General features: G+C 32.9%; 32 protein-coding genes (1 of these 32 cut by a window edge). 22 read left to right on the forward strand and 10 right to left on the reverse strand.

Annotated elements, in window-relative coordinates; all coding sequences use genetic code 11:
* The 13 genes from DG435_RS24535 to DG435_RS24590 all read left to right on the forward strand — a co-directional run.
* Positions 1-2,278, forward strand: partial view of a SusC/RagA family TonB-linked outer membrane protein gene (locus DG435_RS24535; RefSeq protein ID WP_106792750.1) — the 3' portion only. The gene continues 932 nt to the left of window position 1, outside the view; only the last 2,278 of its 3,210 coding nucleotides appear in the window; its start codon lies off the left edge, out of view; the stop codon is at positions 2,276-2,278.
* Positions 2,279-2,288: 10 nt separating this feature from the next.
* Entirely contained in the window at positions 2,289-3,725 is a 1,437-nt protein-coding gene (locus DG435_RS24540; RefSeq protein ID WP_106792751.1) for a SusD/RagB family nutrient-binding outer membrane lipoprotein, read from the forward strand.
* Between the two features lie 61 nt (positions 3,726-3,786).
* A complete protein-coding gene (locus DG435_RS24545) occupies positions 3,787-4,890 on the forward strand; it encodes an alkaline phosphatase family protein (protein WP_106792752.1) in 1,104 nt (367 codons plus the stop codon).
* Positions 4,891-5,175: 285 nt separating this feature from the next.
* Entirely contained in the window at positions 5,176-6,006 is an 831-nt protein-coding gene (locus DG435_RS24550) for a DUF5694 domain-containing protein (RefSeq protein ID WP_106792753.1), read from the forward strand.
* 345 nt (positions 6,007-6,351) lie between these two features.
* Positions 6,352-7,857 carry an aspartate aminotransferase family protein gene (locus DG435_RS24555; RefSeq protein ID WP_106792754.1) on the forward strand — a complete coding sequence of 502 codons (1,506 nt, stop codon included), beginning with the start codon at positions 6,352-6,354 and terminating at the stop codon, positions 7,855-7,857.
* A 12-nt stretch (positions 7,858-7,869) separates the two neighbouring features.
* Positions 7,870-9,201: a lysine N(6)-hydroxylase/L-ornithine N(5)-oxygenase family protein gene (locus DG435_RS24560; RefSeq protein ID WP_199852676.1), complete on the forward strand. Its 1,332-nt coding sequence runs from the start codon at positions 7,870-7,872 to the stop codon at positions 9,199-9,201.
* 17 nt (positions 9,202-9,218) lie between these two features.
* Positions 9,219-10,460 (forward strand): MFS transporter, encoded by a 1,242-nt coding sequence (locus DG435_RS24565; RefSeq protein ID WP_234387097.1) that lies wholly within the window; start codon positions 9,219-9,221, stop codon positions 10,458-10,460.
* 9 nt (positions 10,461-10,469) lie between these two features.
* Positions 10,470-12,929, forward strand: a complete 2,460-nt coding sequence (locus DG435_RS24570) for a GNAT family N-acetyltransferase (protein ID WP_106792757.1) — start codon at positions 10,470-10,472, stop codon at positions 12,927-12,929.
* An 11-nt stretch (positions 12,930-12,940) separates the two neighbouring features.
* Positions 12,941-13,564, forward strand: coding sequence for a GNAT family N-acetyltransferase (locus tag DG435_RS25875; RefSeq protein ID WP_199852678.1), 624 nt, complete (start codon positions 12,941-12,943; stop codon positions 13,562-13,564).
* Positions 13,557-15,389, forward strand: coding sequence for an IucA/IucC family siderophore biosynthesis protein (locus tag DG435_RS24575; RefSeq protein ID WP_234387098.1), 1,833 nt, complete (start codon positions 13,557-13,559; stop codon positions 15,387-15,389). The genes DG435_RS25875 and DG435_RS24575 overlap by 8 nt, the downstream gene beginning before the upstream one ends.
* A gap of 47 nt (positions 15,390-15,436) precedes the next feature.
* Positions 15,437-16,369 (forward strand): sterol desaturase family protein, encoded by a 933-nt coding sequence (locus DG435_RS24580; protein ID WP_106792758.1) that lies wholly within the window; start codon positions 15,437-15,439, stop codon positions 16,367-16,369.
* A gap of 12 nt (positions 16,370-16,381) precedes the next feature.
* Positions 16,382-17,494, forward strand: coding sequence for a heparan-alpha-glucosaminide N-acetyltransferase domain-containing protein (locus DG435_RS24585; protein WP_106792759.1), 1,113 nt, complete (start codon positions 16,382-16,384; stop codon positions 17,492-17,494).
* A gap of 4 nt (positions 17,495-17,498) precedes the next feature.
* Complete coding sequence (locus DG435_RS24590; RefSeq protein ID WP_106792760.1) at positions 17,499-18,326, forward strand: crotonase/enoyl-CoA hydratase family protein; 828 nt, start codon at positions 17,499-17,501, stop codon at positions 18,324-18,326.
* A 6-nt stretch (positions 18,327-18,332) separates the two neighbouring features.
* Here the strand turns inward: DG435_RS24590 and DG435_RS24595 are convergent, their stop codons facing one another.
* Positions 18,333-18,881 (reverse strand): flavodoxin, encoded by a 549-nt coding sequence (locus DG435_RS24595; protein ID WP_106792761.1) that lies wholly within the window; start codon positions 18,879-18,881, stop codon positions 18,333-18,335.
* Between the two features lie 96 nt (positions 18,882-18,977).
* Here DG435_RS24595 and DG435_RS24600 point away from each other — a divergent pair, with 96 nt between their 5' ends.
* A complete protein-coding gene (locus DG435_RS24600) occupies positions 18,978-19,340 on the forward strand; it encodes a hypothetical protein (RefSeq protein WP_106792762.1) in 363 nt (120 codons plus the stop codon).
* A 49-nt stretch (positions 19,341-19,389) separates the two neighbouring features.
* Here the strand turns inward: DG435_RS24600 and DG435_RS24605 are convergent, their stop codons facing one another.
* Positions 19,390-20,403 carry a helix-turn-helix transcriptional regulator gene (locus tag DG435_RS24605; RefSeq protein WP_106792763.1) on the reverse strand — a complete coding sequence of 338 codons (1,014 nt, stop codon included), beginning with the start codon at positions 20,401-20,403 and terminating at the stop codon, positions 19,390-19,392.
* 110 nt (positions 20,404-20,513) lie between these two features.
* On the opposite strand from DG435_RS24605, the gene DG435_RS24610 reads away from it, so the two are divergent.
* From DG435_RS24610 to DG435_RS24625, 4 genes are all read left to right on the forward strand, one after another.
* Positions 20,514-22,901 (forward strand): carboxypeptidase-like regulatory domain-containing protein, encoded by a 2,388-nt coding sequence (locus DG435_RS24610; RefSeq protein WP_159025587.1) that lies wholly within the window; start codon positions 20,514-20,516, stop codon positions 22,899-22,901.
* Between the two features lie 23 nt (positions 22,902-22,924).
* A complete protein-coding gene (locus DG435_RS24615) occupies positions 22,925-24,196 on the forward strand; it encodes a DUF4374 domain-containing protein (protein ID WP_106792765.1) in 1,272 nt (423 codons plus the stop codon).
* 85 nt (positions 24,197-24,281) lie between these two features.
* The gene (locus DG435_RS24620) at positions 24,282-25,001 is read left to right on the forward strand and encodes a DUF4198 domain-containing protein (RefSeq protein ID WP_106792766.1); all 720 of its coding nucleotides are present in this window, start codon (positions 24,282-24,284) and stop codon (positions 24,999-25,001) included.
* 24 nt (positions 25,002-25,025) lie between these two features.
* On the forward strand, positions 25,026-25,679 hold the full coding sequence (locus DG435_RS24625; RefSeq protein ID WP_199852679.1) for a class I SAM-dependent methyltransferase: 654 nt from the start codon (positions 25,026-25,028) through the stop codon (positions 25,677-25,679).
* Between the two features lie 120 nt (positions 25,680-25,799).
* On the opposite strand, the gene DG435_RS24630 is transcribed toward DG435_RS24625, so the two are convergent.
* Complete coding sequence (locus DG435_RS24630; RefSeq protein WP_106792768.1) at positions 25,800-26,621, reverse strand: dolichyl-phosphate beta-glucosyltransferase; 822 nt, start codon at positions 26,619-26,621, stop codon at positions 25,800-25,802.
* Positions 26,622-26,951: 330 nt separating this feature from the next.
* Between DG435_RS24630 and DG435_RS24635 the strand changes: the two genes are divergently transcribed.
* Genes DG435_RS24635 through DG435_RS24645 form a run of 3 tightly spaced genes read left to right on the forward strand, consistent with a single transcriptional unit; the run spans position 26,952 to position 32,820 of the window.
* Entirely contained in the window at positions 26,952-30,041 is a 3,090-nt protein-coding gene (locus DG435_RS24635; RefSeq protein ID WP_106792769.1) for a hypothetical protein, read from the forward strand.
* Positions 30,041-31,276 (forward strand): hypothetical protein, encoded by a 1,236-nt coding sequence (locus DG435_RS24640; protein ID WP_234387099.1) that lies wholly within the window; start codon positions 30,041-30,043, stop codon positions 31,274-31,276. The genes DG435_RS24635 and DG435_RS24640 overlap by 1 nt, the downstream gene beginning before the upstream one ends.
* Complete coding sequence (locus DG435_RS24645) at positions 31,276-32,820, forward strand: cellulase family glycosylhydrolase (RefSeq protein ID WP_369872394.1); 1,545 nt, start codon at positions 31,276-31,278, stop codon at positions 32,818-32,820. Before DG435_RS24640 ends, DG435_RS24645 begins: the two co-directional genes overlap by 1 nt.
* A 90-nt stretch (positions 32,821-32,910) precedes the next feature.
* Here the strand turns inward: DG435_RS24645 and DG435_RS24650 are convergent, their stop codons facing one another.
* The 6 genes from DG435_RS24650 to DG435_RS24675 all read right to left on the reverse strand — a co-directional run bounded on the left by DG435_RS24650 (position 32,911) and on the right by DG435_RS24675 (position 41,555).
* Positions 32,911-34,128, reverse strand: coding sequence for a glycosyltransferase (locus tag DG435_RS24650; protein WP_106792771.1), 1,218 nt, complete (start codon positions 34,126-34,128; stop codon positions 32,911-32,913).
* A 407-nt stretch (positions 34,129-34,535) separates the two neighbouring features.
* The gene (locus tag DG435_RS24655; protein WP_106792772.1) at positions 34,536-34,835 is read right to left on the reverse strand and encodes a hypothetical protein; all 300 of its coding nucleotides are present in this window, start codon (positions 34,833-34,835) and stop codon (positions 34,536-34,538) included.
* A gap of 30 nt (positions 34,836-34,865) precedes the next feature.
* Positions 34,866-35,162, reverse strand: a complete 297-nt coding sequence (locus tag DG435_RS24660; RefSeq protein WP_106792773.1) for a toprim domain-containing protein — start codon at positions 35,160-35,162, stop codon at positions 34,866-34,868.
* Between the two features lie 86 nt (positions 35,163-35,248).
* Complete coding sequence (locus DG435_RS24665; protein WP_369872395.1) at positions 35,249-36,517, reverse strand: sugar isomerase; 1,269 nt, start codon at positions 36,515-36,517, stop codon at positions 35,249-35,251.
* A gap of 113 nt (positions 36,518-36,630) precedes the next feature.
* Complete coding sequence (locus DG435_RS24670; RefSeq protein ID WP_106792775.1) at positions 36,631-40,656, reverse strand: DUF4114 domain-containing protein; 4,026 nt, start codon at positions 40,654-40,656, stop codon at positions 36,631-36,633.
* Positions 40,657-40,748: 92 nt separating this feature from the next.
* Positions 40,749-41,555: a glycosyltransferase gene (locus DG435_RS24675; protein ID WP_159025588.1), complete on the reverse strand. Its 807-nt coding sequence runs from the start codon at positions 41,553-41,555 to the stop codon at positions 40,749-40,751.
* 571 nt (positions 41,556-42,126) lie between these two features.
* Here DG435_RS24675 and DG435_RS24680 point away from each other — a divergent pair.
* Entirely contained in the window at positions 42,127-44,214 is a 2,088-nt protein-coding gene (locus DG435_RS24680; RefSeq protein WP_106792777.1) for a tetratricopeptide repeat protein, read from the forward strand.
* Positions 44,215-44,242: 28 nt separating this feature from the next.
* Here the strand turns inward: DG435_RS24680 and DG435_RS24685 are convergent, their stop codons facing one another.
* Entirely contained in the window at positions 44,243-44,899 is a 657-nt protein-coding gene (locus DG435_RS24685; RefSeq protein ID WP_106792778.1) for an IS1 family transposase, read from the reverse strand.
* Positions 44,900-45,417: the final 518 nt, after the last annotated feature.

The following is a 45,417-nucleotide window of genomic DNA, read 5'->3' on the forward strand; positions in this document are numbered from 1 at the left end:
ACGCCTAAATGGCCAATTGATTGCTCAGCATGATAGTCCAACAACAAGTGGTTTTAGAGCAGGAGATTTTGCAGTAAGACCAAGAAATCCTGATGGTACTTTTGCAGATGATATTATCCTAACACCATGGAAATCTAATCCTGATAATATTGAAGACTTTTTTAAAACAGGATCGACAATAACAACAAACCTGGCTTTAACAGGAGGAAATGAGTTTGGGAATCTAAGACTTTCCTTAACAAATTTGGAAAGTGAGGGCATTCTGCCAAATACAGATTATGACAGAAGAACGTATGCGCTAAATGGTTCTTATAATTTAACAAAATGGTTAAAAGTTTCTTCATCTGTAAACTACGTCAATAGCAAAAGTAATAATCGACCAAACAACTCTTACGGTACAGAGAATATCATGTATTTATGGGTTTGGTTTGGACGCCAGATTAATATGAATTCACTTCGCAATTACTGGCAACCTGGCCTCGAAGGGAGACAGCAGTTTAACTACAATTACAATTGGCATGATAATCCATTTTTTACATTGAATGAAAACACAAATGGATTTGATAAAAACCGTGTTTTTGGAAATGCAAGGGTAGATGTAAATATCACACCTGATCTATCCCTTATGCTACGTACAGGTGTTGACTATTTTAGTGAGCTACGTGCCAGTAGACGAGCCTATAGTACACAGCGATTTGCAAAAGGACAATATCGAGAAGATGATATTTACTTCAAAGAGCAAAACACCGATTTTCTCCTGCAATATAATAAAGCGCTAAATGAAGATTTTACAATGGGATTATCCGTAGGAGGTAATACCAGAGAAGAAGAAAATAGATATAAACGAATTAGTGCAAACTCATTATCAGTCCCTGGAATTTACAATTTCGAAAATTCGGCAGAACCATTGTCAAAAACACAATTTAATGATAAGCGTAAAATCAATTCATTATACGCATTTGCCAATTTTTCATATAAAAACTTTCTCTTTCTAGATATTACAGGAAGAAATGATTGGTCGAGTACATTACCTAAGGGTAATAACTCATATTTCTATCCATCTGTTGGTCTTAGTGCTATAGTATCTGATATGGTAGAATTACCAGAGCTATTCTCTTTTGTAAAACTTCGTGGTGGCTGGGCTGTTGTTGGTAATGACACCGATCCTTATGCACTTAGAAACACATTCTCGTTTAATGAGCCCTTTGGTAATTTTCAACGTGTAAATGCGTCAGATATATTGCGCAATGAAAACTTGAAACCAGAAGAAGCTTCATCAACCGAAGTTGGAGCAGATATCCGTTTTTTTAATAACCGTTTAGGTTTTGATGTTACATATTATAAATCTACAGTAAAGAATCAAATCCTGACTTTACCTGTGTCTAATACTTCTGGATTTGAATCAAGGATTATTAATGCAGGTGAAATCGAAAATACTGGTTTTGAAGTCGTATTAAACGCCAAACCTATAAAAAGCAAAAGTGGATTTACATGGGAAACCAATGTTAACTTTACCAGTGCACGTGGCGAAGTAAAATCCTTGATCGATAATTTAGATACGTATGAGATATCCTCTAATTATGTTAATGTACTAGCTCAGGTTGGAGGTAGAATGGGAGATATTTATGGTACAGGTCTGGTAACAGTAGATGATCCTAATAGTCAATTTTTTGGCCAGGTTGTACATAATGAAGATGGCTTTTCTGTACGAGATCCAAACTTAAAAAAATTAGGAAATTACAATCCGGATTTTACTGTAGGTTGGCAGAATACATTTAGTTATAAAGGGTTTAATTTTGGTTTCTTATTTGATTGGAGACAAGGCGGGGAAATCATGTCTAGAACAACCCTGATCGGTGGTACTTCGGGAATGATGGATTTTACAGCTGTTGGAAGAGAAACAGGAATCGTCTCACAAGGTGTTATCCAAAATGCAGATGGAAGCTATAGACCAAATGATGTAGTGCTTTCTGGACGAGATTATTATTGGTGGCGTTATAATCGTGGAAACGAAGAAATAGGAATATTTGATGCCTCTTTTCTAAAACTACGAGAAGTGCGTTTGGGATATAACTTCCCTCAAAAAATTCTTGAAAAGACTATCATCAAGAGCCTGTCATTATCATTGGTAGGTAGAAATCTAGCATTATGGACAGAAAACCCTCATTTTGATCCAGAGACCATTTCTTTCAATGGAGGTACTATTGTGCCAGGAGTTGAAGATATGGCATTGCCAAGCTCAAGAAGCTATGGAATTAATCTAAATGTAACTTTCTAAAGTAAAAAAGATGAAAAAATATATAATATTAGGAATAACGATATTGATATCAGTGCTATCATGTACTAATGATTTTGAAGAAACGAATGCTAATCCCAATCAACCTGAAGAAGTAAGTTCAGATTTGTTATTATCTACAGTTATCTCTACTGTTGCTAATAGAGCAGCACAATCTGGATGGGATAGAGGAAATATTGTAGGTCAGTTAACAGCAAAGATCAATTTTACAGGTTTTGACCGTTATGAATGGGGCTCAGAATCTGGACTATGGAATGAATATTACGGGATTCTTCCAGAAATTGACCTTATTTTAAAAACTTCATTGCAAGAAGAAACCAAAAACACAAGTTACGAAGGAATGGCGTTAATCCTTAGATCTTATGTCTTTTCTATTCTAACAGATAATTGGGGAAGTATTCCTTTTTCGGAAGCGATAGATGGTCAAGACGGAAACTTCACTCCCAAGTATGATAATCAACAAGATATTTATACTGCAATTCTTCTGGATTTAAAAAATGCAGAACAACAATTGGCAATCGGACAGCCTATTCTTGGCGGTGATGTTTTGTATGGAGGCGACCTTGAAAAATGGAGGAAACTGGCAAACTCTTTAAGACTTCGTTATCTTTTAAGAATTTCGAACAAAGTAGATGTTTCTTCAGAGATGAAAGAGATAGTAGATACCGGTATTTTTATAACAACCAATGCAGATAATGCAGCGGTATCATACCCAGCAACGACACAAATAGATTCATGGCCTATAAGCACAGGTCGAATCGGTGGGTTTGATGAACACCGACTTAGTGAAACCAGTGAGAACATTTTAAAACAATTTAACGACCAACGTCTATCAAAGTGGTTTCAGCCCACAGATAACCCTGATGATGATCCAGGTCTTTTTGTAGGATTAACTAATGGATTGAGCGAAGATAATGCATCAACTTTTAATGGGGGTGCAAGTAATGTATCAAGAATAAATCAATCATTTTTTTATGATTCTCCAAATAGTGTAAAAGCAGCAATCATACAAGCAGCCGAAGTACATTTCATACTTGCAGAGGCTGCACAACGAGGCTGGGTTACGGCCGATGCCAAAACATTATATGAAGATGGTGTGAGATTATCTTTTGAGTACTGGAATGTTAATCAGGATGTTACTGCTTATCTTGCACAAACTGGCGTAACATATGATGATAAGTTAGAAACAATAATAACTCAGAAATGGTTAGCATCATTTTTGGTTGGTCTTGAAGCCTGGTATGATTTTAGAAGAACAGGATTACCTTCTGTAGTTGTTCCGGGACCAGATAATGTAAACGGTGATCGCGTACCTGTACGTTTCTTATATCCTGATAGCGAGCAAACACTTAATAATGAAAATTATGAGCAGGCAATTTCCCAGATGGGAGGCAACGATATCAATATAAAAGGCTGGTGGGAGAACTAGTGATCACTAGATTTTAATTAGGTGATATTGTAATTTAGACTAACATTTAAGAAAATAACGAATGAAAAAAAATATAATCTTTATAGTCGTTTTTGCTATGCATTTGTTTGCAGTTAATGGTAATGCGCAAAAAGAAAATTCGCCAAAAGTAATTTTAATCACTTTGGATGGATTACGTTGGCAAGAACTTTATACTGGTGCTGATTCACTATTAGTAACAAATAAGACGTATGTAAATGATACGACGAAGCTAAAAACAGATTTTTGGAGATCAGAAGCAAAAGACCGAAGAGAGGCCCTAATGCCATTTTTTTGGAAGAATATTGCTTCCATGGGACAACTACATGGAAATAGAAATGCAGGAAGTAAAGTCAATCTAACGAATATGATGTGGTTTTCATATCCGGGATACAATGAGATCCTAACTGGGGTTGCCGATGATAAGAATATCAACAGCAATAAAAAGATAAACAACCCAAATAAAACGGTATTGGAAATAACAAATAATCTACCAAATTATAAAGGAAAAGTAGCAGCTTTTGGAAGTTGGGATGTATTTCCGTATATCGTAAACGAAGATCGTTCAGGAGTTCCTGTTAATGCAGGTTTTGAGACCGCCAAAGGGAACAATCTGAGTCAACGAGAAGTGTTTTTAAACCAGTTACAGGATCAGACTCCAAGCCCTTGGAGTACGGTTCGTTTAGATGCTTTTACTCATCACTATACGCTAGAATATATGAAGAAAAACCATCCTGATTTAGTCTATATCGCATATGGTGAAACAGATGATTTTGCTCATGACGGTGACTATGAAGCTTATCTAAAAGCGGCTCATAACACAGATGGTATGATCAAAGAATTATGGGAGTTTACCCAACAGGATTCATATTATAAAGACAATACCGTCTTTATTATCTCTACAGATCATGGTAGAGGAACAGAGCCTCTGGACACCTGGAAAAGCCACGGAACAAAGATAAAAAATGCAGGACAAGTATGGATTGTTGCTTTCGGAAAAGGAATAACTGCTTTGGGAGAAGTAAAAAATACCGAACAATTGTACAGTAACCAAATAGCTGCAACAGTTGCAGCGGTTATGGGAAATGAATACCCTGTTGAAAATGCGGGGAAACCGATCGAGAGTATAGTGAAATCAAAAAAATAACCATATATCGGTTTAATCAAAAAAGGGGTATTGCATAAACTCTAACTCTTATTCTTGAATATCTAAGTGAACTCTCAAAAAATGCTTTGATAATTATTTACTCATTTATAAGAAGTAGATAAGGAGCATTTTGCGAGAAGTTTCACTTGGGTTTTAAGGAATACTCAGAATTTTTCTTTCAAAAAATGACCATTACGTATCATTCTTTGATTGTTATTCATCATGAAAAGATATTTTCTGTAACAACTTAAGTAAATTAACATCTTTACTATAAACATGTTACTGATGAATCTTAAAACTCCGTTTTTTGTAATATTACTTTCTATTATTGTATTGTTTCTGTCATGTGAGAACACCAAACAATCAGAATCATCTAAAGAAAAAGTAGAATTACCCAACATTGCTTTATTAGGTACATTCCATTTTGCTACTACTTCAGATTATTCATCAATGGATCTTGATGATTTTAGGTCTGATAAGAGGCAAAAAGAAATTCGTTTGTTAATAGAGGCACTTAAAACATATAAACCAACAAAAATTATGGTTGAGTATCCTTACAGAAAAGAGGATAAGCTCAATGATGATTATAAAGAATATCTTAAAGATATATATACTTTAACCATTAATGAAATTGATCAATTAGGTTTTCGCCTTGCCAAAGAGTTAGGGCATCAAAAACTCTATTGCATAGATCAAAAAATGCCACTTCCTTTTGGACCGTTGTCTAAATATGCAGAAAAGTATGAAAAACAAAAGTTTGAAACTTTTCTATCAAGTATTAAAGAAAATGATAAACAAGATTCTAAGCGTTTAAAAACAGCAACATTATTAGAGTATTTTGCTTATAAAAATTCAAATGAAGAAGATTTAAAAAATAAGAATCAATATTTAAAAGGAACTGCTCAGTTTGTTTCTGATTCAACTTATATTGGAGTAAAGTTTGTTTCAAAATGGTGGGAACGCAATTTTCATATTATGGCTAATATTGATATGCAAACACAAAAGGATGATAGACTTTTGGTTATTGTAGGAGGAGCTCATCGAGCTGTTTTGAAAGATTTTTATGAAGATAGAGAGGATGTTGAGTATGTTGAAATTTCTGATTACTTAAAATAAAGTGATTTAGATTTTTTAAATAAGGGTAAATGAATATCAATGTTTGTATTGTTGTTTGTAAAGCACTTAAAATCAATCATTTATTTGTTTTCTATCTAAGTATGATATAGTATAAGGTAATTAATTCTTTATTAAATCGTTTAGTGTTTAACTCATAATTATTAGAGTTTAAATGGTTAAACCACTTCAGTATTTATCTATAAAATTTTAAAATAATATTAGGTATGTATTAAGTAACACCTAGTTAAATATTCACGTCATTTTTTATCCAGTTCCCGTCATTTAGTTACTTCAAATGATAGTTAGTTTTGCATTAAAATTTATTTAGACCAAATAAAAATAACTATGCTGTCGGAAACCCAAATTACTCTTAAACCTGACCTCGCGGTTGACTACCTTTTTGATGCTCATTCTAAACACGAATACGAAGAGTATATACAAAAAACTGTTCAATATATTAAAACCTTTTTGGATAATGATTGTTTCTATAGCGGAGAATCCGCAGAAATGCTAAAGTCCCGTAAAGAAGGTATTTCTGTAAATTCACATGTCAATTTAACATTAGATCAGGCATTACGAGAAATCAAAGATGTATTTCTTGATCATGCAATTTCTTTTCATCATCCTCATTACGTAGCACATCTTAATTGTCCTGTTTTATTACCTGCATTAGTCGGGGATTTAATAGCTTCATCTGTTAATACAGCTATCGAAACCTGGGATCAAAGTACATCTGCTACATTAATAGAAAAAGAGATGATTCGTTGGATTTGTAACGAAATGAATTTTCCTGCAGAATCAGATGGTGTTTTTACCAGTGGTGGTACACAGTCTAATTTCAAGGCACTTTTGATGGCACGAGATCATTATGCATTTACACATTATGGAATCAACCTAAAAGAGAATGGGTGGTCTGATGAGGTAAGTAAGTTTCGTATTTTTTGTTCAGATAAAGCACATTTCAGTATCAAAAAAAATGCAGCTTTATTAGGAATGGGGTATGATTCTGTAATACCTATAGATACCGATGATAAGATGAAGATGAAGGGAAATGCTCTGGTACAAGCTATAGAAAAAGAAAAACAACAAGGTAATATACCAATAGCAATAGTAGCTACAGCAGGAACAACAGATTTTGGAAGTTTTGATCCTTTACAAACCATATCTAAAATTGCAAAAGAATATAATATCTGGTTTCATGTAGATGGAGCATATGGAGGATGTTATGTCCTGACCGATACCCATAAACATATGTTTAAAGGGGTAGAATATGCTGATTCTATGACTATTGATTTTCATAAAACCTTATTTCAACCGGTATGCTCTAGTGCTTTTCTGGTTAGAGACACAAAATATTTTAAATATATTTCTTACTACGCAGATTACCTTAATCCTATAGAAAATCGGGATGAAGAATATCCAAATTTGATTGAGAAATCTATTCAGACTACCCGACGATTTGATGCTTTAAAATTATGGTTTACTTTAAAAGTAACCGGAACTAAAACTTTGGGAGGATTTCTGGAAAAAGTACATTACCTGGCCCGTGAAGTTTATCATATCATTAAAGACGATATTTATTTTGAAGTAGCACATCAACCAGAGCTAAGTACTCTTGTGTTTCGATTTAAAATTCCTGGAGTATCCGATGAAAAAATATTGGATGCAGCGAATCTGTATATTAAAAATACACTTTTTAATGCTGGTAAAGCTTCTGTTGCAAGTACCAAACTAAATAGTAAGACTTACTTAAAATTCACCTTGTTAAACCCGAGAACTACAAAAGATGACCTGATAGAGGTCATTAAAATGATCAAAGAACAGGGACTAATCTATGCCACAAATAATTAAAACAATATAATGATGAGTGATACTAAAATAATAGATTTTGTAGCGGTAGGTATTGGTCCTTTTAATCTGGGATTAGCTTGTTTGACCGAACCTATTAATGAGTTGGAAGGAGTTTTTCTAGACAAAAACTCTAAGTTTGATTGGCATCCTGGGATGTTGCTTCAGGATACCACATTACAGATTCCGTTTATGGCAGACCTGGTGACTCTGGCAGACCCTACCAGCCCATTTAGTTTTTTGAATTATATCAAAAAACAAGGACGTATGTATTCTTTTTATATAAAAGAAAATTTCTTACTACTTCGTAATGAGTACAATCAATATTGCCAATGGGTGATACAAAAATTGCCTAACTTGTTTTTTAATACTGAAGTAACGCATATACAGTACAATGAAAAAGAAGAGTATTATGTTGTTACCTCAAAATGTACACAGACCGATGAATTAAAAATATACAAAGCAAGAAAACTGGTTTTAGGAACAGGAACTCAACCTTATGTTCCAGAATGTTGCAGACAATTAGAAGGAAAAGCGTTTCATTCTTCATCATATCTAAAGAGTAAAACAGTAGTACAATCAAAAAAATCTATAACCATATTAGGTAGCGGGCAAAGTGCAGCAGAGATTTTTTATGATCTTTTGCAAGATGTTGAAACAAAAGGATATCAATTAAACTGGATTACCAGATCTCCAAGATTTTTTCCATTAGAATATTCTAAATTGACCCTCGAGATGACTTCTCCAGAGTATGTGGATTATTTCTATAATCTACCACAGGATAAAAAGGATCATTTAATTCAAAATCAAAAACATCTTTTTAAAGGAATTAACCAAGATCTAATCGCAGATATCTATGACCTGATCTATACCAAGCAATTGACTAATGATGTTAAGATATCATTGCGTACTAATTCTGAATTGACCACAGCAGAGTATAATGAAAATCAAAACACTTTTGATCTTGAATTACACCAAATTGAACAAAATAAACGATACCGCCATCAAACAGAAGCGCTAATATTAGCAACTGGTTATACCTATCAGAAACCAGAATTTGTAGACGGTATAGCAGATCATATTAAATGGGATGATAAAAACAGATACGCTGTACATCGCAATTATAGTATTGATAAGAAAGGTAAGGATATCTATGTGCAAAATGTAGAATTACATACTCACGGGTTCGTAACTCCAGATTTAGGAATGGCATGTTATCGCAATTCTTTTATTATTAAAGAACTAACAGGAAAAGAATATTATCCGATAGAAAAACGTATTGCTTTTCAGCAATTTGAAGTAACTCAGGAAGAAGAAATTAATAAAGAAGAACCTGTTTTAAGGTAAACCACAAACCTTATAGGGTGCTGAAATTAAGTTCGGCACAAGCCTGTGAGGTTTATAATTGTAATCCTACAATGACTTTAAAAAAAATTCTTATCCTCATGACTCTGGTAGCGGTAGTAAGCGATTATTTGCTACACCCTTTTTATCCACAGTTTTTTGAAACTCGATTTGGGGTTACAGATCCCAAATATGTAGGATATTATTTTGCAGCTATTTGTTTTATGGTGATGATTGCATTTCCGTTTTGGGCTTACATATCCAAAAAAATGGCAGAGCTTAATATTTTGGTGTATACCCAATGTATTGCAGGAATATTAGCATTATACTGTTATTGGACAACCTCTTATATTAACTTCTGGATCATATCCTTGGTTATGGTGATATTTAAAGGAAGTTATCTTTTGGTATATCCCTATATCTTAAAAATTATTACCAAAAAAGAACATACAAGTACCATAGGGTTACTCTCTGTTGTTGTACATCTGGGAGGGATTTTGGGAGCTGTAATTGGCGGATTAACGGTAGATCTTGTTGATGCGAGTTATATTTTTCTGGTGATGGCTGCTGGAGATTTTATGCAAATGGGAATAAGTATGTATGTACTGCGCAGTAAAAAATATGATACGAATAAAATTATTGAAACTCAATCTACTCTTGATGCTAAGGATAAAATTATCCCCCAAGGTTTTATCCTTAAGATTGGGTTGGTAACAATGATCTTATATTTTAGTGATTTTCTAATCCGTCCTTTTTTCTCACTATACTGGGAAGGCCTTTCTGATTATGATGGTAAATTAATTTCTGGATGCATATATGCTATACCTGGTTTTGTAGCATTAATTGCTCTTTGGATTAATACAAAGCATATTCCGAAATATAAAAATAAGAGTATCATATCTGCATTATTCCTGGGAATGATAGGGTTAATACTTCAAGGGCTTCCTGTTGAGACGATTGTAATATTGGGAAGAATTATTTATGGCTGGGCGATTTTTCAGGGAGTAGTGCGTTTTGATGTGTTATTGTTTGAATTCAGCTCTCCGAATTCTTATGCCATTGATTACAGTAAAGTGCATTTTTTTCAGAATCTGGGAGTATTACTAGCTTCTTTTTCGGTTGGAATTTTGGTGGATCATCATGGATTACAAATTCCGTTTAGAGTAGCATTAGCAGGTTTTTTGATCACACTCGGAATGTACTATTTCATATTTCACAGAACAACATTTAGAACACGAGTAAAAGACCTAGCAAAAACATAAAGATTTTATATGTCAGTTCAAGAACACACAAGTTTAATAACACCTGCAAAAGAAGGATATGAGTTTTCATCGTCTTATATGGGCTTTGGAGATATACATATACGGCATTTTAATATTGAAACAGATAGTGCTGTATTACACGATTGGGTAAATCGGGATTATGCCGTGTTCTGGGGTATGCAACAGAGTTCGGTAGATAAAGTAAAAGCCGAATATGCTAAATTAATACTACCAGATCATTATGATATTTTTGTTGGTGTATATAAAGAACAACCTGTTTTTGTATTAGAACGTTATCATCCACAACAAGATCTTATCGGGAAATATTATCCGGCTCAGAGTAATGATTGCGGGATTCATATTATAGTAGCGCCATCATCCGAAGGTAAAATTGAAAACTTCACATGGTATATGTTTGATACGATCATGAATTTTGTTTTTCGAGATGAAAAAGTACATCGAATTATAGTAGAACCCGATATAAGAAATAAAAAGATGTTTGCGATTTGCGAACGTGTAGGATTTCAGCTTGACACGATTGTTGAACTTCCGCATAAAACGGCACAACTCGCTTTCTTAACCAGACAAAAACATAATCAACTTAAATTATTTCCACAAATCCATAAACGAAGTGCAATGAATACGTTAGACAACGCCGTTTCGCCCCAACAATCGGTATCCCATATACAACCAGAGTTATGGGTTAAAGTAAATACTTTACTAATCAAAAAAGCAATATGTGAATTTAGCCATGAGCTACTTATACAAGCCAAAATAGTAGAAAAACTAAGAGATGGTTGGAATATGTATACTCTGGAAGCCGATAATCCCGAGATTCAATATAAATTTCGAGGAAAACAATTGGCTCTAAATCATTTATGGATTAGCGAAGTTTCTATTCAGAAATATGAATGCGGAAAATCGGTAATGCTAGATGCTATTTTGTTTATCAAAGAGTTTAGAGAAAAATTAGGGATTGATACTACTACAATGCCGGTATATCTCGAAGAAATTATTAGCACCTTGTATGGAAGTGCTTTTAAACATGTAAAAAGAAACCCTTTAGCAATAGATTTGGTCTCTGCAGATTTTCAGACTATTGAGCAATCAATGATGGAAGGCCATCCTGGTTTTGTGGCTAATAATGGCCGAATAGGATTTGATAGTAGTGACTATAGATCGTATGCTCCCGAAGCCGGAAATTCTTTTTACCTCATATGGTTAGCAGGTCATAAAAGTAGTGCCGTATATGCTGCTATCGAGGATTTACCATATGAAGTCTTAATTCAACAAGAATTAGATACAGATACAATTTCATCATTTAATACAGTAATAAAAAATAAGGGTTTTGATCCAGATGAGTACTACTTCATTCCGATGCATCCCTGGCAATGGTTTAATAAATTGGCTAATATATTCTCTCCAGAAATTGCCAAAGGAAATCTGATTTGTTTGGGTTATGGTCCGGATCAATATCTCGCTCAACAATCGATACGTACGTTATTTAATATTTCGAATCCCCATAAGTTCTATACCAAAACAGCCCTCTCTATCTTAAATATGGGATTTATGAGAGGATTGCCTTTATATTATTTGGGTACAGCCCCAAAAATGGCAGTTTGGCTAGAAGAATTATTATATAATGATCCATACATCATAGAAACAGGATTTAAAATGCTGGGAGAAATAGGTTCTGTTAGCTATGTAAATCCATATTTCAAAGAGTTCGGACCCCATAATGATTATAATAAAATGCTGGCGTCATTATGGAGAGAAAGCCCGATGGGTATGATCGACGAAGGACAAAAACCAATGACAATGGCTGCTTTTCTGCATATTGATCAAACCGGCGAAGCATTACTACCCAAAATTATTGCTGCCTCTGGATTATCTATATCAGAATGGTTACACGATTATTTTAAGGCATATCTAAGTCCGCTAATACACTGTTTTTATCATTTTGATTTGGTGTTTATGCCTCACGGCGAAAATATCATTATGGTATTAGAAAATAACATACCGGTAAAAATATTAATGAAAGATATTACCGAGGAAGCTTGTATTCTTAGCCCAGAAGTTAAATTGCCAGAGCATCTGAAACGTATGTACGCTCCGGTTCCCGAGGATGTAAAATTACTATCTATTTTTACAGATGTTTTTGATGGCTTTTTTAGATTTATGTCCCATATCCTGGTTGAACACGCAGGATATTCTGAAGAGAATTTCTGGGGATTAGTAGCAGAAAATATTCAACATTATCAGGAACGTTATCCAGAAAAGGAAACCAAATTTAAACAATACGATCTTTTTGCGCCAGAATTTCATCTATCGTGCCTTAACAGGTTACAATTAAATAATAATAAACAGATGATTGATCTGGATGATCCTGTTGCATTACTTCAGTTTGCAGGACGATTACAAAATCCTATTGCCACTTTTAGAAAAGAAAAACCCAGCTCTCAAGTATAAGATTCCTTTTTATGAATAACGCTGTAATCATACCAACCACTATTTTTTCTAAAACTATTAAAGGTCTTGGAGATATACATTTACGTCTTTTGGATATAGAAAAAGATACCGAAACTATTTACGATTGGGTCACCAGATCTTATGCTACTTATTGGGGAATGCAAGAGCATACTTTAGAAGAAGTAAGACTTGCATATCAAGAAATAATCGAATCAGATCATCATGATGCTTTCATAGGTATACTAAATAATCAACCAATCTTTTTAATGGAACGTTATCATGCTTTAAAAGATCCTATTTCAGCATATTATAAGGCAGAGAAAGGAGATTGTGGGATGCATATTTTGGTTAGCCCTGTCAAAAAAAAGATTCCAAATTTTACCTGGTATGTGTTTTCTACTATTCTCGAATATCTGTTTAGTGACCCTCAAACGGATCGTATTGTTGTAGAACCAGATGTGAGAAATGAAAAAATTCATACACTTAATAAAAGGGCGGGATTTAAATATCATAAAGAAGTTGAATTACCTCATAAAACAGCAGCACTAGCTTTTTGTGATAAGAAAGATTATGAGAAAGCTCTCATACTAGAAGAAGAGAAAAATATAGTACATAAAACCAAAACCAATGACTAAGTTAGATATGGTAAACCAACCAGAAGTTAATCTTGATCATCTAAGACTCGATGTTTGGAAAAAAGTAAATCGAGCCCTTGTTAAAAAAGCAATTAGCGAATTTACACACGAATTACTCTTACGACCAAAACCTCAGTATCAGGAAAAATATTGGGGGCATTATATTCTGATCTCTGATACACCAGGAATTACCTACGAATTTAAAGCCAAAAAACGAAGCCTTGATCATTGGCATATTGATGAGAATAGTCTTGTTAAAAGACAAAATGGAAATCTGGTAACTGTAGATGCTATACATTTTATTTTAGAATTTAAATATGCTTTGGGGATTCCTGATGATATGTTACCTACCTATCTCGAAGAAATTACCAGTACCTTATCTGGTGCGGCATATAAATATCATAATAAAAAATGCTCTTCAAAAGAATTAGCACAATGTAGTTTTCAGGTAATAGAACATGCAATGACCGAAGGACATCCTTGTTTTGTGGCTAATAATGGGCGAATAGGTTTTGATGCCGAAGATTACATTAAATATGCACCCGAAACCGATAATTCGTTTCAGATTATATGGCTGGCAGGTCATCAGGATAAAGCGACATTTACCGCGGTAAAAGGATTTGAATATAAGTCACTAATGCGGCGAGAACTTGGTGTCGCTACCATAGCCAAATTTAATAATACATTAGAAGACTTAGGGTTGGATATGGAATCCTATGTTTTTATACCCGTTCACCCCTGGCAATGGCATAATAAGATCATTCACATTTTTGCTGCAGATATTGCAAATATGGATCTCGTGTTTCTGGGAAAAGGAGAAGATCAGTATTCTGCGCAACAGTCGATAAGAACGTTATATAATAAAACTACTCCTGATAAATTATATACCAAAACAGCATTATCTATTTTAAACATGGGGTTTATGCGAGGTCTTTCTCCATATTATATGCAAAGTACTCCGCATATAACCACTTGGATAACCGAGTTGTTTAGAGATGATAAATACCTTAAAAAAACAGGTTTTACAATGTTGGGCGAAGTTGCTACAGTTGGATATAGAAACCTTAATTATGAGATTTTGGGTAAAACAAATCCTCATAATAAAATGCTTTCAGCCTTATGGAGAGAAGCTCCCGGATCTAAAATTAGAGAAGGTCAGCAAGTGATGACCATGGCTGCCTTTTTACATATTGATAATGATAATACTTCATTGTTAGCCGAATTGATACAGGCTTCTCCGTTTGATACCACAACTTGGTTAAAGAAATACCTGCAGTGTTACCTGGCTCCTTTATTACACTGTTTTTATACTTATGAGTTGGTTTTTATGCCACATGGAGAAAATCTGATTATGGTGATGGAGAATCATACTCCTGTAAAGATATTAATGAAAGATATTACTGAAGAAGTAATTGTTTTTAATTCAGAATTAACCTTACCTGAAGAAGTAAAACGCCTGTATACCAAAACTTCTGATAAGATGAAAATACTTTCGATTTTCACAGATGTATTTGATTGCTTTTTTAGGTTTATGGGGGATATACTTGAAGAATATTGTGAATACCCTGAAACGTTATTCTGGGAGTTAGTTGCTGATTGTATAAACACATATCAACGAAAACATCCTGAATTAGAACCACAGTTCAAGAAATATGATCTTTTTGCACCAGAATTTGACAGATGTTGCCTCAATAGGTTACAACTAAGCAATACAAAACAAATGTTGAGCCTTGCAGACCCTATAGAGAGCTTACAACTAGTAGGAACCCTTATAAACCCTATAGCAGAGTATTGTAAAAGTAGAGTAAGCATTCCCACGCTATAAGTAACATATAAAAGAAGATCAGTTTAATCTATTTTTTCTAACAAGATATGAACGAAACAATTCAAATATGGTTAGATAAGTTTCAGAGTATTTCTGGAATTATTATTATAATTCTTGTTGTCATAGAATGGACTATTCTGTTTATAACCAGGAAAATAGAAAGCCATAAAGAGGGTGTAGTAAATATAGTATCCTATATATTAGAATCTATTCCATACATTTTTTTTGGTAAGATTGTGATTTTGGGAATAATGATGTGGGGGTATGAATATCGCTTATTTACCCTGGGATATGAATGGTATATATGGATACTAGCCTATCTTTTATATGATTTCATGTTTTATATATTGCATTTTATAGGACACAAAATTCGATTCTTTTGGTGTATCCATGGGGTGCATCATACCGCAGAAGAAATGAAGCTAACAGTTGCAGTGCGAGGATCATTTCTTATTTTTTTACATATGCCACATACCATATTATGGCTTCCTCTACTAGGATTTGACCCATTTATGATTTTTATCATAGAGTTAATAGCAAATCTATATGGACTTTATGAACATGTGAGTGAAAAGTTAATCGGTAGACAGCCTTGGTTAGAGTGGATTTTTATAACTCCTTCTTTACATAGGGTACATCACGCAAAAAATCATAAGTACTTAGACACAAACTATGGAGAGACTTTTTCTATTTGGGATAAAATTTTTGGAACCCTACAGGTAGAACTGGATGATGAAAAACCTGTGTATGGATTAATGGGTGATAGTATAAATAGCGAGAGTTTATGGCAAATTCAATTACTATTATGGAAAGAACTTTGGGCTGATATTAAAACGGCCAGAAAATTATCGGACAAATTTAAATACTTAATTATGTATCCAGGCTGGAACCATATTGATGGAGGTAAAAAAGCAAGTGATTATAGATCCGAAGCATGGATACGAGACGAATTAATAAAACGGGTACAAAAAGAAGTATAAACGTAAAGATAAATGAGGAATAACAATAGAATTTTAGCCATAGATCTCGCAAGGGGAGTAAGTGTATTGATGGTAATCATAGTACATACCTTATGGATATATGGTGATATATCTACACAATCAAATACTTGGTTAGGAGGAGTAGTTCATTTTATAGGAAAGGGAACTCCAATGTTTTTAATTGCAATGGGAGTGTCATTTACCTTATCCAGAAATCAAAGTATAGTTTTGTCTGTAAAACGGGCATTATATATTCTGGCTGCTGGGTATATCATGAACTTTCTAAAATTTGTTTTACCAGTTTTAATAGGCACAATGCCCGATGCCTTTATAGAAGCTTATGGCTGGACAGCTCCTGTTACCGTAGATAACATGATTTATATGCTGCTTACAGGTGATATATTACAACTTGCAGGAGTTTCTTTATTATTTATGGGAATTATAAACAAATTTTCGAAAAACAAATATGTACCATTAATTATTGCATTTACAATAGCTGTAGTAACCAAGGAGGTACACGGTTTCCGATTAGGAATAGGAAGTGTGGATTATATCTTAGATCTAATGTGGGGAGCAGAGTGGAATGTATATTTTGCTGTATTTCCTTGGTTTTCTTTTATACTCATTGGAGTGTTCTTTGGAATGTGGTACAAAGAGAAAAATAAAAGTAATGCATATATATTTAAAAGAATGTTTGTTGCAGGTGTCCTTTTGATGTTGACTGGCGGAGGGTTGTGTTTTTATAATTTTGAGTATCACTTTGGAGATTATTTCCATTTAGGACCAGGCGGAACTATTTATTTGGCAGGATTCAATTTAGTTTTAATGTGGTTGGCGAATATATTGGTGACCTATATAAAAACAAATAGAGTTTTTGAGTTTTTATACTACTGTAGTAAACGAGTAACCACGATATACATCATTCAATGGGTGGTTATTTGCTGGGGAATGGGAGGTTTAGGATATCAGCAATTTGATATTGCAGGTGTTTTGATTTTGATTCCTGTTTATATAATGCTAACACTCGGAATCCAAAAATTGTTCTTTGATAAGCCGTTTTGGTTGAAGAAAACAAAAAAACAGAATAATATCACAAAGAATTCAATATCTCTTCAAAAACCTTAATATCATGCGACAATTTGATTGTATTACAGTAGAATATTTTAGAAGCCATGAGCTTTTATTATGGAAAATCAAAGATACAGGAATGCCTAATTTTTGTTTAAAAGGGCTGAAAGAATTTAAAGAATTTACATCTTGGGTAAAGGATTATTTTTCACACCCTGATCGTCCCCTTAAATTCATTGTTTCGGCTTCAGAACATAAAGGAATTTATAATATGGGAGGAGATCTTCAGTTTTTCTTAGAAAATATACAATCTAAAAATATAGATAATCTAAAAACGTATGCACATTTATGTATTGATGCTATTTACAATATGTATACTTCTTTTGACCTGCCTATATTAACGATCGCATTGGTAGAGGGAAATGCATATGGTGGTGGATTTGAATGTGCATTAGCTCATGATTATATTATTGCAGAAGAAAAAACACAGTTTTGCTTACCAGAAAACAAATTTAATCTATTTCCGGGGATGGGGGCCTATAGTTTGTTGTCGAGAAAGCTTAGTGTAGGAGATGCTAATACAATTTTAAAAAGCGATAAGATTCATAAAGCAAGATATTTGCAATCATTGGGGTTAATAGAAGAGTTGGCAGAAAAAGGAGAAGCAATAGTATCTTTACACAGTTTTGTGAAAAAAGTAGCCGAAAGATTTAACTTTGAATACCATCATGTAAAAAGCAAGAAAAATGTTTTTCCATTACAAAAAGAAGAACTGCTAAGAATCACAGATTTATGGGTAGAGGCATGTATGAAGATTAGTACATTTGACCTTCGTAAAATGGAAATCCTCATAAATGCACAATCTAGAAAAGTAAAAGTAGAAATCTAAAATTAATTAGCTTAAAACAGCTTCTTCCAAAACTAAATAAGGTTGTAATTCTAACTTTAACTGATGAATCCATTTTTCTAAGCGTTCATCACTTAATTGAGATTCATTATCATGATCTAATGCAAGACCGTAAAAATAATCTTCTTTTTCTTCTATGATAGCTACAGAGTCTGTAAATCGATATCCTTCTATGGGCCAATGTCCAATAATTTCTCCTCCGTTTTCTAATACGACTTTGGCTAGTATTCCAATACCATCTACAAAGTATTCTCCATATCCTATTTGATCTCCCAAACCATAGATAGCTACTACTTTACCGGTAAAATCAATTTCTTTAAAATCATCAAAAAAGGCCTCCCAATCACTTTGTAGATCTCCGTCATACCATGTTGACAATCCTAAAATCAGGACTCTAAATTGATCAAAATCTTCTTTAGATACATCATCAATTTCTCGCACATCTAATTCTTCACTACCCCAAAGAGAAACAAAATCTTTGGTGATATCATCAGTACATCCTGTATCTGATCCATAGAATAAGCCTATTTTTTTCATAATGGTTATAATTAAATATTTCTACAAAAATATATTATTTTTAATTATTCTAAATAAAAATAATGCAATAAATTTGAATATCGAAATTTGATAGATATGTATATTTTAGATCCATTATATTGTAATAGTATTGGTGCCGCTTATACGGTGAAAAAAAATAATGAAGAAGAAGAAGAGGTAAAGCAAAAAATACAATTGCAAATAGGTGATATTGCCGTTTTGATGAATAATAAAGAAATAAAAAAATTTCTTGCCGTTATTCGTTCTGCCAGAAAAGGATGTGAATGTGAAAACTGCGATAATAAAAACTTTTATAAAACTATAAAATGTAATACTCCAAAAGCAGAAATTAATTTTAAGTTGACTCCAGAAATTTTGGATGGATTAGAAGAATTAGTCTTAGGTGTTTTATTTCATGAAGAATATAATGATATCCTGGGAAATAATCAGATAAGTTAGTCGGTCAATTTTTTTGGGATGTATGAACATATGTAATACAAATTTGTTTTTACCGTATTGTTTCTAACCCTCTTTGCCTATACTTTTTAGGTGTAATACCTTCGAGTTTTTTAAAAGCGGCAGTAAAATGAGTAGAATTTTTATAGCCTACTAATTCTGAAATCTCATATATCGGTTTTTTTCCATGTTGTAATAATTTTTTTGCTTTTGTCATTCTCAAATTTAAAGCATATTCAAAGATTGTTGTACCAAAAACGCGTTTAAATTCTTTTTTAAGTATAAAATCATTGAGGCCAACCATACGTGTTAATTCGTGAACAGAATATTGAATTGTCAAATCAGAATTTATAATAAACTGAACTTCATATAGCTTTTTAATTAGGTTATCGGTGTTTGAGATTTCAGTTTTAGAATTCTTTTGTATGTCTAATTGTAGGGAGAGTAACTCTAGTACTTTTGATTCTAGAAACAAACGTTTTAATAGGCCTTGTCGAGTGTCGGTTAATAACTCTGCAAGTATTTCCTGAGTTTTGGTACATAGAGGTTTTGTAAACTCTTTATCCTGTTTTTCTAGTTCATATTTTTCACGAATTCCATACTCTGAGTCGAGTTTATGTTTTTTGATAAAATCTGGACTCATCCTGATTTTAATCTCTTTAAAGTATTTGTTTTTGTGATATTTAATGGAACCAGAAGTTTGGGATATATACACGAGATAACTTTCCTGGCTTTCATAAATCAAGTCATAATTTTTTCCATCAATTTTAATGATTTGTTCACCATCAATTAGATAAGAAAGTTCTAAGGCATTTACCATATGTGTCCCATAAACATTAAAATCTTTGTTTAAGGATACATCAAAAACTGCTATATGTAACCCATCAAAATGGTTATACTCTAAATAACCATCTCCATATTCGGGTAGGAATTGAAATTTTTTTGTAAGTATACCACAGTGTTCTTGGTTATTAATTAGTTCTATAACAGTATGTAATGTGCATTTATGTTGATTATTTGAGTTTGTTGTTTTTGAAGACTCTTTATTGCGTCTTTTTTTATCCATGATGCGTCATTTTTCTCTTTCCCTAGATACTAATTTTGCAATTAAATTTATTTAGACCAAATATAAATAATAATATAAAGTCTAAACTAGATTGTTTAAAAAAAATTGTAATGTCAGTGATTATTTTAAGAAAAAACAGTTGTCTTCTTTTTCTGTTTTTATACGCAATGGTCTGTAATGCTCAGAGTAGGATAACAGGTGTAGTTTTGGATCAAGGTTCTAATCCGATTCCCGAAACATCTATACAGATTTTAGAACTAAAGAATAGAGGAACAGTAAGTGATTTTGATGGTAAATTCAGTTTAGAAATACCTCCGGGATCATATACTTTACAAGCTAGTTTTGTAGGTTTTAAGAAATATATAAAGAAGATAGTAGTACGTAATTCAAAGATTACATCTCTTACTATTGTGTTACAAGAAGATATAAAAGAATTAAGTGATGTAATTATAAAGGGAAAATCTAACGCTCAAAATACAAGAGAAAAAGCATTTGAAGTTGAAGTTATACAAACCAAGGGGCTTAAAAATATAAGTGTAGATATCAATTCAATTTTAATGACTATTCCTGGTGTTAATGTAAGACAAAGAGGAGGTTTGGGTTCTGGTTTTGATTTTTCATTAAACGGTTTATCCGGCAAACAAGTTAAGTTCTTTATTGATGGTATTCCTTTAGAAAATTTTGGAAGCTCATTATCCTTAAATAATTTTCCCGCTACATTGGTAGAGAGAGCAGAGGTTTATAAAGGTGTTGTTCCTATATATTTAGGAGCAGATGCTTTGGGAGGAGCAGTAAACATCATTACAAACCAACGCAAAAATGATTTCCTGGATGTTTCCTATGATACAGGTTCTTTTAATACACATCGTGCTACTATAAATGGACAATATTATAGTAATAAAGGCCTTGCTGTAAAAGTTTCTTCTTTTTATAATTATTCTGATAATGACTATAAGATAGATGGTATTGAAATAAGGGATGAACTGGGGAACGATACAGGGATTAGACGCGATAATGTAAAGCGATTTCATGACGCATATAATTCTCAAATGATCAGTCTGGAAACTGGTTTTGTTGACAAAAAATTTGCTGATAAATTATTGGTTGGTATTACTGCATCTGCCAATAAAAATGAGATTCAACACCCCATTGATCCCCAGAATCCCTTTGGCGAAGTGTTTACAGAGAATAATGTAATTAAAGCTTCTGTCACTTTTGAAAAAGCAAATCTGATCAAGGAAAAATTGAAAGTAAAATTATATGCCTCTATTGGTCAAAATAATGACAAAGTAGTTGATACTTCTGCTCGAAAATATGATTGGTTTGGTAATTTTATTGAAAGGGGAGACCAAAACTTAGGAGAGCTCGAATTTAGTAAAACCTTATTTGAGTTTAAGGATAACACACATTTAATTAATGCTTTTGGAAGTTACAAAATCAATGACAAGAGTAAGTTAAATATTAATTTCACCAAGAATTATGTTAAAAGAAAAGGTGAAGATCCTGCTAGAGTTGGAAGAATACCTTTTAATGATCCTCATATTATAGACAAAAATATATTTGGGGTATCGTACAATTTGGGCTTGTTTGATAATACCTGGAGTACTACGCTATTCGCTAAAGGATATTTGCTAAACTCAGAAGGTATTATTGAAGATTCATTTACTACTGTAGAAGCAGATCGTTTTACTGAAGTAGAGAATACATTTGAAGAACTAGGATATGGTTTTGCATCTACCTATAAATTTTCTGATCATGTCCAGATAAAAGGTTCGTTTGAGAAAACATTTAGGATTCCTGATGGCTATGAGGTATTTGGAGATGGGTTTCTATTGAAATCAAACCCCGAATTATTACCAGAAGAAAGCTATAATGCAAATCTTGGAGTTCTTTTAAACACAGATATTAATAAGTTCAAATTGCGTTTTGATACTAATGTTTTTCTTAGAGAATCAGAGAATTTTGTCGCAATTCGATCTGAAGGGATTTTCTCAAGGTTTTACAATACTGCAGCAGCCAGAAGCACAGGAATAGAAGGAGAGATTAGAACATTATATAATGATATTCTATTTCTTGACCTTAACGCAACCTATCAAAATATTATAGATCGCAATGTGGGAGATAATTCTGGCGTTGATTTTCTGAAAAACCAACGGATTGCTAATATTCCTTATCTATTTGGTAATGCCAGAATTGGATGTAACTTAAAAGATGTTTTTTCTACAAACGACCAAATAACATTCTCCTGGGGTTCTTACTATGTACACGATTATCCACTTACCTCTTTTATAGAAGGAGATCCTAATGATAGGGATATTATACCAGAGCAACTTTCGCATAATGTACAACTAGGGTATTCTTTTAAAAAGGGAACTTATAATATATCTGTGCAAGCAAGAAATATAACAGACGAGAAAGTGTATGACAATTTTGAAATACAACAACCCGGAAGAGCTTTCTATATAAAATTAAGATACTATTTAACAAATAAAAACTAGTAATAATTATAAATCACACCAAAATGAAAATAATAAATTATATTAAATATTTGATGTTGCTAATAGCAGTATCAATATTAACTACTTCTTGTAGTAGTGATGATGATGGAGGACTTATAGATCCTACCCCAACTTCTGTTTCTAAATATGTAGTTGGGTTTCAGGCATTCCCTGTTGGAGATGCATCTCCGGTAGACTATATTTTAGAATTACCATCATTAGCATCACTTACTACTGGTGAAATCTCTGTAGAAGGACAAGGAACACCATTAAAAGGTTGGAGGTTTTTTCATAACGTAAAAAATACGGTTTTTACTGCAGGGTATTCAGATGATGACAAATGCATAGCCTATGGTTTAGATCAAGACGGTAAATTGATAGAAAAAGCAAACTTTGCATTTCAATCAACTTTAGATAACTATTCTGCTATAGATGATAAAACGCTATTGGCAGTAGAGCTTACTTATAGTGGATTATCTGATAAGCGATTTCATATCATAAATGCAGAAACAGGTAAATTAGAAAAAATAGTAGAACATCCTATTGATATTGATAAAGGTGATGGTACTGCAAAAAATCCAGGGACGATTCCTTGGGTAACAGGTATGGTTTTAAGAGATGGAAAATTGTTTGTTTCTTATCATAAATGGATGGCCGATGGTTCTTATATAACACCAGATGTGGATAGAGCTTATGTGGCAGTTTTTAAATATCCCGAATTCGAATTAGAAAAAATAATCTATGATGATAGAACTAGTCCAATAGGAGTTAACGGTCATAGCACGGGGATTGAAAAAACCGAAAATGGAGATATTTATTCGTTTTCAACTTCAGCATTAAGCGCTGGTTTTACTTCTGCGACAAAACCTTCAGGTATTTTAAGAATTAAAAATGGAGCTACAGAGTTTGATAAAAATTATTTCTTTGATGTAGAATCTGCACCTAATGGAGGAAAATTATTCTGGATGGATTATATAGGAAATGGTAAAGCGATCGCCAGAATTATTATGGATGATACCGTTGGACCTTGGGGTGTATTTAAAGAAAAAGGAGATTTTTTCAAACTGGTTATTATTGATTTAGAAAATAAAACCGTTACCGATGTACAAGGAATACCAACCCATGCAAATCGATATACATCTCCAATGTATGTAGAAGATGGTAAAGCATACCTTAGTAGCTATGCAGGAACAGAAACACATGTATATATTGTAGATCCAAAAACAGCTACTGCAACCAAAGGCGCTAAAATACAAGGATTAGCACTTAAAGGAATTTTTAAAGTAACTAACTAATCTAATCTTTGTGAGAAGAAACACTCCTGAACAACATGGTTTAGGAGTGTTTTACAATTTTAATCAAAGTATAAAGCAATAGAGAATGAGAAAAATAACAGGATTAGTAATTATACTACTATTATGTACTACAAAAACTTTTGCACACTTCTTTTGGATAGAAACCAATCCTAATGGAGCTATAAATCAAGAACACGAAATACGTATCTATTTTGGAGAGTTTGCTAGTGGAGTAATAGAAAAAACAGACGGTGAAGTATTTCAAAATGCACAACATTTTACACTTTGGGTTGTGGATCAACAAGGGAATAAGGTAAAATTAGAAACCCAAGCAAAATCATCTCATCATGTAGCTAATTTTATTCCAAAATCAGAAGGGATATATTCTATTATCTTAGATAATAAGAAGTATAAGGTTTTAGATTATACTCAATATGATTATGGCATTTTTAGACCACAATATCATTCGGTTACTAAGATAGAAGTAGGAAAAAATACGGTACATAAAACGGCTGCCGTAAATCCAGAAAGCATAGTAATAGTTGATCTTTCTACAACATCTAAACAGGCTAAACTTCAAATACTTTTTAAAGACAAGCCTCTGGCAGAAGCAGAAGTTACAGTATTCATAAAAGAGGACTGGTCAAAAAAAATAAAGACCGATAAGAATGGAATGATAACATTTAGTTTGCCTTTTAAAACCCGATATGTGATTGAAGCAACACACGAAGATAAAAAACCGGGAACATATAATAATGTAGCATATCAATTTACCTGGCATTGTGCAGTGTATACTATCAATTGATTTTTATTAGAAAAGGCTATGACCATGACCGAAAAAGAATTGAAAGCAATAGCATCTCAATTAAGTTGCCCTAGTGGGGGTTCTGGTTTGGAAATCGCAAAAAAAATGAACCAGTCTAATTTAGGGATGATCCTTAATACGATTGAGAGTTTAAAGCTTGAAAAAGAGAACCATGTTTTAGAACTAGGACATGGTAATGCCATTCATCTTAATGAAATTCTAAAGCAAGCAAACGACATATCATATTTTGGTTTAGAAATATCAGAATCTATGAAAGTTCAATCTGAGAAGCTCAACAAAAAGTTAGTAAAAAAAAACCAATCTAAATTTTCACTTTATGATGGGAATACGATTCCTTTTTTAGATCATTATTTTGATAAAATAATGTCGATAAACACAATTTATTTTTGGGGAAAACCACTCTTTTTATTAGCAGAAATCTATAGAGTTTTAAAAAAAGACGGGGTGTGTTCTATAGCATTTGCTAGCATGAGTTTTATGAAAACACTACCTTTTGTAGATTCAAGGTTTGAATTGTATGATGCTAATAAAGTTAAAATTTTGGCAAATAAAATACCGTTTAGATCAATAGAAATTATTGATAAAACAGAAACTGTTGAAAGTAAAACAGGAGATACGGTGAATAGAGAATATACAATTGTAAAATTCACTAAATAGTCCTATTAGTTGATACAAAATTAGAAAGAGAGAGTATACTTTTATAAAGTAATACTCTCTCTATTCATAGATATATTTAGGGGTAACTTCGAGTCAAATTTTGTAAGGTTATCTTATGCCTTAGGCTGCTAAAGCCGGGGTAGCCATTCCGTATACTTCTATTGCAGGCTCAGTGATTTCTTTAGAAAATGAAACCTGTAAAGATTGTAGTACATTATAATTAAACCATATAGATAATAATCGGTAAGGAATTTCTAACGAATCTTTTAATCCTAATTTAGAATCTTCCATATGAACCCATCTTTTAAGTGGTTGCTCATAAATTTTATTCATGATTTCGGTTTTACCGAAATGCTCTTTCATTTTTATAAACATTTCTACATCAAATAACCATCTGCTAAAAAAGCTTTTATTAAAAATTACCGGAACCAGATCTGCTTTAAATACTTTGGCTCCACATTGTGTATCTTGAATAGACAATCCCAAAATGAATACAATAAGAATATTAATAAGTTTTGAGATCATTGCTCTAATACCATCTTTTTGGATATCATCTGAAGCGTTTTTAGCTCTTGAACCAAAAACAAAACTTAAGTTTCTATTGGTTTTTAATGTTTTTAAAAGCCCATCAAAATCTTCAAAATCTGTAGATAAATCGGCATCGATAAAACCAATGAATTCTATATCTCCTCTACTATGTAGATATCTGGCACCTGCTCTTACTGCTGCTGCTTTTCCAGAATTCTTTTTGATATCAATAACACTTACTTTAAGAGGATTATGAGATTGAATGTTCTTTAATACACCTACAGTATTATCTTTACTTCCATCGTTTACAAAGCATAAGTGGAAATCGTTTTCTTTTTGTATAAAGTTTAAAAAAGCAGTTACATTTAACCTGTTTTCTTCGTTATAGCATGGTATGATAATTCCCGTTTTCATAATGGTAGTTTTTTGAGGTTTATATTCCAAAAGTAGCCACGATATGCACTCTACAAGAAGGTATTTCGATGAGTAGAATATTGCTATCGGTGAATGGTTTTTATCGAAAGACATACCATTCGTCTATACATATATTAGAAAGCTCTGATTCTTGAAAACCAATGTTTTGAGGTGTGAGATTGCTTTGAGTAGGTCGTGGGTTTCTATAGAAGTCTGATTTGTAGTTAACCAGAACCATAAACTGCTAATTTTTAATTTGCATTCTTTTCAGACTTGTTCTAAACCGAAACCTTTGTTGTATATTTAATTCGAAAACTATGGCGGGTCTTTATGGATAAAACCACAAATAAGTATTTGATAAGTGCATTACTCATCGGAGTGGTTTTTCATGGTGCGACTATTTTTTTTACGCTAGAGTCTACATATGATGCGTTAATTCATTTGTTTTTTGGAAATCATTACGCCAATAATTGGTTTGAACCCTGGAACTATAGTTGGTATACAGGTTTTACAGTAATGGGATATCCACCATTAGTACATCAAAGTATTGGATTGTTCTCTTATATTGGTGGGCTTAAATTTGGTTTGTTTACCGTGGCTATTATAGCCATCATTCTTTTTATAACAGGAATATACCGTTTTGCCTTAGTACTTACCTCTAATAGAAAGGTTGCAGGATATACAGCTATACTTGCAGTGTTTTCTTCTGCTTTTATAGAGACGCTACATATTTTTGGACAATTACCAAGCATTATAGGGCTTTCAATCCTATTGCATGCGTTACCCGAAATTTATCTATGGCTTAAAATTGGGAAATATAAATATTTATTAAATGCTTTGAGCCTTTTAGCGGTTACAGTGACTTCTCATCATGTAACCCCAATTTTTGGGATGGTATTCTTTATTTTTCCGCTTATAGGTATGGTAATCATGGATGTTTCCAGAGAAAAAGCAGGTTCATATAAAGAAATTAGGTTTTTGATGTTTTTACAAAGCTTTCTTTCTCTTTTTAAAAGAATTGTAGGTTTTGGTTTTGGATCATTACTATTAATTATTGTTTGTATTCTTCCGTATTGGATTAATACTAAGAATAATCCGATTACTCAAGTACCCATACCACATGGATCGAGAGATAATTTTTTCGAAGTCACTTCATCAGGGTTAGTGTTCTTTTTGATCCCATGGGGGATTTTGTTATTCTTATTACCTTATATATGGTATCGATTCTACAGTAAGCGGTATTTGTTTTTTGGGTTGTCGATAACGCTTTTAACGATCTTGGGAACAGGAGGGACAACTCCAATCCCCAGAATAATGTTGGGCGAAAATGCTTTTAATATCCTAACGCTAGACAGGTTTACATTATGGGCCTCTATTATGGCCTTGCCTATGTTTGGTGAATTTAGTTATCGATTTATAGAAGGAGATTTAAAACAAAAAATTCAAGAAAAATACGGAGGCGTATATCATAGGATTTTGGGAGGATTATTTACAGGAGTTCTTGTTTTTACAACATTTTTTACGATGAGCCTGGGATACTTTAGGCCTTCACAACCGCAAAAAATTAAAATGCTTCCTATCTTAAATTTTTTAAGCCAGGATCAACATGATCAATGGAGGTATCTTCCTTTGGGATTTGGAGATCAGATGGCATGGCTTTCTGCTCAAACTAAAGCAATGACGGTTGATGGCAATTATCATTCTGCCAGGAGATTACCAGAGTTAACAACCAGAGCGGTAGAACGTTTAGAAAATTCAAAATTTAGAGGAGTAGAAGGCATTGGCTCTCTGCAACAATTTCTTACTGTTCCCGAGAAATATAATTTAAAGTATGTGTTTTCTAATGATAAGTTTTATGACCCTATCTTATATTTCTGTGGCTGGCAGAGGCTGCGACAATTAGAAAACGGGATTATGGTTTGGGAAAAATTAAATGTTCCTCCGTTATCCAGTATTTTACCCAAAGAAGATGTTCCCACGTTTCAAAAATTAATGTGGGGTTTAATTCCATTATGCACTGTGTTATTGGCATTTATTATTAATATACAATTGATATGGGTTCATGCATTAAAATCAAGGTATAAAAGTTTTCCAGTATATTTTAAGTTTGGAATACACTATAAGGAATTTCAAAAATCAATTTTTAAAGCATCTTATCTATGGGGATTCCTAATGTTGATTTTTACGGGATATGGTTTTTATTTGATATACATAAAAAATGTAAAACAGATACACCCTGTTAATGTAACAGAATCATATTATGATGCATTGGATTTTAAAGAATTTGAACGAGCATATTCTTATCTGGATCCGAAAAGTAATAAAACTATGGATCAATATATGTTAGAGGTTGCTGTAACAGATGGATTATTAAGCTCATATGCCAAATTAAATGAGATTAATGTAGACATTATTGCACAAACTGATAGTACGGCCAAAGCTAAAGTAATTACTTATTGGATCACTCCATTAGAAAAAATAGAAAAAATATTTTATCATAAGTTGGTAAAATATGGCAAAAAGTGGTTTGTAAAGCCATTACCATATGATTTGGATATTCCTCCGGATCAATTATTTGCAGAAAACATCACTGCTTTTTATAATCATGGAAGACGTAGAGTTAGTTCTGAACAGACCTACCACGAAGATGTTCTTAAACAACCTGTATTAGAGGTATTATCGGCAAAAATTATTGAATGTAGTGATCAATATAGCCTTATAGGCGAAATACAAAATATCGATAATATACCAGCAGATGTTGTAATCACTGGCACATTATATAATAGTAATGATGAAAAATTAGCAAGATATAATGCCAAACATCAAATGAAACATAAATTAATGCCTAAGGAAATTACTAGTTTCCGTATTAATTTTGAAGGAATTGCCTGGATAGATAAAGAGGACCATAAGCCTAAAACTTTTGACCCTGATCAGTTTACAGCGATGAAATTTGATGAAAAACCTGCTAAATTCAACTTGCAATGTGCAGGAAATGTAACAACAGTAGATTTATATAAAGGAGTTGCAATTAATGAACTTTCTATAAATAATGATCATGTAGAAGGAGTTTTATTTAACTCTGGACTAGAAGAGGTTACTATTCCTTTACTATTAGTTTCTTATTACAATAAGGATCATGAACTAGTATGGGTAGATCATCAATATTTACCAGAAGGTATTCGCCCACAACGTAAACAATATTTTGATTATCAGTTGTTGGATTTATCAGGAGTAAATACTATTAATAAAGATTTGAAGAACGTTTTTGTAAATGGACTATTAAATACTTTAATTAGTGATAAAGTGGTTCCCAGTAGAAAAGTTGAACACCAATCAGCACAATTTTTACCAATAGAAGGAAAAGGGTTTAGTTATATTAAATTTGAAATTAATACGTATATCGGAGCACCAAATTAATGAAGCTAAGAAAGAAATATATTATTCTATTACTGCTAGGGTCATTAATTTGTACCATAAGTATAGCTTTTACGACTGTTCTAGAAAAAACAGATGAGGTTTCTGCAGTGTTATTAACCAAAGAAAGAGTGTTTGAAGCAGGAAATACTATTGTGTTAGATTTTAAACTTAGTATACCTGTTCGGACTCAACTTTTTATACATTCCTCTTTTGGAAGCAATGTTATCGATTCTGATAAACAGAATACAGCTCATTTTGTCGTTCCAGAGTTTATGGCAAAGAAAAAAGGGTTAGTATCGTATACCTTACTTGGTGAGTCAGGGAGTTTATATGAAGGTGAAATACGCATTATATCTAATACCAAAACAAAAGTGCATTTAGAATCCTATATTGGGCCTCCTAGTATCATAGCAGGAGGAGAAGATTATACAATGCAAATTATCGTTCCTACTGATTCTTATGATAATCCATTGCCGGATAGTACAGCAGTATTGATTAGACATCAATTTTTAGATATAGAAAAAGAAAGCATATTACAAAGCAAAGATATGATAGGTTGGGTAAACATATTCTCTTACGATCAATCAGGACGAATATTATTGTTTTCGAAAGTTGGCGGGACGGTTTCTAAGGAGTTTTCTGTTGAGGTATATCCTTCGTTACCAGAAAATTTTGAGATTAGAAGTAATCGAAAACATGCATATGCAGATGGTAATCAAATTACAGAGTTTATTACTTCTATTATAAAAGATGAATATGGCAATATAGTAAGTGATGGCTCCCTTGTTAAATTTATAATTAAAGATGCAAAAGGCTTACTATTGCATACACAAGGAAGTACTGTTAATGGCCAGGCAGTAGGTAAAATTTTACATCCCGATCATAAAGATACGTGGCAGATTAAAGCCTATGTGCCGGGCATGGCAGAGAGCAATACATTAACTATAGCATATACCCAGGTTTTGGATGATTTTGAAGTAAAATTTGACAACGATAATAGAGAGATTACTATTGGACCTCTGGTAAGTTTTATGGAACAATTGACCTCTGATGGAACTATAGTAAAGATTGATGTTTTTAAGGATAATCAAAAAATAGAAACTAAAATTAAGACTTCTTCACAAGGACTTGTTAGATTCCTTTTACAGGATGGGTTTTATGCTTCGGGGAACTATGATATACAGATCAAAGCCTTAGGAGTACAAAAAGAATTTAAGAATATAAAACTAAGATGATGGGTTGGAATAGAAACATATATAGATCACTCATCATCATTTCTTTTGTTGGAGCCATTATATTAATACTCTTTGGTATCAGCCAGACATTATCTTATCTTACTACAGGAGCAGATCGAAGTTCGATGCTACATCTGGCTTTGCATAAAGAGCAAGTGTATTTGCCCAAATTAAAATGGAAAGACACGATTAACCCCGGGCGACCTATAGAAAAACAGACGCTACAAGATATAGAACAGGATTACCTTAATGCATGGTATATACGTAATGCAGCATACCAAACTAATAAGCAAGAGGGAATAGAGGATTACTATACTAAAAGTGCACGCAAACATATTGTTACATCATTAGTATCCAACAAGGAAAAAGATATTGCTATACATAGCACCACCACTACTCATAATGTAGCATTAGATTTTTATAGCGCAGATGGCCAATTAGCAGTTATAACAGATACAGGTGTAAAAGAATATCAAAGAGTTTATCGAGATCATGAACTACTATTAGAAACAGAGTTGCAATCAGACTATCAGGTGATGTTAATGTTAGAAGATGGTTTTTGGCGAATACGCCATATGGTAAAAGAGAAAAATTATTCATCAGATCCTGTAATGCAAACGAATAACTCGATTAAAGTTATAGGAGAAAAAATATTTGTAGAAGATAAAGAATACCAGATCAAAGGAATTAATTACTATCCGCAGAAAACACCATGGGATATGTTTGGTGATGATTATGACATTAATGTCATTGGTGCCGATTTTGATGTTATTAAGAATGCAGGCTTAAATACGATACGAATTTTTATACCCTATGAAGTTTTTGGAAAAGCTAAGGTGAAAACAGAAAAATTAGAAAAACTTAAAGAAGTATTAGATAAGGCAGAAGCCAAAAACCTTAAAGTTATTGTTACATTATTTGACTTTTATGGGGATTACTCTGTATTGGATTGGACATTAACCCATCGCCATGCAGAACAAATTGTAAGTACTTTTACACATCATAAAGCGATCCTGGCCTGGGATATAAAGAACGAACCTAATCTGGATTTTGATAGTAGAGGAAAAGAAAATGTATTGGCCTGGCTAAAAGAAATGACTCGCCAAATCAAACAATTCGATCCTAATCATTTGATTACTATCGGGTGGTCTGATACAGCATCTGCTAGTTTACTACAGAATGAAGTAGATATTATTTCTTTTCATTATTATCTGGATATCAATACTTTTCCTGAAGCGTATACTGCAATGGGTGCTAAAATTGAGAAACCTATGGTTTTACAAGAATTTGGGCTGTCTTCTAGCAGGGGACTTTGGAGTCCTTTCGGTCCATCAGAAAAAGGGCAAGCTAATTATTATAAACAATTTCAAGAGATCATTAAACAAGATAACATCCATTATCTCTCCTGGACTTTATATGATTTTGATGAAGTACCTAGTGGCGTGGTAGGTAAATTACCTTGGCGAAAACATAAACAAAAATACTTTGGGTTTATTGATCGCGATGGAAATAAGAAACCTGCCTTTGAGTTTATAAGTAAGTAAAAAACACTTGCACGAGATACAAGTGTTTTTACAGTTACGACAAATCATTAAGTTTGGGGCAATCCTGCCAATATAGAAGCAGAAATATTTTTATAAAGAAGCCCCTTTATATGTCTTTTCAATTTTACGTGCGTTATTTTTTTTAATAGCATTAAACTGCTCTATATACATTGCTGTAATTTTACTCATTGGTAAGGCAGTTGCTGCTTTATAATTTGCTTGTCCTAAAGCAGTACGATATGCAGGGTCCAAGACTATTTTTTCGATAGCATCGGCCAGGCTATCTACACTTTCTGGATTAAAGAATTCTCCTTGGTATCCTTCGTCTTTTACTAATAAACTTAGATCTCCTAAATCTGGCATAACCACTGCTTTACCATAACTTCCTGCTTGATGTAATACACCAGAACTACCTGTTGTAGAGGTATAAGGAAACACGACCATTGCACTTTCTGCAAAGATTCGAGGTACATCTGCCTCTTCTACATAACCAGTAAAAGTGAGTTGAGGTACATCTGTATATTTTTCTTTCATCGATTGTAGATATCCAATAACATTAGGATTATCGGTCCCAGCAATTACAATCTCTAAATCAATATTTGTTCTTGATCGTATTTTTTCTACCGCTTCAATCATGATTTCTACTTTTTTGTAGGTGCCAAATTTACCAAAAGTCATAATCTGCAATGGACCTTCTGGAAGCGTGTATTTTGGTTCTTCGGGTATTTCAAAAGTTCCATGAGGAATCTGTACTACATTTTCAGTTTTATATTTCGCTTTTAAAATATGTACATACTTGTCAATAGTAACAGCAACGATATCAGCAGATAAAATAAACCGGGTAAGTGTTGTTCCTATCCCGTTATAGATTTTTTGTAAAACTTTATTTTTTGTAAACCCGGAGCTTTCCAGATCTACTTGCTCCATAATATTGTGTAACAGAACTATAGTTGGTATTTTGTTAAAGACACAACGCTTGGGTAATAATAAACCAAGTGCTGCAGCTATTTTTTTATCTCCGAATTTCATAAACTGAAGATTGAACAATATCGCATCTGGACGAGTTTGTCTAATAGCTTTCATAACAGAGAAGATGTTACTATAGCTATTAAATTTCCAACATTGCTTAACGACTACATTACATCCTTTTTCTTCAAAAACTGTATCAGCATCTTTAGGAGATACATCGGTTAATAAAATAAGTTCGGATACCTCGGTATGCTGTCTAAAATGTTTTACCAGGTGATATGCATATTCATTTAAAGTTACTTTACTAGGTGGATATGCTGTTACAATTGCTAATTTCATCTGTTGAATTTTGTATTCTTTTTTAGAAACAGACAGAGACGAATTAAAATCGAGTAGAAATCTTGTTGGTTAACAGGTTTCAAGATTTTAGGACGAATGGGGTACGTCTTTACTTTTTTGATATAAGAGTATGTTTAAACACCTTACTTCCTGAAAAAGAATACTTCAAGAACTTGGCTTCGATTCAAAAAAGAGTATTTATCTCGATAAACCTATGTTTTGAACCATTGCCAAAACCTTAAACTAGTCATCTTCAGTTTGTATTCTGTTTAAACATGCTCTAATAAACTACAATTTATAATAACCTGACAACAAAAACAACTGAAACGTAAGAAGAATAACTATAATGTTGTCGATTAGAAAGAGTTTTGTAAATGTTACAGATACTAGACTTATATAACTAGAGGTTAGTAATTTTCTCTAAAAATATGATCTGCTTTATTTTTTTTGAAAGCATTTGCTATTACATTATTTTCTTTGCCTAAAACAAAAAGTATTTTACTTCTTCTATTGGCTTTTGCATAGATTTCTTTTAAAACTTTTATTGCTTTTTTGTCGATTTTTTTTACTTTTTTTAAAGACATGACTACTTCTTCATAATGATCTAATAAGTAGTCAAAATGATTTTTTACTACTTCTGTATTATCCAAAGTAAAGTTTCCTATGACTTCAAATGTTCCTGAGGTATTTATTATTTGTAGTTTCATGATGTTTTATATTTGGGGGAGTGTTATATGTTATACGAAATCACTTCTTAGTATGTAACTTACTTTACCAAAAGCATTACTTATTTTTTTGTTTTCTTTTCCAATGATGTAAAAAATCTTGTTGCTTTCCATAGCATTTCTGAATAACTTGGTCAATACCGTAACACCTGAAGCATCAATTTTTTTAACCTTATCAATACACAATATCACTTTATCAGAATTAGATAATAGCTTCTCAAAATGATGCTGTAGCGATTTGGTGTTTTCTGCTACAATACTTCCTTTAATTTCAAAAATTCCTTGGTTTTTAGTAATTCTTAAAGCCATAACTTCTGGTTTTAATGGTTATTAATATTTCAAAGATGGATCAATTTTTTTGCATCTCTACGCTAAATCTGTTGAGGTGCAAATATCTATCGATGAATTGATTTAATTGTTCGTTGAGCTTTTTTTAGATAGCTTAAAAAAAAGAAGATTTGAAATATGAGAAGAATAGCCATTGCTATTATTTGCATAATAACAATATCAGATAATGTGTCGTGAAAGAATATGATAAGTACCACTTGCAAAACCCCAAGTAACGCCGATAATATAACAGGTATATATTGATCTAAGGATAAAAAATAATAGGCAAAAATGTTAGAAATAGCAAAAAGCGAAGTTGCAATTGCATATTTCCACAGTAGTGGCGCAACACTTAAGTATTCTGAGCCAAACATGATATTGATCACGAATTCGGGAAATAGGTAACATCCCAGAACAATTGATGCCGAAAGTAGTGTGATATAGAATACATATTTAAATAATATAGGAGCATGAGGCTCTCCTTCTTTTTGTTTTTCTACTACCTTGGGTAATAGTAACATCACAAACATCCAGGCCACAAAATAAACCACTCTGCCAATCAATGCTAATGATGCATACAGACCTGCCTCATAGGTTTCAAAATAATGTTTAACCATTAGGATGTCACTATTGTTGATTATGATTTGGGTAAACTCATAGAAAGCTGTTAGCAAGAAAAACTTAATGATATATTTAGATTCTGCAGGTGGTAGTTTATGCTTTTTTGTGATCTCTATATCTTGAGAACGAAAAGGTAACAACCCAAACAAAAAAGAAATAGCAATACCCAAAGCTACCAAAATAGAAGACTGTAAACCTAAGGTATATATCAAAATAAGAGTAATAACCAACCTGCTTAACATCTCTCCCTGATAGGTGATTGCAAGACTGTCAAACTTTTTACTACCCTGAAACACTCCTCTGTTTACACTCATTATGAAATAAATAGGTACGCCAATCCCAAAAATGGTAAACATAACAGAGGATTGAGTATTAAAAAGTACTTGAAGTTGTTTGGAAAAAATAAGTAAGAGAGCGCCAAAGATAACTCCAACAATACTTGAATATTTATAAATAATATTGATAAAACTTTTAAATATTGAATCCTCAAAAAGAACAGAAAACTTGGCAGTTGATAGCTGAAATGTCATCGCTATAAATGATAAAACCAAAAGAAAAGTAATTAATAATGCTGCATCTGCAAATTGTTCTGGACCTAAAATTCTACCTAATATCAAATTGTATAGATAGTTTCCGCCATTAACAATGATAACGCTGATCATAAATTTTTGTTCAGCACTTAATTTCTTTAAAGCAGTATTAAGAATCATATTCATAAAGTTAGTTTTTAATTTTCCAACCTTTACATTTTATACTAAAAATATTCTCTTTTTGATAAAACCACTATACCACCTATTTTTAGGTAGTATAGTAGCTTTATTGACTATTGTTATTGTATTAAAAAACTTCCCTCGTATCTTTTCTTAAAATCATCCCCTCTAATAATGTACTTATACACTCCTTGCTGTAAATTCTTAGCAGTAAACGTAAAAGTGTCTGATGAGGCTGTTGCACTTCCTAACTCTTCTTTTTGCACAACTCTACCCAACATATCAATTACAGAAATTGTAATTTTTTGGTTTACCGTAGGCATTTTGATAGTTGTTTGTGTTCTGAACGGATTAGGAGAATTATGTATAACAGTAGTATTATCTGTAGCCAGAGTAATGTCTTCGATATCATCATTATTAATAATTGTAGCATCGCTATCTTCCTCATCGATAGTGTCTGTATTTTCTTTTTCCTTGGTAAAAGCGAGTTTGGCAACTTCGAGATTGAAAAGAGCAAAGCTTTGATAATCTCCCTGAATCGAAAATACAACACTTCTTAATTCATCGATAGAAACACTTTGTTTTGCTTTACTCGAAAAATCTGAAAAGGGAATGGTATACGTTTGTTTTGTATCACTTGCTTTTATAGTATATCTAAGCCTGTCATTCCAGTTTACAAGATCTTTGGTTACCAAAATTACTTCTACATCTCTATCGGTGTATAATTCAAACTCAACGGCATCATACTCAGAAACATTTAATGTTAGATCACCACCAAGGATATTTCTAAACAGGTTCATAGTTTCCTTAAGGTTACCGCTTACTTTGGCATCTCGTTCTACTTGATAATGCCCTTTTTGAGTTTCACTGTTTTTATTTTTTACAATTTCAAAATTAAATACAGTAGCTCCCTGCTCCAGAAAATCGATACCCCATGGGCCATCTGCCAGGTATAATACATCTGCTGTATTGGGATTATCACCAGTAATAGCAAACCCAATATCAAATAAGTATCCGGTTTCTACAGTGATAGTTTCCTGGTATTTACCAGATAAGGATATGGTTTTGGTAATTAGTTCTTCTTTAGATAACTCGGTAACTCTTTTGTTTCCTCTGAAATTGAACTGACTTACTTCTGATTTATTTACAATATCCAGAATAAGTTTACCGTCTCTATAAAATCCTTTTTGTACGAATACAGATGGGATGTTATTAGGAATAAAAGTTTTACCTAATGATTTTTGTTCGATCAATTTATCGATAATAGTATTTGCGATAGTTGCTACCTGTGGGATAGAACCACCCCAAATCTGGAAGTTAAGGTAGTCACCTTCTGGATATTGATCGATATTCCATAAGCTATATAATTCATTTTGAAACTCATCTATTCTCACAGAGAAATGTAAGGCTTGTTCGATTTCCCCAGTAACTCTTCTGATTTTAGTATTTACCAAAGTATGATTTCGAATTGTTAATGTTCTTATATCTTCCAGTACAGAGCCATTAAGTCTATCACAAATCGTTTTAGAATGATCATAAATAGATCCTTTGGTTGCCATAGCAAGGGCTGCTCCAACTCTCTTATTTTGATTGTAGTAATCTATCGAAAATACCGCTGTAGCATTGGTTATACCGATTAGATCGTCTGGGCTAGAAACAAAAGATGTTTCTGTTCCTGTGGCACCAGTTGTTGGGAAATAAATACTTAAATCTTGGTTATTACCAGACTTGTATGATTTTTGACCCGGAGCGAAACGTTTTTGTAATTTCTTTTGATTGTATACGTTGTTCGTTTTTGATCTTAAAAAGTTTCTTTTGGCAATTAAACTTGCCAGATCACCATTACTTTCTAATCCTCCGTCGTTTCCAGAAGTTACAACACCTTCTTCTGTTAATTCTGGGATATTTGTAGTTTTTAGCGATGAGTATTGATCGGCTTTGATGTGAAAAAGAACATCATTAAAGTCGTGATCTGCTCCCGGGTAGTCTCTCCTAATATCTTCAAATCCAAGTACGATACTCTCATTTGCTGTATCAGCAAGCAAGATGTTATGTGGTCGTAGGGCTTCATCACATTCTGGGTTGTAATCAGGATTAGAATAGATTTGCCATAATCCAGAGTCTACAGTGCTACCATTCCAACCGTCTACAAGTAATACCCAGCCAATACCAGTATCTGCTGCAAAACTACCTATGTTTACAGTATTACCAGCATTTAATTCACCATCGCTACCTGTTTTAGATGCATTAGGGAATACAATAGTTATATCTTCTGGGCTAGGAGTCGCAGTAGAAGGGCTATTTATATCATAGGTATAAAAACCTAATGTATTTTTATAATTTGTGTTTTCACCAATAAATGTTACAGAAACATTCGTTGTACTTTCTATGATAACATTGGTGTCGTATCCCGAGTAAATATAATTCGGATTAAGGTTTGGTACAGAATTTCCTTCTGGTAATGCGTTATCAATTCGTGTGAGGTAATCAGAAGCGAGTGTTTCGTTTGTTCCTAAATAATCAGGAGTTCCGTTACTATTATATGTTCCTGGATATTGGTATCGCTGGCCAACACTTAATACAGGAAAGCTACTTGGAGTTTGATTTCCATTATCAGAATCAAATACGGTTTCTTTTAAATCAAAATTATCATCTAAGCCATCCTGATCAAAATCATTTCCTGCGGCAACTGTATCAGCAGTACCATCATTGTTAGTATCGTACCCATCTACAGTATCCAAAGTTCCGTCATTATTAGAATCGGTGTCCATAAAGTCAGGGTTATCAGTACCATCAGTATTTATATATCCTTGAGGCGTACCCCCTTGATCTGGATCAAAGGAATCATCCATACCATCTCTATCCTGATCTGAACCAGAAAGAGCTATAAAACTTGCACTGTTCTGTCCTTCAATAAGATCAATAATACCGTCCTGATCTGCATCAACATCATATGGATCATAAATTAAATCACCATCGGTATCTGTAGGGTAGAATGCAACTCCGGTTTGATCAACGTCTACGATATCAGCGATTCCGTCAAGATCAGAATCTACAAAATTGGTGTCTTCAGAATTAAAAAAACCATCTCCATTGGTATCATAGCTTCCTAATCCGGCTTCAACGATATCAAATATCCCGTCGTTATCACTATCAAGGTCCAATACATTAGGAACTCCATCACGATCAGTATCAAAAGCCAAAGACACTCCACTATTACAGGTATTCCCAAAATCTGGATCCAGGTAATTAAAAATTCCATCAGAATCATCATCACCATATGGATCAATTCCACCACCTTCTACCACATCAGGGATTCCATCACCATCGGTATCCTTATCAAAAGGATCCAAAACTTCATCTTTATCAGCATCTATAGGAGATACTCCAACTGCACATTTAAAACCATCATTAGAATTTGTTACTTCGGTATTATTTAATAATGTGGCATAAGGAGAAGCTAACTCATAATCATTTACTAAATACAATCCACCTTTATTACTAGATACGTATAATCGGTTACTGGTATCGGTATAACAAGCACCAAATGTATGACTAGGTAAATCTGTAACGGTCTTATAGCTAAAAGCGGGTGTAGCAGTAGTAAGATCCCATTTATAAACGTTTCCTTTACTACCGCCATATAGATTACCATCTATAAATACGATATCTGCACAAGTGCTTGGCGAAGCCTGATCAGATACTACGATCTCAAATGTTGGAGATGACGAACCATCATAACTTTGAAGATTGGTAATTTTATGAAATGATTGTTTATCAAGTGCATTTTGAAAAACCCATAAGTTCCCTTCGCTGTCTACATCGGCAGCATAACCGCCACCAAATGAAACACCTCCATTTTGGGCAACAGCACCTAGATCTACTACGATGTCTGTTCCGATACGTAGTAAATGCTTATCACTATTTCTAATCGCATATAAGAAGTTATCTACAGGATTGTATCCTCCCGCATTGTATGCTGTATGCGTATGAAGAGGGTCTGAGTATGTTCCTGTTATCGGGTCGTATGATCGTAATGCTCCAGAAATTACCTGATAAAATTTTCCCTCATTACAATCAAAAGATTGTTGGGCATACGTGGTATTCGCTAGGAGAATTATCAAAAGGATAATGATCTTTTTCATAGTATATACTGGTCGTTTGTATTGTAACTAATACAGACGTTTTTTGATAGTTAAAATATATTTTGAATTCAATTTGTTAAAGAAGAAAGTAGTTATCTTACCATATAGTAATCTGTTTTTAGGTTGAAAATATCTGAAGCACTTTTGCTATTTGTTCTGATTTTGAAATAGCTAAACCAAATCATTAATAGGTTGATTGGGATAAGGAAAGAATCTTTTAGTGTTATTTTAGAACCTTCTACTTCAATCCAGCTATCTAGTGGTTCTTCACTAATACAGTTTAATAGATCTTTTAACCCTACGTGTTTTTTTAATCGAAGAAAAATTTCAATATCAAATAACCATCTGCTGATAAATCGTTGGCTATATACATTCTCGATAATACTTTTCTTAAATACTTTTGCTCCACACTGTGTATCTTTAATAGGAAGCTGAAGAATAAATCGGATAAAGAATCCAACAAAGTTTGATAAGAGTTTTCTAATTATATTTCTGTCAATATTGTTTGATTCTGCTGCTTTTCTGGAACCAAAAACCATGGTTAGTTTTGGATCACTATTTAGTTTCTTTACCAAGTTGTCCATTTCTTCTAATGATGTAGAAAGGTCGGCATCAAGAAAAGCAATATTTTCTATAATGTCTATATCTGCCAGGTAGTTTGCTCCTGTTTGTACTGCGGTAGCTTTACCTTGATTATGTTCTAGATCAAGTACTGCTATCCTTTGTGGATCAAATTCTTTCAGTTCGCACAACATTTTTAAAGTATCGTCAGAACTGCCATCATTCACAAAACATAAGTGGTAATTTGAATTTTTGCTTAAAAAATCACAAAACTTTTTTTGAGGTAATCTATTATATTCATTATAGCATGGGATAATAATTCCGGTAATTTTCGTCATTTTTTTTAGATTTTGGGACATACTTCTGGGGTAGTAGAAGTATTGGTTTTTTACTAATGGTCTTTATTATTTTTTTAGACCTTAATCTTTTAAAACATGTTAAACATTCTTCTGGGGATTTTTGAAGACTATTTTACATTTTGACGAATTTACTTTAATCTCGAATTGATCATAAGTACTAGTTATCAACTCGTTGTAAAAGTAATATGTGTTTTTGAAATTTTATTATGGTAAAACCTCAAAATATTTACGCATATTCCAAAAACAGTGTATTTTGTCGATAAATCGTCATTTTTTGCTGAAATTTTAACATTTTTTGATTAAAAAAAGAAGGGTAAATACTACAAATGTTAAAGAAAAAAAGAGTTTTTGGGTAATTTTAGTGTTAAAAAAAGGGGGTTTTTCCCCTGTTTTTATCCTTAATAATATAAAATTATGTTAATGCCGATACATTTTTTCTTAAATGAATCCAGGGTAGAGATATTATTTTTATAAAACTTATTAAGTTTTTGACTGCTGTTTTTTTAGTTATTCTTACTTTAACGATGTTAATCAACTATTACACAAAATAATGCACTTAAAGTCATTTTTTATTAGCCTTATATTTTTGTTTTCATTTTCATTTTTATTTGCACAAGATATGCAAGAAGGGTTTACGTATTTAGAAACCGGTAAATATGATAAGGCAAAATCTTTTTTTGATACGATTCTAAAACAATATCCCGATAACAAAACAGCACGTTTATGTTATGGAAGAGCGGTGGGGTTATTAGGAGATTCACAACAAGCAGTATCAATTTTTACAGGACTAAAAAAAGAATATCCAGATGATTTTGAAATTAAACTAAATTATGCCGAGTCGCTACTCTGGAATAGCCAATTTACCAAGGCCGAAACATTTTATGAAAAATTGATTAAGGAAGATAGCACAAGCTTTCCTGCGGTACTGGGATACGCAAATACACTTTCTAATCTCAAAAAATATGAAAATGCATTGAAGCTGGTCAACAATGCATTACAACTACAAAATGGAAACCCTAATGCCTTACTATCTCGAAAATATATTCGTTTGGGGTATGCCAATACCATAGCACAAGACAAAAAATATGATGAAGCAATTGCATTATTAGATCAAAATCTGATTGATTTCCCTAATGATAAGGATACTCAGTTAAACAAAGCAAATCTATATCTAATGACAGATAATCTGGATAACGCAGAAAAGACATATACCGCTTTGGCAGTTAATCCTAAAGATAGTATTGTATCGTTAAATGGCCTGGCTCTGGTAGCTCATAAAAGACATAAAGAGAAAAAAGCACTAGCTATAGCAGGTATGGCAATGCATAAAGTAAAAAAAATTAAAGAGGATAAAGAACTCTATCTATCTACACGAGAGCGATATATACAAGCATTATTATGGAATAGAAAGTTTGCTGCAGCAAAAGAAGATATAGATCAATTACAACAATTATATCCAGATAACTCGCGAGTGCTGGCTCTACAAGCGACTCATGGTATGTATACCAGTAATTTTAAAACCAGTCTTCAAAAATACGATGCGATTTTAGAAAAAGATAAAGGATCTTTTGATGGTAATTTAGGAATAGCAAATGCATATAGAGCAGTGGGAGAGGATATGAAGTCCTATGCATATGCTTTTAAAACATTAGAATATTACCCAAAGCAACAGGATGCAGAGAAGCTAATAAAGACGTTAAAGAAATCACACACGCCTTTTATAGAAGAAAAAACAGCATTCACTTTTGACAATGGAGATAATGAAGCAGTAAATATTACGGTAAAGACCGAGATTCCATTATCTGCCAAATTCAAATCAGAGATTCAATATGATTATAGAACTACTAAAAATACGGTAACCAAAAATGAAGCTACGTCTCATGATTTTTGGCTAGGCGGAGTATATAAATTTAATGGAAGAGTTTCTCTACAATCCAAAATAGGGATCACTAATGCCGATGGATTTACAACCGAATATACAGAATTAGTTGCCGAGGCGATAGTAAAAATAAAACCTTTTAAACTTCAAAACTTAGATGTTGGATATAAAAGGGAGTTACAAAACTTTAATGCCGATTTATTAAATCGTGAGATTGTAATGAATAATTACTTTTTGAATTATAACCTGGGCACTAATTTTAATTTAGGATGGTACACTCAGTATATCTATACTTCTCAAACCGATGATAATAGCAGAAATCTGCTTTTTACATCTTTGTATTATACGGTATTACAAAGACCTATTATAAAAGTAGGTCTTAACTATCAATATCTTTCTTTTAAGAATCAGGTACCTACAATCTATTTTAGTCCTGCACGATTTAATTTAGGAGAGTTATTCGCAGAAGTAGTAAGTGATCCCCAGAAAAAATGGTTCTATAATGCAAGTGCAGCTTTGGGGCGACAATTTGTAGAAGATGACCCAGGTTCATCTACTTTTAGAGCAGAAGGAAAATTTGGATACCGGTTTTCAGAACGATTTAAAGCAGACCTCTATGGCAAGTATAGTAATATTGCTTCGGCTACAGCAGCAGGTTTTGAGTATGTAGAATTTGGTTTTAGACTAAAATGGTATTTCTTAAAAAAACCAATTTTTGATAAAAAGATTATGGAGTTACAGACCAACGCATCACATTAACGAGAGTTTTTTTTATAATTTAAGAAAACTATCCCCAAAAATAGATTCGTAAATGTGCTATGAGATATCTTTTGTTTCTCGAAAAACAAATTGTTCTTCTTGATAATCTTTTAATATGAGTACGTAAGGTCAGATTCTTACGCTCTATCCTGTTGGTACAATACCGAAACACCTTATGAATTTCTTTAGGGATCAATCCCGGATAAATATTTAATCGGTCGGTATAAATACTCTTGGGTTGCAATAACATTAATTTATCAACCAATGGCCTGATAGTATCTTTTGTTTTTCTACCTACAAAAAAATCAACAACATTTTTGGTATCTCTTTCTATAGCATAGGTAATCCAGGTTACATTGTTTTTACTACCGATAAAGCTCCACAGCTCATCGACTTCAAATTTGCAACCTAACCTATTAAAACATGGAGCTTTAATTTGTAGGCTAATTTTTAGCATCCTGGATAATACTGTATTTTTTGAAATGCCTATAATTCTAGCAATACTCAAAACACCACAGCTTTCTTTGAGCAAACTTTTAATCAAAGTATTTGTTGTGGTTTGATATGCTTGATAAGAGTATGAGTTTTGAAATGAAGTATGACAATCTCTACAGGAATAGCGCTGTTTTCCATTTCTTTTACCTCGCTTTATACAATTTGATTGGTTACAATTTTTACAATTCATAATTGCAAATATAACCAAGCACCAATTTGACCTACGTAGAGATACAAAACCCTTATTTAATAGGTTCTAAGCAATTTTAAGTAGTGTAAACAACATAAACAAGCCTCAATAAAGAGACTTGTTTGTTTTGTAAGTTATTGATAATCAGTCTTAAAAACACACTTTTTTTCAAAAACACCAGTTTGGGACATTACCCTTCTGAGGTATTAAAAAACTCCAGATTACCATTCTTATACACATAATTACCGGCATACTTTCCTCGCGCCAGCTGGCCTGTTCGCTAAAAATACCCACTGGGTATTTTCTTTACGCTCCATCCTATTAAAGAACTTCCCTCTGTTGCAATCTTTTTTAATTTTGCTCCAGTGGCGTCGTAAATATAGCTAATATTTCATTTGTTTAGTTTGCAAATATAACCAAGCACCAATTTGACCTACGTAGAGATACAAAACCCTTATTTAATAGGTTCTAAGCAATTTTAAGTAGTGTAAACAACATAAACAAGCCTCAATAAAGAG

Origin of the sequence: Aquimarina sp. Aq78, from assembly GCF_900299525.1 — a bacterium.
Lineage (GTDB): Bacteria > Bacteroidota > Bacteroidia > Flavobacteriales > Flavobacteriaceae > Aquimarina.

Bases quoted from the DNA above. Each gene is read 5' to 3' on its own strand.
- DG435_RS24540 (WP_106792751.1), top strand. From the start codon at position 2,289: ATGAAAAAATATATAATATTAGGAATAACGATATTGATATCAGTGCTA.
- DG435_RS24545 (WP_106792752.1), top strand. From the start codon at position 3,787: ATGAAAAAAAATATAATCTTTATAGTCGTTTTTGCTATGCATTTGTTT.
- DG435_RS24550 (WP_106792753.1), top strand. From the start codon at position 5,176: ATGAATCTTAAAACTCCGTTTTTTGTAATATTACTTTCTATTATTGTA.
- DG435_RS24555 (WP_106792754.1), top strand. From the start codon at position 6,352: ATGCTGTCGGAAACCCAAATTACTCTTAAACCTGACCTCGCGGTTGAC.
- DG435_RS24560 (WP_199852676.1), top strand. From the start codon at position 7,870: ATGAGTGATACTAAAATAATAGATTTTGTAGCGGTAGGTATTGGTCCT.
- DG435_RS24570 (WP_106792757.1), top strand. From the start codon at position 10,470: ATGTCAGTTCAAGAACACACAAGTTTAATAACACCTGCAAAAGAAGGA.
- DG435_RS25875 (WP_199852678.1), top strand. From the start codon at position 12,941: ATGAATAACGCTGTAATCATACCAACCACTATTTTTTCTAAAACTATT.
- DG435_RS24575 (WP_234387098.1), top strand. From the start codon at position 13,557: ATGACTAAGTTAGATATGGTAAACCAACCAGAAGTTAATCTTGATCAT.
- DG435_RS24580 (WP_106792758.1), top strand. From the start codon at position 15,437: ATGAACGAAACAATTCAAATATGGTTAGATAAGTTTCAGAGTATTTCT.
- DG435_RS24585 (WP_106792759.1), top strand. From the start codon at position 16,382: ATGAGGAATAACAATAGAATTTTAGCCATAGATCTCGCAAGGGGAGTA.
- DG435_RS24590 (WP_106792760.1), top strand. From the start codon at position 17,499: ATGCGACAATTTGATTGTATTACAGTAGAATATTTTAGAAGCCATGAG.
- DG435_RS24595 (WP_106792761.1), bottom strand. From the start codon at position 18,881: ATGAAAAAAATAGGCTTATTCTATGGATCAGATACAGGATGTACTGAT.
- DG435_RS24600 (WP_106792762.1), top strand. From the start codon at position 18,978: ATGTATATTTTAGATCCATTATATTGTAATAGTATTGGTGCCGCTTAT.
- DG435_RS24605 (WP_106792763.1), bottom strand. From the start codon at position 20,403: ATGGATAAAAAAAGACGCAATAAAGAGTCTTCAAAAACAACAAACTCA.
- DG435_RS24610 (WP_159025587.1), top strand. From the start codon at position 20,514: ATGTCAGTGATTATTTTAAGAAAAAACAGTTGTCTTCTTTTTCTGTTT.
- DG435_RS24615 (WP_106792765.1), top strand. From the start codon at position 22,925: ATGAAAATAATAAATTATATTAAATATTTGATGTTGCTAATAGCAGTA.
- DG435_RS24620 (WP_106792766.1), top strand. From the start codon at position 24,282: ATGAGAAAAATAACAGGATTAGTAATTATACTACTATTATGTACTACA.
- DG435_RS24625 (WP_199852679.1), top strand. From the start codon at position 25,026: ATGACCGAAAAAGAATTGAAAGCAATAGCATCTCAATTAAGTTGCCCT.
- DG435_RS24630 (WP_106792768.1), bottom strand. From the start codon at position 26,621: ATGAAAACGGGAATTATCATACCATGCTATAACGAAGAAAACAGGTTA.
- DG435_RS24635 (WP_106792769.1), top strand. From the start codon at position 26,952: ATGGATAAAACCACAAATAAGTATTTGATAAGTGCATTACTCATCGGA.
- DG435_RS24640 (WP_234387099.1), top strand. From the start codon at position 30,041: ATGAAGCTAAGAAAGAAATATATTATTCTATTACTGCTAGGGTCATTA.
- DG435_RS24645 (WP_369872394.1), top strand. From the start codon at position 31,276: ATGGGTTGGAATAGAAACATATATAGATCACTCATCATCATTTCTTTT.
- DG435_RS24650 (WP_106792771.1), bottom strand. From the start codon at position 34,128: ATGAAATTAGCAATTGTAACAGCATATCCACCTAGTAAAGTAACTTTA.
- DG435_RS24655 (WP_106792772.1), bottom strand. From the start codon at position 34,835: ATGAAACTACAAATAATAAATACCTCAGGAACATTTGAAGTCATAGGA.
- DG435_RS24660 (WP_106792773.1), bottom strand. From the start codon at position 35,162: ATGGCTTTAAGAATTACTAAAAACCAAGGAATTTTTGAAATTAAAGGA.
- DG435_RS24665 (WP_369872395.1), bottom strand. From the start codon at position 36,517: ATGAATATGATTCTTAATACTGCTTTAAAGAAATTAAGTGCTGAACAA.
- DG435_RS24670 (WP_106792775.1), bottom strand. From the start codon at position 40,656: ATGAAAAAGATCATTATCCTTTTGATAATTCTCCTAGCGAATACCACG.
- DG435_RS24675 (WP_159025588.1), bottom strand. From the start codon at position 41,555: ATGACGAAAATTACCGGAATTATTATCCCATGCTATAATGAATATAAT.
- DG435_RS24680 (WP_106792777.1), top strand. From the start codon at position 42,127: ATGCACTTAAAGTCATTTTTTATTAGCCTTATATTTTTGTTTTCATTT.
- DG435_RS24685 (WP_106792778.1), bottom strand. From the start codon at position 44,899: ATGAATTGTAAAAATTGTAACCAATCAAATTGTATAAAGCGAGGTAAA.